The 56,511-nt window shown below is 63.2% G+C and carries 50 protein-coding genes and 1 other RNA gene (2 of these 51 cut by a window edge); 33 read left to right on the top strand and 18 right to left on the bottom strand.

Going from position 1 to position 56,511, the window contains the following annotated elements; all coding sequences use genetic code 11:
• The 4 genes from carA to B7Y64_RS04190 form a co-directional block, all read left to right on the top strand.
• Positions 1-639, top strand: partial view of a glutamine-hydrolyzing carbamoyl-phosphate synthase small subunit gene (carA, locus tag B7Y64_RS04205; protein ID WP_024814650.1) — the 3' portion only. The gene continues 537 nt to the left of window position 1, outside the view; the window shows 639 of its 1,176 coding nt (coding positions 538-1,176); its start codon lies beyond the left edge, outside the window; it ends in the stop codon at positions 637-639.
• Positions 639-3,905 (top strand): carbamoyl-phosphate synthase large subunit, encoded by a 3,267-nt coding sequence (carB, locus tag B7Y64_RS04200; protein WP_291328414.1) that lies wholly within the window; start codon positions 639-641, stop codon positions 3,903-3,905. Before carA ends, carB begins: the two co-directional genes overlap by 1 nt.
• A 180-nt stretch (positions 3,906-4,085) precedes the next feature.
• Entirely contained in the window at positions 4,086-4,562 is a 477-nt protein-coding gene (greA, locus tag B7Y64_RS04195) for a transcription elongation factor GreA (protein WP_024814652.1), read from the top strand.
• A gap of 11 nt (positions 4,563-4,573) precedes the next feature.
• Complete coding sequence (locus B7Y64_RS04190) at positions 4,574-4,996, top strand: DUF4149 domain-containing protein (RefSeq protein WP_024814653.1); 423 nt, start codon at positions 4,574-4,576, stop codon at positions 4,994-4,996.
• Between the two features lie 58 nt (positions 4,997-5,054).
• On the opposite strand, the gene B7Y64_RS04185 is transcribed toward B7Y64_RS04190, so the two are convergent.
• Both B7Y64_RS04185 and B7Y64_RS04180 read right to left on the bottom strand, forming a co-directional pair.
• Positions 5,055-5,801: a hypothetical protein gene (locus B7Y64_RS04185; RefSeq protein ID WP_024814654.1), complete on the bottom strand. Its 747-nt coding sequence runs from the start codon at positions 5,799-5,801 to the stop codon at positions 5,055-5,057.
• A 5-nt stretch (positions 5,802-5,806) separates the two neighbouring features.
• The gene (locus tag B7Y64_RS04180) at positions 5,807-6,283 is read right to left on the bottom strand and encodes a YhbY family RNA-binding protein (protein WP_291325239.1); all 477 of its coding nucleotides are present in this window, start codon (positions 6,281-6,283) and stop codon (positions 5,807-5,809) included.
• A 106-nt stretch (positions 6,284-6,389) separates the two neighbouring features.
• On the opposite strand from B7Y64_RS04180, the gene B7Y64_RS04175 reads away from it, so the two are divergent.
• The 4 genes from B7Y64_RS04175 to glmM all read left to right on the top strand — a co-directional run bounded on the left by B7Y64_RS04175 (position 6,390) and on the right by glmM (position 11,703).
• Positions 6,390-7,052 (top strand): RlmE family RNA methyltransferase, encoded by a 663-nt coding sequence (locus tag B7Y64_RS04175; protein WP_114655650.1) that lies wholly within the window; start codon positions 6,390-6,392, stop codon positions 7,050-7,052.
• Positions 7,053-7,216: 164 nt separating this feature from the next.
• Positions 7,217-9,136, top strand: a complete 1,920-nt coding sequence (gene ftsH, locus B7Y64_RS04170) for an ATP-dependent zinc metalloprotease FtsH (RefSeq protein WP_024814657.1) — start codon at positions 7,217-7,219, stop codon at positions 9,134-9,136.
• A 70-nt stretch (positions 9,137-9,206) separates the two neighbouring features.
• Positions 9,207-10,052 carry a dihydropteroate synthase gene (gene folP / locus B7Y64_RS04165; RefSeq protein WP_291325241.1) on the top strand — a complete coding sequence of 282 codons (846 nt, stop codon included), beginning with the start codon at positions 9,207-9,209 and terminating at the stop codon, positions 10,050-10,052.
• 316 nt (positions 10,053-10,368) lie between these two features.
• Positions 10,369-11,703, top strand: coding sequence for a phosphoglucosamine mutase (gene glmM / locus B7Y64_RS04160; RefSeq protein WP_024814659.1), 1,335 nt, complete (start codon positions 10,369-10,371; stop codon positions 11,701-11,703).
• A 53-nt stretch (positions 11,704-11,756) separates the two neighbouring features.
• On the opposite strand, the gene B7Y64_RS04155 is transcribed toward glmM, so the two are convergent.
• The gene (locus tag B7Y64_RS04155; protein ID WP_291325243.1) at positions 11,757-13,982 is read right to left on the bottom strand and encodes a bifunctional diguanylate cyclase/phosphodiesterase; all 2,226 of its coding nucleotides are present in this window, start codon (positions 13,980-13,982) and stop codon (positions 11,757-11,759) included.
• A 361-nt stretch (positions 13,983-14,343) separates the two neighbouring features.
• Here B7Y64_RS04155 and B7Y64_RS04150 point away from each other — a divergent pair, with 361 nt between their 5' ends.
• The 5 genes from B7Y64_RS04150 (at position 14,344) to sixA (ending at position 19,830) form a co-directional block, all read left to right on the top strand.
• Positions 14,344-15,180: a GNAT family N-acyltransferase gene (locus B7Y64_RS04150; RefSeq protein ID WP_024814661.1), complete on the top strand. Its 837-nt coding sequence runs from the start codon at positions 14,344-14,346 to the stop codon at positions 15,178-15,180.
• Positions 15,180-16,049, top strand: coding sequence for a UDP-2,3-diacylglucosamine diphosphatase (locus tag B7Y64_RS04145; protein WP_024814662.1), 870 nt, complete (start codon positions 15,180-15,182; stop codon positions 16,047-16,049). The genes B7Y64_RS04150 and B7Y64_RS04145 overlap by 1 nt, the downstream gene beginning before the upstream one ends.
• Positions 16,046-17,107, top strand: a complete 1,062-nt coding sequence (locus B7Y64_RS04140) for a glycosyltransferase family 1 protein (RefSeq protein ID WP_291325245.1) — start codon at positions 16,046-16,048, stop codon at positions 17,105-17,107. The genes B7Y64_RS04145 and B7Y64_RS04140 overlap by 4 nt, the downstream gene beginning before the upstream one ends.
• Before the next feature lie 69 nt (positions 17,108-17,176).
• Entirely contained in the window at positions 17,177-19,369 is a 2,193-nt protein-coding gene (gene ppk1 / locus B7Y64_RS04135; RefSeq protein WP_291325247.1) for a polyphosphate kinase 1, read from the top strand.
• On the top strand, positions 19,366-19,830 hold the full coding sequence (gene sixA / locus B7Y64_RS04130; RefSeq protein WP_024814665.1) for a phosphohistidine phosphatase SixA: 465 nt from the start codon (positions 19,366-19,368) through the stop codon (positions 19,828-19,830). The genes ppk1 and sixA overlap by 4 nt, the downstream gene beginning before the upstream one ends.
• Before the next feature lie 45 nt (positions 19,831-19,875).
• Here the strand turns inward: sixA and B7Y64_RS04125 are convergent, their stop codons facing one another.
• From B7Y64_RS04125 to B7Y64_RS04110, 4 genes are all read right to left on the bottom strand, one after another.
• Positions 19,876-20,445, bottom strand: coding sequence for a hypothetical protein (locus B7Y64_RS04125; protein WP_291325249.1), 570 nt, complete (start codon positions 20,443-20,445; stop codon positions 19,876-19,878).
• Positions 20,442-21,923: a Ppx/GppA phosphatase family protein gene (locus B7Y64_RS04120; RefSeq protein ID WP_111864518.1), complete on the bottom strand. Its 1,482-nt coding sequence runs from the start codon at positions 21,921-21,923 to the stop codon at positions 20,442-20,444. Before B7Y64_RS04120 ends, B7Y64_RS04125 begins: the two co-directional genes overlap by 4 nt.
• 70 nt (positions 21,924-21,993) lie before the next feature.
• Positions 21,994-23,181, bottom strand: a complete 1,188-nt coding sequence (locus B7Y64_RS04115) for an ABC transporter substrate-binding protein (RefSeq protein WP_291328410.1) — start codon at positions 23,179-23,181, stop codon at positions 21,994-21,996.
• A 24-nt stretch (positions 23,182-23,205) separates the two neighbouring features.
• On the bottom strand, positions 23,206-23,700 hold the full coding sequence (locus B7Y64_RS04110; RefSeq protein ID WP_291324144.1) for a fasciclin domain-containing protein: 495 nt from the start codon (positions 23,698-23,700) through the stop codon (positions 23,206-23,208).
• A 208-nt stretch (positions 23,701-23,908) separates the two neighbouring features.
• Here B7Y64_RS04110 and pstS point away from each other — a divergent pair, with 208 nt between their 5' ends.
• From pstS to phoR, 7 genes are all read left to right on the top strand, one after another.
• Positions 23,909-24,949, top strand: coding sequence for a phosphate ABC transporter substrate-binding protein PstS (gene pstS / locus B7Y64_RS04105; RefSeq protein ID WP_291324145.1), 1,041 nt, complete (start codon positions 23,909-23,911; stop codon positions 24,947-24,949).
• A gap of 157 nt (positions 24,950-25,106) precedes the next feature.
• Positions 25,107-26,030, top strand: a complete 924-nt coding sequence (gene pstC, locus B7Y64_RS04100; protein WP_335622391.1) for a phosphate ABC transporter permease PstC — start codon at positions 25,107-25,109, stop codon at positions 26,028-26,030.
• Positions 26,027-26,908, top strand: coding sequence for a phosphate ABC transporter permease PstA (gene pstA, locus B7Y64_RS04095; protein ID WP_291324146.1), 882 nt, complete (start codon positions 26,027-26,029; stop codon positions 26,906-26,908). The genes pstC and pstA overlap by 4 nt, the downstream gene beginning before the upstream one ends.
• Positions 26,909-26,923: 15 nt before the next feature.
• Positions 26,924-27,709 (top strand): phosphate ABC transporter ATP-binding protein PstB, encoded by a 786-nt coding sequence (pstB, locus tag B7Y64_RS04090; protein ID WP_291324147.1) that lies wholly within the window; start codon positions 26,924-26,926, stop codon positions 27,707-27,709.
• A gap of 13 nt (positions 27,710-27,722) precedes the next feature.
• Positions 27,723-28,427, top strand: a complete 705-nt coding sequence (gene phoU / locus B7Y64_RS04085; RefSeq protein WP_291324148.1) for a phosphate signaling complex protein PhoU — start codon at positions 27,723-27,725, stop codon at positions 28,425-28,427.
• A 15-nt stretch (positions 28,428-28,442) separates the two neighbouring features.
• Entirely contained in the window at positions 28,443-29,150 is a 708-nt protein-coding gene (gene phoB, locus B7Y64_RS04080) for a phosphate regulon transcriptional regulator PhoB (RefSeq protein WP_024814675.1), read from the top strand.
• A 56-nt stretch (positions 29,151-29,206) separates the two neighbouring features.
• Positions 29,207-30,589 carry a phosphate regulon sensor histidine kinase PhoR gene (gene phoR / locus B7Y64_RS04075; RefSeq protein WP_291324157.1) on the top strand — a complete coding sequence of 461 codons (1,383 nt, stop codon included), beginning with the start codon at positions 29,207-29,209 and terminating at the stop codon, positions 30,587-30,589.
• Here the strand turns inward: phoR and B7Y64_RS04070 are convergent.
• The 5 genes from B7Y64_RS04070 to trxA all read right to left on the bottom strand — a co-directional run bounded on the left by B7Y64_RS04070 (position 30,504) and on the right by trxA (position 36,052).
• Positions 30,504-31,871, bottom strand: a complete 1,368-nt coding sequence (locus B7Y64_RS04070) for an MATE family efflux transporter (RefSeq protein ID WP_291324149.1) — start codon at positions 31,869-31,871, stop codon at positions 30,504-30,506. The genes phoR and B7Y64_RS04070 overlap by 86 nt on opposite strands.
• Entirely contained in the window at positions 31,871-33,574 is a 1,704-nt protein-coding gene (locus B7Y64_RS04065) for a hypothetical protein (RefSeq protein ID WP_291324150.1), read from the bottom strand. The genes B7Y64_RS04070 and B7Y64_RS04065 overlap by 1 nt, the downstream gene beginning before the upstream one ends.
• Positions 33,575-33,677: 103 nt before the next feature.
• Positions 33,678-33,935, bottom strand: coding sequence for a type B 50S ribosomal protein L31 (locus B7Y64_RS04060; RefSeq protein ID WP_005799836.1), 258 nt, complete (start codon positions 33,933-33,935; stop codon positions 33,678-33,680).
• 262 nt (positions 33,936-34,197) lie between these two features.
• Positions 34,198-35,460: a transcription termination factor Rho gene (gene rho / locus B7Y64_RS04055; RefSeq protein ID WP_024814680.1), complete on the bottom strand. Its 1,263-nt coding sequence runs from the start codon at positions 35,458-35,460 to the stop codon at positions 34,198-34,200.
• A 259-nt stretch (positions 35,461-35,719) separates the two neighbouring features.
• The gene (gene trxA, locus B7Y64_RS04050) at positions 35,720-36,052 is read right to left on the bottom strand and encodes a thioredoxin TrxA (RefSeq protein WP_024814681.1); all 333 of its coding nucleotides are present in this window, start codon (positions 36,050-36,052) and stop codon (positions 35,720-35,722) included.
• 109 nt (positions 36,053-36,161) lie between these two features.
• On the opposite strand from trxA, the gene B7Y64_RS04045 reads away from it, so the two are divergent.
• From B7Y64_RS04045 to B7Y64_RS04035, 3 genes are read left to right on the top strand one after another with little or no spacing between them, the layout of a single operon-like run.
• Complete coding sequence (locus tag B7Y64_RS04045; protein WP_291328408.1) at positions 36,162-38,711, top strand: PD-(D/E)XK nuclease family protein; 2,550 nt, start codon at positions 36,162-36,164, stop codon at positions 38,709-38,711.
• On the top strand, positions 38,704-42,219 hold the full coding sequence (locus B7Y64_RS04040) for an exodeoxyribonuclease V subunit beta (RefSeq protein WP_291328406.1): 3,516 nt from the start codon (positions 38,704-38,706) through the stop codon (positions 42,217-42,219). Before B7Y64_RS04045 ends, B7Y64_RS04040 begins: the two co-directional genes overlap by 8 nt.
• A gap of 36 nt (positions 42,220-42,255) precedes the next feature.
• Entirely contained in the window at positions 42,256-43,608 is a 1,353-nt protein-coding gene (locus tag B7Y64_RS04035; protein ID WP_291324152.1) for a TIGR03862 family flavoprotein, read from the top strand.
• Positions 43,609-43,758: 150 nt separating this feature from the next.
• On the opposite strand, the gene B7Y64_RS04030 is transcribed toward B7Y64_RS04035, so the two are convergent.
• The 4 genes from B7Y64_RS04030 to ffs form a co-directional block, all read right to left on the bottom strand.
• A complete protein-coding gene (locus tag B7Y64_RS04030; protein ID WP_236637157.1) occupies positions 43,759-44,256 on the bottom strand; it encodes a DUF882 domain-containing protein in 498 nt (165 codons plus the stop codon).
• Between the two features lie 118 nt (positions 44,257-44,374).
• Positions 44,375-45,988 (bottom strand): L,D-transpeptidase family protein, encoded by a 1,614-nt coding sequence (locus tag B7Y64_RS04025; RefSeq protein WP_291324153.1) that lies wholly within the window; start codon positions 45,986-45,988, stop codon positions 44,375-44,377.
• 5 nt (positions 45,989-45,993) lie between these two features.
• Positions 45,994-46,209, bottom strand: coding sequence for a hypothetical protein (locus B7Y64_RS04020; protein ID WP_155886507.1), 216 nt, complete (start codon positions 46,207-46,209; stop codon positions 45,994-45,996).
• A 69-nt stretch (positions 46,210-46,278) separates the two neighbouring features.
• Positions 46,279-46,375: signal recognition particle sRNA small type (gene ffs / locus B7Y64_RS04015), an RNA gene on the bottom strand.
• Positions 46,376-46,646: 271 nt separating this feature from the next.
• On the opposite strand from ffs, the gene dnaX reads away from it, so the two are divergent.
• From dnaX to B7Y64_RS03985, 6 genes are all read left to right on the top strand, one after another.
• Complete coding sequence (gene dnaX / locus B7Y64_RS04010; RefSeq protein WP_291324154.1) at positions 46,647-48,644, top strand: DNA polymerase III subunit gamma/tau; 1,998 nt, start codon at positions 46,647-46,649, stop codon at positions 48,642-48,644.
• Between the two features lie 58 nt (positions 48,645-48,702).
• Positions 48,703-49,035 carry a YbaB/EbfC family nucleoid-associated protein gene (locus B7Y64_RS04005; RefSeq protein ID WP_024814689.1) on the top strand — a complete coding sequence of 111 codons (333 nt, stop codon included), beginning with the start codon at positions 48,703-48,705 and terminating at the stop codon, positions 49,033-49,035.
• Between the two features lie 273 nt (positions 49,036-49,308).
• Complete coding sequence (gene recR, locus B7Y64_RS04000; RefSeq protein WP_291324155.1) at positions 49,309-49,899, top strand: recombination mediator RecR; 591 nt, start codon at positions 49,309-49,311, stop codon at positions 49,897-49,899.
• Between the two features lie 80 nt (positions 49,900-49,979).
• Positions 49,980-50,402, top strand: a complete 423-nt coding sequence (locus B7Y64_RS03995) for an MAPEG family protein (protein WP_024814691.1) — start codon at positions 49,980-49,982, stop codon at positions 50,400-50,402.
• Positions 50,403-50,526: 124 nt separating this feature from the next.
• Complete coding sequence (locus B7Y64_RS03990; protein WP_291328403.1) at positions 50,527-51,576, top strand: ABC transporter substrate-binding protein; 1,050 nt, start codon at positions 50,527-50,529, stop codon at positions 51,574-51,576.
• 179 nt (positions 51,577-51,755) lie between these two features.
• Positions 51,756-51,908 (top strand): DUF3096 domain-containing protein, encoded by a 153-nt coding sequence (locus B7Y64_RS03985; protein WP_086912787.1) that lies wholly within the window; start codon positions 51,756-51,758, stop codon positions 51,906-51,908.
• Positions 51,909-51,953: 45 nt separating this feature from the next.
• Here B7Y64_RS03985 and B7Y64_RS03980 read toward each other — a convergent pair whose 3' ends face one another.
• Entirely contained in the window at positions 51,954-53,465 is a 1,512-nt protein-coding gene (locus B7Y64_RS03980; protein ID WP_291328398.1) for a transglycosylase SLT domain-containing protein, read from the bottom strand.
• Positions 53,465-54,238 carry a hydroxyacylglutathione hydrolase gene (gene gloB, locus B7Y64_RS03975; RefSeq protein WP_291325560.1) on the bottom strand — a complete coding sequence of 258 codons (774 nt, stop codon included), beginning with the start codon at positions 54,236-54,238 and terminating at the stop codon, positions 53,465-53,467. Before gloB ends, B7Y64_RS03980 begins: the two co-directional genes overlap by 1 nt.
• Between gloB and B7Y64_RS03970 the strand changes: the two genes are divergently transcribed.
• From B7Y64_RS03970 to B7Y64_RS03955, 4 genes are all read left to right on the top strand, one after another.
• Complete coding sequence (locus B7Y64_RS03970) at positions 54,237-55,124, top strand: class I SAM-dependent methyltransferase (RefSeq protein WP_291328396.1); 888 nt, start codon at positions 54,237-54,239, stop codon at positions 55,122-55,124. The two genes, gloB and B7Y64_RS03970, sit on opposite strands and share 2 nt — an antisense overlap.
• Positions 55,121-55,570 carry a ribonuclease HI gene (gene rnhA / locus B7Y64_RS03965; protein ID WP_024814696.1) on the top strand — a complete coding sequence of 150 codons (450 nt, stop codon included), beginning with the start codon at positions 55,121-55,123 and terminating at the stop codon, positions 55,568-55,570. The genes B7Y64_RS03970 and rnhA overlap by 4 nt, the downstream gene beginning before the upstream one ends.
• 223 nt (positions 55,571-55,793) lie before the next feature.
• Positions 55,794-56,453 carry a nitroreductase family protein gene (locus B7Y64_RS03960; protein WP_291326545.1) on the top strand — a complete coding sequence of 220 codons (660 nt, stop codon included), beginning with the start codon at positions 55,794-55,796 and terminating at the stop codon, positions 56,451-56,453.
• Positions 56,450-56,511: the 5' end (the start) of a phenylacetate--CoA ligase family protein gene (locus B7Y64_RS03955; RefSeq protein WP_291326543.1), read on the top strand. It continues 1,327 nt past the right edge of the window; the window shows 62 of its 1,389 coding nt (coding positions 1-62); it begins with the start codon at positions 56,450-56,452; the stop codon falls past the right edge of the window. The genes B7Y64_RS03960 and B7Y64_RS03955 overlap by 4 nt, the downstream gene beginning before the upstream one ends.

Here is a 56,511-nt window from a genome sequence, read left to right as displayed (position 1 = left end):
GCATATCCCTGGGAACAGACCGAGTGGAAGCTGGGCACGGGCTACGGCAAGCAGGAGTCGCCCCGCTTTCATGTGGTGGCCTACGACTTTGGTGTGAAGCTGAACATCCTGCGCATGCTGGCAGAGCGCGGTTGCAAACTGACGGTGGTGCCTGCCCAAACGCCAGCCGCCGAAGTGCTGGCAATGAACCCCGACGGCGTGTTTCTGTCCAACGGCCCTGGCGACCCGGCGCCTTGCGACTACGCCATCACCGCGGTGCAACAGATCATCGAGAGTGGCGTTCCTACCTTTGGTATCTGCCTGGGTCACCAGATCATGGCCCTGGCCTCGGGCGCCCGGACGTTCAAGATGCAGCACAGCCACCACGGCGCCAACCACCCGGTGAAAGACCTGGACACGGGCCGCGTCAGCATCACCAGCCAGAACCACGGCTTTGCGGTGGAGATGGAGTCGCTGCCCGCCAACCTGCGTGCCACGCACATCAGCCTGTTCGACGGCACGCTGCAAGGCTTGGTGCGCACCGACAAGCCGGCGTTCTGCTTTCAGGGTCACCCCGAGGCTTCGCCCGGCCCGCATGATATTGCCTACCTGTTTGACCGCTTCACGGCATTGATGGCCACGGCCCAGGAGAAAAAATAATGCCAAAGCGCACCGACATCCAAAGCGTCCTCATCATCGGCGCCGGCCCCATCATCATCGGCCAGGCCTGCGAGTTCGACTACTCCGGCGTGCAGGCCTGCAAGGCGCTGCGCGAAGAGGGTTACAAGGTCATCCTGATCAACAGCAACCCCGCCACGATCATGACCGACCCGGCCACTGCCGACGTCACCTACATCGAGCCCATTACCTGGCAGACGGTCGAGAAGATCATCGCCAAGGAGCGCCCCGACGCGATTCTGCCCACCATGGGTGGCCAGACCGCGCTCAACTGCGCGCTCGACCTGTGGCACAACGGTGTGCTCGACAAATACAAGGTCGAGCTCATCGGTGCGACGCCTGAAGCCATCGACAAGGCCGAAGACCGCTTGAAGTTCAAGGACGCCATGACCAAGATCGGTCTGGGCTCCGCGCGCTCCGGCATCGCCCACAGCATGGACGAGGCCTGGGCCGTGCAAAAGAGCGTGGGCTTCCCCACCGTCATTCGCCCCAGCTTCACGCTGGGCGGCACGGGCGGCGGCATCGCCTACAACCCTGAAGAGTTCGAGACCATCTGCAAGCGCGGTCTGGAAGCCTCGCCCACCAACGAGCTGCTGATCGAAGAGTCGCTGCTCGGCTGGAAAGAGTATGAGATGGAAGTGGTCCGAGACAAGGCGGACAACTGCATCATCATCTGCTCCATCGAGAACCTGGACCCGATGGGTGTGCACACGGGCGACTCGATCACCGTGGCCCCTGCGCAGACGCTGACCGACAAGGAATACCAGATCATGCGCAACGCCTCTTTGGCGGTGCTGCGCGAGATCGGTGTGGACACGGGCGGCTCCAACGTGCAGTTCTCGATCAACCCCAAAGACGGCCGCATGGTCGTGATCGAGATGAACCCGCGCGTGTCGCGTTCGTCCGCGCTGGCCTCCAAGGCCACGGGTTTCCCGATTGCCAAGGTGGCGGCCAAGCTGGCCGTGGGCTACACGCTCGATGAGCTCAAGAACGAAATCACGGGTGGCGCCACGCCCGCGTCGTTCGAGCCTTCGATCGACTATGTGGTCACCAAGATCCCGCGTTTCGCGTTCGAAAAATTCCCCACGGCCGACAGCCGCCTGACCACGCAGATGAAATCGGTGGGCGAAGTCATGGCCATGGGCCGCACCTTCCAGGAATCGTTCCAGAAAGCCCTGCGCGGCCTGGAAGTGGGCGTGGACGGCATGAACGAAAAGACCCAGGACCGCGAAGTGCTCGAAAAGGAGCTGGGCGAGCCCGGCCCCGAGCGCATCTGGTATGTGGGCGATGCGTTTGCCATGGGTCTGTCGGTGGACGAGGTGTTCGACCTCACCAAGATCGACAAGTGGTTCCTCGTGCAAATCGAGCAGATCGTAAAGATCGAACTGGAGCTGGACCAGCTGGCAGTGGAAAAGGGCGATGCAGCCCTGGCTGCACTCGATGCCGCCACGCTGCATACGCTCAAGCAAAAGGGCTTTTCCGACCGCCGCCTGGCCAAGCTGCTCAAGACCACGGAAAAGGCCGTGCGCGAAGCGCGCCGCGCGCTCAAGGTGCGCCCTGTCTACAAGCGCGTGGACACCTGCGCCGCCGAGTTCGCCACCAACACGGCCTACCTGTATTCGACCTACGAGAACGCCGCTCACGGTGGCGTCGCAGAATGCGAAGCCGAGCCGACCAACGCCAAGAAGATCATGGTGCTGGGCGGTGGCCCCAACCGTATTGGCCAGGGCATCGAGTTCGACTATTGCTGCGTGCACGCGGCCCTTGCCATGCGCGAGGATGGTTATGAAACCATCATGGTCAACTGCAACCCTGAAACGGTTTCGACCGACTACGACACCTCGGACCGCCTGTATTTCGAGCCCGTCACACTGGAAGACGTGCTGGAAATCGTCGACAAGGAAAGGCCGGTGGGCGTGATCGTGCAGTACGGCGGTCAGACGCCGCTGAAGCTGGCACTCGATCTGGAAGCCGCAGGCGTGCCCATCATCGGCACCAGCCCCGACATGATCGATGCCGCCGAAGACCGCGAGCGCTTCCAGGCGCTGCTGCACAAGTTGCAGCTGCGCCAGCCGCCCAATGCCACGGCGCGTACCGAGCCCGAAGCCCTGGAAAAGGCCGCTGCACTGGGTTACCCGCTGGTGGTGCGCCCCAGTTACGTGCTGGGCGGCCGCGCGATGGAAATCGTGCACGAGCAACGCGACCTCGAGCGCTACATGCGCGAGGCCGTGAAGGTGAGCCATGACTCGCCCGTGTTGCTCGACCGCTTCCTCTCCAACGCCATCGAGTGCGACGTGGACTGCGTGCGTGACTCGACCGGCGTGACCTTCATTGGCGGCGTGATGGAGCACATCGAGCAGGCCGGCGTGCACAGCGGCGACTCGGCTTGCTCGCTGCCGCCGTATTACCTGTCCAAGGCCACGGTGGATGAAATCAAGCGCCAGACGGCCGCGATGGCCGAGGGCCTGAATGTGGTGGGACTGATGAATGTGCAGTTCGCCATTCAGGAAGCCGACGGCAAGGACATCATCTACGTGCTCGAAGTGAATCCGCGCGCCTCGCGCACGGTGCCCTTCGTGAGCAAGGCCACGGGCATCCAGCTGGCCAAGGTGGCGGCACGCTGCATGGCAGGCCAGACACTGGCCTCGCAAGGCATCACCAAGGAGGTGACGCCGCCATATTTCAGCGTGAAGGAAGCCGTGTTCCCGTTCGTCAAATTCCCCGGTGTGGACACCATCCTCGGCCCCGAGATGAAGTCCACCGGCGAAGTCATGGGCGTGGGCAAGACCTTTGGCGAAGCCTTCGTGAAGAGCCAGATGGGCGCGGGCACCAAGCTGCCCACCTCGGGCAAGGTTTTCCTCACCGTGAAGAACAGCGACAAAGCACGCGCCGTGGACATCGCACGCCAGCTCGTGGCCCTGGGCTTCGAGCTGGTGGCCACCAAGGGCACGGCGGCGGCCATTGAGGCGGCTGGTGTGCCGGTGCAGGTGGTCAACAAGGTGACCGAAGGTCGCCCGCACATCGTGGACATGATCAAGAACGACGAGATTGTCATGGTTATCAACACGGTGGAAGAGCGGCGCAACGCCATTGCCGATTCGCGTGCCATTCGCACGTCGTCGCTGCTGGCGCGCGTGACCACGTTCACGACCATCTTTGGTGCCGAAGCCGCCGTCGAGGGCATGAAGTTCCTCGACAAGCTCGATGTGTATTCGGTGCAGGAGCTGCACGCCCAGCTGGTGGCCTGAGCCCCGGCAAACGCGGCATAATCTGCCGCTGACCAGACACCGCCGCGCGGCAACGTGCGGCGGTTTCCTTTTGTAGGGTCGCCAGTGGCATTGGCACGGAAATTCCGTGGCCATGTCGGGTGACTGACCGGTGGGGCTGCTGTGCCGCTTCACCGTTTTGATTGATGGAGACTCAACAGAATGGCCACCATTCCCATTACCAAGCGCGGCGCTGAAAAGCTCAAGACAGAGCTGCATCGCCTCAAGACCGTGGAGCGGCCCGCCGTGATCACGGCCATTGCCGAAGCGCGCGCGCAGGGCGACCTCAGCGAAAACGCCGACTACGATGCCGCCAAGGACCGCCAGGGGTTCATCGAGGGGCGCATTCAGGAAATCGAGGGCAAGCTCTCGGTCGCGCAGGTCATCGATCCGAGCGGCGTGGACGGCGGTGGCAAGGTGGTCTTTGGCGCCACGGTCGAGCTGGAAGACGAAGAGTCTGGCGACACGGTGAAATACCAGATCGTGGGCGAGGACGAGGCCGACCTGAAGCAAGGCCTGATCAATATCTCCAGCCCGATTGCCCGGGCCTTGATTGGCAAGGAAGAGGGCGACACGGCGGAAGTGCTGGCGCCGGGCGGTGTGCGGCGCTACGAAGTGGTGGCTGTCAGCTACCTGTGACGCCAGGCGCCATGCTCAGCCGCCTTCCTGCACTTTTGGCCGCCCTGTGGTGGGGCAGCCTGACAACGATCGGGTTCTTGGTCGTGCCGCTGCTGTTTGCGCACTTGCCTTCTCCCGCAATGGCGGGCGGCATGGCGGCACGGCTGTTTGCCGCACAGACCTGGGTGACGGTGGTGTGTTGCGTGCTGTTGCTGCTGATGTCAAGGCCAAAAGGCGAGGTAACCCAATATCCATGGGCGCAAGCAGCTATGGTTTTTATAGTTGGCGGGTTGCTGCTGGCCTTGCTGGTCCAGTTTGGTGTGGCGCCTCGCATTGTCGCCCGGCAGGATCTGCGCCTGTGGCACTCGGTGGGTAGCGTGATGTATGCCCTGCAGTGGTGCTGTGCCCTGGTGGTGCTCTGGCGAACCTTGCGGGCCACGCCAGCACCCACCTGACAAGGCCCGGTTCAGGGCCTTTTCAGGCAGCAGCAGTCTCTGCCGCCGTGTTCCCCGGTCACTCGTGCCAGTGCTCGGCCACCCAAGTGGCGGGGCGGATGTAGCGAAAACGGCGATTGCGCCGCCCTGCCAGCGCATCCGGGGGGTTGCACTCCCCATGAAAGATCACGATGCGCGCGCCTGGTGGAACGAAGGGGGCCTTCCAGTAATTGGTGGGCCAGCGGGGAATGCCGTGGTATTTGAAGCTCGGACACCATGCGGCGGGCCAGTACTGCAGCTTGCCTTGTTTGTGCAGAAAATCTGACAAGTAAGCCTGTTCGTTGCGAAACTGCTGGCGAATGGTGTCGAAATGGCCCCGAAAATATTCCAGCACGTCCGGGTGGGCGCCCAGTTCGAACCGGTACACAGACGAGTTGCCGGTGATGCGCCAAGGCCGCTTGTAGTCGTGGATGATCAAAAACTCACCGGGCTGGGTGAAAAACTCATCCAGGCTACCGGTAATCACCACATCCACATCCAGGAACAGCGCAGTGCCCCGCAGTCCGTGCAGATCGGCGCTGAACGTGGCCAGCTTGGTCCAGCCCCGTTCCGGAATGCCGGCGGGCAAATCCAGGGGCGGGATGGGCAAACACTGCACTTCGCTGCGTATGCCTGTGCTGTCGTCCGTGAGGCAGACGAAACGGAAGTCCCCGCTCAGGTGGCGTCGCACCATCGCGTAAAGGCGATTGACATATTCGGGGCCGTATTTCGTGCCCCATTTCATGCAGATGACGTGGCGCTCATGCGCCGATACTGCGGCTGTCATGCGGCTCAGTCAGCCTGGCGTTTCTTGACCGATTTGAGTTTGGGCTTCTTGGCCCGCTTGATCTGCCCGCCGGGCGTGAGGCGCTGGTTGCCCAGCACGCGCAGTTGCTTGATTTCGGGCCGCTGGCCACCGCGCTTGCTGTATTTGAGCACCTTGACGTCGCGTGGGCCCGGCATGCGGTCTTCGTCGGGCGTGCGTTCCTTGGCGGGCTGCGGGCGCCAGAGCACAAGAAGCTTGCCGATGTGCTGGATGGGTGCGGCGTTCAGGTCTGCGGCGAGTTGTTGGTATATCAGCTCACGTGCGGCCCGGTCGTCGTTGAAGATGCGCACCTTGATCAGCCCATGGGCGTTCAGGGCGGCATCAATTTCTTTTTGCACTGCGGGGGTCAGGCCATCTCCTCCCACGAGGACCACGGGGTCGAGGTGGTGGGCATTGGCGCGATGTTGCCGGCGCTCTGCGGGAGTCAGTTGAATTTGGGACATGGCCGTATTATGTCTGCGGCTGGTTGCGGCGCATCTTCGTGTCGCTTCGCGAAATGAGCCCCGGACGCAATCGGCGGTACCGATTGTCGAGAGACAATGGAGCCGTATGAAAGTAAAAACCCAAAGCAAGAAGGTCAACAAGGCCTGGTTGAACGACCATGTCAATGACACCTACGTCAAGCTGGCCCACAAAGAGGGTTATCGGGCCCGCGCGGCCTACAAGCTCAAGGAGATCGACGAGCAGCTGGGGTTGATCAAGCCGGGCCATACGGTGGTGGATCTGGGCTCCACCCCAGGCGCCTGGAGCCAGTATGTACGCAGGCGCCTGTCTCCTACCGGTGCAGCGGCCGGGCAACTCAATGGCTGCATCATTGCGCTGGACGTCTTGCCGATGGAGCCGGTCGAGGGCGTGACCTTCCTGCAAGGAGACTTCCGGGAGTCCGAGGTATTGCAGCAGCTGGAAGGCGCTTTGCAGGGGCGGCCGGTGGATGTGGTGGTGTCCGACATGGCGCCCAACCTGTCCGGAATTGATTCGGCTGACACGGCGCGCATTGCGCATCTCGTGGAGCTTGCCGTGGACTTCGCCTGCCAGCACCTGAAGCCCGAGGGTGCGCTGGTGGTCAAGCTGTTCCACGGTAGCGGTTATGGCGAGTTGGTAGCGCTTTTCAAGAGCCGTTTCAAAACCGTCAAACCGCTCAAGCCCAAGGCATCGCGCGACAAATCCTCCGAAACTTTTCTGGTGGGCATGGGTCTCAAACCACTGGCTTGAGGTAAACCGCTCCATCATTTTTTGTGCCATGGGGCTTAAAGCCCGCGCTGAGTCCATGGCCGGGAGGGGGAATAAGCCTCCTCCCAAGGCTTGAAACACATAAAATGGTCCACACGTATGCCATGACGGCTTCGTGACCGTTTTTTCCGCGACTGGAGTCCTGCTTGAACAATCAGTGGTTTTCAAAAATTGCCGTGTGGCTGGTCATTGCCATGGTGCTGTTCACTGTATTCAAACAGTTTGATACCCGCACTGGCGCCAGTGCTGGCCATGTCGGCTATTCGGAGTTCCTGGAGGAAGTTCGAAACAGTCGCATCAAGAGTGCCACCATTCAGGAAGGCCAGGGCGGCACCGAGATCATTGCAGTCACCAACGATGACCGCAAAGTGCGCACGACTGCCACCTACCTCGACCGCGGCCTGGTCGGCGACCTGATTGCCAACAATGTCAAGTTCGACGTTAAGCCCCGCGAAGAAGGTTCCCTGCTCATGACTCTGCTGGTCAGTTGGGGTCCCATGCTGCTGTTGATCGGCGTGTGGGTGTACTTCATGCGCCAGATGCAGGGCGGCGGCAAGGGCGGCGCATTCAGTTTCGGCAAGAGCAAGGCGCGTTTGCTGGACGAGAACACCAATACCGTGACCTTTGCCGACGTGGCTGGTTGCGATGAAGCCAAGGAAGAAGTGAAGGAAGTCGTCGACTTCCTGAAAGATCCGCAGAAATTCCAGAAGCTCGGTGGTCGTATTCCCCGTGGCTTGCTGCTGGTAGGCCCGCCCGGAACCGGAAAGACCCTGTTGGCGAAGTCAATTGCTGGCGAAGCCAAGGTGCCGTTCTTCAGTATTTCGGGGTCCGATTTTGTGGAAATGTTCGTTGGCGTGGGCGCATCCCGTGTGCGCGACATGTTCGACAACGCCAAGAAGAACGCACCCTGCATCATCTTCATTGATGAGATTGATGCCGTGGGCCGCCAGCGTGGCGCTGGCCTTGGTGGTGGCAATGACGAGCGCGAGCAGACCCTGAACCAGATGCTGGTCGAGATGGATGGTTTTGAGACCAACCTGGGTGTGATTGTTGTGGCTGCCACCAACCGCCCCGACATCCTGGACGCCGCCTTGTTGCGCCCCGGCCGCTTTGACCGCCAGGTGTATGTGACGCTGCCCGACATTCGTGGCCGCGAGCAGATTCTGAACGTGCACATGCGCAAGATCCCGATCGGCCAGGACGTGGCCCCTGGGATCATTGCCCGCGGCACGCCCGGCATGAGCGGTGCCGATCTGGCCAACCTGTGCAACGAAGCTGCCCTGATGGCTGCGCGCCGCAACGCACGCACCGTGGAGATGCAAGACTTTGAAAAGGCCAAGGACAAGATCCTCATGGGTCCCGAGCGCAAGAGCATGGTCATGCCCGAGGAAGAGCGCCGCAACACGGCCTATCACGAGTCTGGACACGCCCTTATTGGCAAGCTGCTGCCCAAGTGCGACCCCGTGCACAAAGTCACCATCATTCCCCGTGGCCGTGCCCTGGGTGTGACGATGAGCCTGCCTGCGCAGGACCGCTACAGCTACGACCGCGAGTACATGCTCAACCAGATCAGCATGCTGTTTGGTGGCCGTATCGCCGAAGAAGTGTTCATGAACCAGATGACCACCGGCGCCAGCAATGACTTTGAGCGCGCCACGCACATTGCCCGTGACATGGTTACCCGCTATGGCATGACTGACGCCCTGGGCCCGATGGTGTACGCCGAGAACGAAGGCGAAGTGTTTCTGGGCCGTTCGGTGACCAAGACCACCACCATGAGCGAGCAGACCATGGAAAAGGTGGACATGGAAGTGCGCCGCATCATCGACGAGCAATACAACCTGGCCCGCCGTCTGATTGAAGAAAACAGCGACAAGATGCACGCTATGGCCAAGGCCTTGCTCGAATGGGAAACCATCGATACCGACCAGCTTGACGACATCATGGCCGGCAAGGCGCCTCGTCCGCCCAAAGACTGGACGCCGCGTACGCCTCCGTCCTCGGGTGACGGCCCCAGCGGCGGATCGCCTGCCGTTGCCACAGAGCCAGCCCCCACCGTCGCCTGACGCCGGGGAGCGTGTTCACTACAAAAACGGGGCTTGCGGCCCCGTTTTTGTTTGTTTTTATTGGAAGCCCATGCTCTGGCAAACCACCCGTTTCACCATAGACCTGACACGCCCGCAGACCATGGGCATTGTCAATGTGACGCCAGACTCCTTCTCCGACGGGGGACGCCATGGCTCGACGGCCTCTGCTTTGCGCCACTGTGAGCAGCTTTTGAAGGATGGTGCCGATATCCTGGATATCGGCGGCGAATCCACCCGCCCTGGCAGCCCGGCTGTGGAGCTGGAGGAGGAACTGGCGCGTGTGCTGCCCCTGGTGCGCGGTGCCGTTGGCTTTGGTGTGCCGATTTCAGTGGATACCTATAAACCCGAGGTCATGCAGGCTGTGCTCGACCTCGGTGCCGATATCGTCAATGACATTTGGGCTTTGCGCCAGCCAGGTTCCGCGCAGGTGGTGGCGCGGCACCCGCGGTGCGGTGTGTGCCTGATGCACATGCACGGCGATCCGCAGACCATGCAGGCAGCGCCCATGGCGGGTGATGTACTGCAACAAGTGCTATCATTTTTGGAGCTATCAGCGCAAGCCATGCAAGCGCTAGGGGTCGAAAAGACTCGAATTGTTGTGGACCCGGGCATTGGTTTTGGCAAAACCGTCGCGCAAAATTTCACGCTGCTGGCGCGCCAGCGCGAACTGCTGGCGCTGGGCTATCCCGTGCTGGCCGGCTGGTCGCGCAAGTCATCATTGGGTGCAGTCACAGGGCTGGATGTGGACCAGCGGCTGCAGCCCAGCGTGGCTGCGGCGCTGCTTGCAGTGGAGCGCGGTGCGCGCATTGTGCGCGTGCATGACGTGCGCGAAACAGTGCAGGCCCTCGCCGTATGGCGTGCCATGGAGTCGAGCGAGGCGGTAGGGGCGCCATAGTGTTTGCTCCCGTGGACGCTGAAAGGCCATTTTTCAAGGATTTTTTTGCCTTGTCTGTCATGGCCCTTTTGACCGGAGTAGTGCATTAGCTCATGCTGGCAGGGCAGCACGGCTTCGCTGATGTTGGGCGGGACAAAGGCGAGTCCAGCGGTGCTGTAATACTTCCTTGAAACGCCCAGTCCCGATTGGGGCCCTTGCTTTCCGGCCAGCCTTGGGCGTCAAGCCGGGATTGGACTGATGTGGGCTCGCAAGGCGGCGGCTGCGCCGTGCGCTAGACTCAAATGTGAAATAAAACAGCAGCGTAAAGTCGACTCCCATGACTCAAAAATATTTTGGTACCGACGGCATTCGCGGCACCGTTGGCCAGGCGCCCATCACCCCTGACTTTGTCTTGCGTCTGGCGCATGCTGTCGGGCGAGTGCTCAAACAGACTGAAGAGCGCCCCACGGTGCTGATCGGCAAGGACACTCGTATTTCAGGCTACATGCTCGAGAGCGCACTGGAGTCTGGTTTTAACTCGGCGGGGGTCGATGTGGTGCTGCTGGGGCCCCTGCCCACTCCGGGTGTGGCATATCTGACGCGGGCGCAGCGCGCCAGCCTGGGAGTGGTCATCAGTGCCAGTCACAACGCGTACCCGGACAACGGCATCAAATTTTTCAGTGCACAGGGGACCAAGCTGCCGGACGCGTGGGAGCTGGCGGTAGAAGCTGCGCTGGAGGAGCCGCCCAAGTGGGCTGACTCTGCCACGCTGGGCAAGGCCCGCCGACTCGACGATGCAGCAGGGCGGTACATTGAGTTTTGCAAGAGCACGTTTCCGTCGGATCTGACCCTCAAGGGCCTCAAAATTGTGGTGGATGCGGCCCATGGCGCTGCCTACCAGGTGGCCCCCAAGGTGTTTCATGAGCTGGGTGCTGAGGTGCTGGCGATTGGGTGTGCTCCTGACGGCGTCAATATCAACCACGAGGTCGGTGCCACCCATCCGGACGCGCTGGTGCGTGCTGTGCGCGCCAATCATGCTGACTATGGCATCGCACTGGACGGCGATGCCGACCGTCTGCAGATGGTGGACGCGACCGGGCGTCTCTACAACGGTGATGAGTTGCTTTACCTCATGGCGGCCGATCGCATGGGACGTGACGAGCATGTGCCCGGCGTGGTTGGTACCTTGATGACCAACATGGCCGTTGAAGTCGCGTTGCAGGCGCGCGGTGTGAAGCTTGTGCGGGCACGCGTGGGCGACCGCTACGTTTTGGAGGAACTGGCCCGCCACCACTGGGTGCTGGGTGGCGAGGGCTCGGGGCATCTGCTGGCGCTGGACCGCCACACCACGGGTGACGGCATCGTCAGCGCCTTGCAGGTGCTGCAGGCGTGCGTGCGCAGTGGACAAAACATGGGGCAACTGCTGGCCGATGTGGTGCTCTATCCGCAGGTGCTGCTGAATGTCCGCCTGGCGCCGGGGCAGGACTGGAAGGCCAACAAGTTGTTGGCACAAACGACCCATGCCGTTGAGCAGGAACTGGGTAGCACCGGGCGGCTCCTGATTCGTGCAAGTGGCACCGAGCCTTTGCTGCGTGTGATGGTGGAGGCGCGCGATGCGCAAATGGCCAGTGCCTGCGCCCAGCGGCTGGCCGATGCGGCGCGCGCGGGTTAAGTGGCTCGGGCCGACTCAGAATATCCGGACGGGCGGGGGGTGGATTTGCCTGCTTAGCCCAGACGCTGGCGCATGAAGGTTTCCACCTCGGGCGCCGGCAATGGATGGCTGAAGTAGTAACCCTGGGCTTCATCGCAACCTTGCTCGCGCAGGAAGGTGAGTTGACCTTCGGTTTCCACCCCCTCCGCGATGGTGCGCATTCCCAGCGCCTGTGCCATGCGGATGACGGCACTCACGATGGCGCGGTCGTTGGCGTCGTGTTCCAGGTCTCGTACGAATGATTGGTCGATTTTGAGCTTGAAGATCTGGAACCGCTTGAGCTGGCTGAGCGACGAGTAGCCCGTGCCAAAGTCATCCATCGCCATCCGCACACCACGCGCATGAAGCTGGTCCATCGTGGCGGCTGCCGCCTGCGGATCATCGACCGCCACGCCCTCGGTCAATTCAAGTTCTAGCGCCTGGGCAGGAACGTCACAGGCTGCAAGTATTTGGCCCACCATTTCAGGCAGTTGCGGCTGGCGAAACTGAACGGCCGAAAGATTCACGGCCACGGTCAGACCGGTGATGCCGCTCATACGCCAGGCCTTGAGTTGCGTTAGTGCAGTGCGCAGCACCCACTCACCGATCGGAAGGATCTGCCCGCTGTCTTCTGCAATGGGGATGAATTCGGAGGGCGCAATGGTGCCCCACTCGGGGTGCTGCCAGCGCAGGAGGGCTTCCACGCCGTGCACTCTTCCCGTCGGCAGGTCCACCTGGGGTTGATAGTGCACGCTGAGCTGGTTGCGTTCAAGCGCCCGGCGCAAGGCATTTTGGAGTTGCAGCACCCGCACTGACTGCGCCTGCATTTCGGGCGTAAAAAACCGGAAGGTGTTGCGCCCGTCCAGCTTGGCCTGGTACATGGCTACGTCTGCCGACTGGGTGAGGGTGTCGAAATCTTCTCCATCGCCGGGGAATAACGCGATGCCCATGGACGGGGCCACGGTGAGTTCGTGGTGGTCGATCTCGTAGTGGTGGCGAGACGCTTCCTGTAGCTTTCCGGCGACGTGGGCTGCGCCATGGGCGCTAGCGCCAGGCAGCAGCAGGATGAACTCATCGCCGCCCAAACGCGACACTGTGTCCTTGTCGCGCACCACAGCCCGCAGCCGCGCGGCAATTTCAACCAGCAGGGCATCCCCCACGCGATGCCCCAGCGAATCATTCACATGCTTGAAATGGTCAAGATCCAGAAAAATCACCGCCAACGGCGTGCCGGCCTCCTTGGCCAGGCGGATGGCGCATTCTGCGCGCTCCGCCAGCAGTGTCCGGTTGGGCAGACCGGTGAGAGGGTCGTAGTGGGCGAGCCAGTAAATGCGTTCCTGGTCCGCTTTGCGGTCGCGGATTTCGCTGTGCAGGCTGTCCACGGTGTCGCGCAGTTCACGCGTGCGGTCCTGCACCTGTTGCTCAAGTCGCTCGTGTGCCATGGCAAGCGCTGCCTGGGCTTGCTTGCGTTCGGTGACATCCATGGCGATCCAGACCGAGCCTTGGGACGGGTCGTCAGGGTCAATGGATTTGCTGCGCATCTCGCACACCACGGGCGTGCCGTCCTTGCGGCACATTTCCACCTCCCCCTCGAAGGCTTGGCCAGCAGCCAGCATTGGATAGCACCTTCGGCCAACGTCTTCCCACACCGCATCACTGGCATACCAGCGCCTGGATGGGCCTTGGGCCAGTTCACCGGGGGCGTATCCCAGCATTTGCTCGAAATGGCGGTTGCAACGCGTAAGGTGCCGGTCACGAAGAAAAACAATACCGACCATGGCATGGTCGAACAGCAGCTGTTTTTCTCGTAGCGCATCGCTCAGTTGTGCCTGGGCCCGCTTTTGCTCATCAATGTCATCCAGTATCCAGATGGATCCCTCGGTCGTGTCCAGGGGGTTGATGAGGCGGCCTGTCAGGTTGCCCCAGAACAGTTCTCCGTTGCAGCGGCGCATCTGGCGCTCCACGCGGTAGGTCTGACCCCGTGCCATGGTGGGATAAGCGCTGCGCCCCAGTTCGCGAAATTCCTCACGGCTCGGGTAGAGGACTTCGCTGCTGAGCCCAATGATCTGCTGCGGTGACGCATAGCCAAAAATCTCGGCGTAACGTTGGTTGCAGCGCACCAGTACCCGCTGTCGCATGAAAACGATGCCCACCCCTGCGCTGTCCAGCAGGATCTGCTGTTCGCGCAGGGTGCGCTCAAGTTGCGTGTCAGGCACCGCGCCGAAAGACTGCAATTCTGGGGTGCTGTGCGGGGAGGGCATGAAACCGTGATGGTCAAGGAGCCATGAGGCTCACAAATCTGTTCCAAAGTGTAGCAGCAGCCATTCAAACGGTGTATTGATGGCAATCCAGCGTGCGCCATGGTTCCGGTGGCTGGTTTAAGGGGGAGCAGGGGGGCGGATACCGAAGCGGGGCATTGCCACCTCTCGCCGTCGGTGTTGTATTGCCTGCGGAGAAAACCCTGCAATGCCAGTGTTTGCGGAGTCCATGCGTCACGGTTCCGACATGGCGCAGACATGGCCTTGTCACAGCAGGCTTTCAGACTGCACTGCGAGGAAGCGATGCCTGTCCATGGGTAGCGATTTCCGGAAAAACCCCCTTCCTTTCCCTAGGAGCCGTCCCATGAATGAGTCGCCCAGCCTGCATCTGCCGCTTTTATCGGCTTCCCTGTCAGCAGGGGAGCCTGGTCGCACAGACGGCAAAAGCAGCGTATCTCCGTTGGTGCAGGTGCAGGGGAATGTGCAGGTGGGTTGGGCACGGCACCTGGACGAAGTGCGTCAGGCACAGCGGCTGAGATTTGATGTTTTTGCTGCAGAAATGGGTGCGCGTCTGTCAACGACCTTGCCCGGCCACGATATCGATCTGTTTGACGACTACTGTGAGCATCTCTTGGTGCGCGATGTGACAAGCCAGCAGGTGATTGGCACCTATCGCGTGCTCACCCCGGCGCAAGCGAAGCGGGTGGGGGGCACCTACAGCGACAATGAGTTTGACCTGACCCGGTTGCGCAGTTTGCGGCCCCGCATGGTTGAGTTGGGCCGCAGCTGCGTGCATCCGGATCACCGCCATGGGGGTGTCATTCTGGCGTTGTGGGGGGCTTTGGCTGACTTCATGGTGCGCAATCAACTCGACACCATGATTGGTTGCGCCAGCATTCCCATGCTGCACAACGGTGTTGTGAGCGGCGACGCTGCGGCAAGCATCTGGCAGCAGTTGCGCCAGACCCATATGGCGCCGATTGATTTTCATGTGCGGCCTCGGTTGCCATTGCCGGTGGAACAGCTCGACGGATCTCTGCTGATCGAACCACCCGCCTTGATCAAGGGCTACCTGCGTCTGGGCGCCCGGGTTTTGGGGGCGCCTGCCTGGGACCCGGATTTCAATACCGCCGACCTTCCGATGCTGATGCGCATTGCCGATTTGCCGTCCCGCTACCGCAAGCATTTTCTGGGGGCCTGATGCGCGCGGCGTTTGACGCCTTGGGGGCTTGGGGCGCTGCCGCCGGAATGGCGGAGGTCACCAGCAACGCAGATGAATCGCATGTGCCAGAACCGTATTGTTTCAGGGCCGTGTTTATTTCCGATTTGCACCTGGGAACGCCAGGCTGCCAGGCAACGGCCCTGCTGGATTTTCTGAAGCACCACCCCAGCAAAACGCTGTATCTCGTGGGAGATATCGTGGACGGGTGGCAACTGCGTCGCCGATGGTTCTGGCCACAGGCGCACAACGATGTGGTGCAAAAATTGTTGCGCAGTGCCCGCAAAGGGTGCCGCGTAGTGTTTGTGCCGGGCAATCACGACGAGTTTGCCCGCGCGTTCGTGGGGCATTCATTTGGCGGGATCGAGGTGGTTGAAGATGCCGTGCACCTGACAGCCGATGGCCGGCAGCTCTGGGTGACCCACGGTGACTACTTTGATGGCGTCATCCAGTGCGCCAAGTGGCTGGCCTATCTGGGGGACAACCTGTACGAGTTCACTCTCAAGCTCAATCGGTATCTCAATTCGTTGCGGGCGCGCATGGGTCTGCCGTATTGGTCGCTGTCTGCATACCTCAAGGGCAAAGTCAAAAAGGCGCTCAACTATGTGACGGATTTTGAGGTGGCGGTTGCAGCCGAGGCGCGCCGGCGTGGACACCATGGCGTGGTGTGCGGACACATCCACCGCGCGGAGATGCGCGAGATCGACGGTATTCTGTATTGCAACGATGGCGACTGGGTCGAGAGCCACACTGCGCTGGTCGAACACATGGATGGTCGACTGGAGTTGTTGCAATGGCCCGTCCTTTGCAGGGCGCTGTCCACCGCCCCGATTGTGGAAGTGGCCACATGAAGATTGCGCTGGTGACCGATGCGTGGCATCCGCAGGTGAACGGAGTGGTGACCACACTCGTGGAGTTGGTGCGGCACCTGGAGGTATTGGGGCATGAGGTGCATGTGATCCACCCTGGCCAGTTTCGGACCCGCCCGTGTCCAGGCTATGTGGGCATCGATCTTGCAGTGCGACCGGCAGGGCCTTTGGGTCGAGCCATGGACACCATATGTCCCGACGCTATACACCTTGCCACGGAGGGCCCCCTCGGATGGGCCGCCCGTGGTTACTGTCTGCGGCGCAAGCTCGCCTTCACCACGGCATTTCACACGCGGTTTCCTGAAATCCTGAATGCCGCCTTGCGTGTTCCGCTGGCGTGGGGATATGCGTTATTTCGGCACTTCCATCGCCCATCTTCGGGAATCATGGTACCCACCCAAGGGGTCCTGCAGATGCTGGAGCACCGTGGCTTTCGCAATTTGCGCCAGTGGACACATGGCGTCGATACGCAGGCATTCCCGTTTCAGGGGGAAGCTGTGCCCAGTCCTCTGGTGGGTGCGCTGGCGCATCCTGTGAGCCTTTTTGTGGGGCGAATATCGTACGAAAAGAACCTTGAGTCCTTTTTGCAGATGAAGATGCCTGGCACCAAGATTGTGTGTGGCGTGGGTCCACTTGAGCGACGGTTGAAGGAGCGTTACCCCGAGGTGCGCTGGGTCGGGCTTTTGGATCGGCAATCCCTTGCTGCACTGTATGCCGCTGCGGATGTGTTTGTGTTTCCCAGCCGCTCGGAAACCTTTGGGCTGGTCATGCTGGAAGCGATGTCCTGTGGGACCCCTGTTGCTGCTTACCCGGTGGATGGGCCGCTGGAGGTTCTTGGGGCTTTCGAGCCGCAAGGTGCGCGGGGTGGTATTTTGAACACCGATCTGCTGTCTGCTTGTCAGGCAGCGTTGGCGGTGCCCCGGCACGAAGCGCGTCGCCGTGCAATGGATTTCACGTGGACAAAGGCGACCGGGCTCTTCGTTCAGTATCTGGTGCCAGCCCGTTCAGGCGGGTTGAGTCGCCTTGTGTCTGTCATATAAGGTGTCACAGCGCTGTCATGTATGTGTTAAATACTGAAAGGGTTTTGTACAACCAGATATTGCGCGCCCATGTCTCCACTGTCCCATGAAGCTGCCGTGGCCTCGCTGGTCGCCAACCTGCCTGTCGTTAAGACAGGTGCCGGCGCCGCACAGACGCCCGACAGCAAGTCTGGAACGCAATCAGGACAGCAGCCGCCGGTAGAACTCCTGGACAGGGATCACAGCATTCTGGCTTTCAATGAGCGTGTTTTTGATTGGGCCGTTCGCACCGATGTGCCGCTGCTGGAGCGGTTGCGCTATCTGTGCATTGTGTCTTCCAATCTGGACGAGTTTTTTGAAGTGAGGGCTGCGCCGCACATCACCGCGGCCAAAAACGGTGAGACCAAAGGTCTGTATACAGAAGCATCCTTTGAAGCCCTGTCAGCCCAGGCGCACGATCTTGTTGCGCGCCAGTACGCTCTGTACAACGAATCGCTGGTTCCCGCTTTTGCAGCACAGGGCATTCGCATTGTTCCGCACGGTGAACGGTCTGAGGGCCAGAAGCGATGGGTTCATGACTATTTCATGCGCGAAGTGCGGCCGTTGCTCATTCCCGTGGGGCTCGATCCTGCCCATCCGTTTCCACAGGTCGCCAACAAGTCCTTGAATTTCATTGTGCGCCTCAAGGGCCGTGATGCGTTTGGTCGCGAAAACGAAATCGCCATTGTGAAGGTGCCCCGTGCCTTGCCGCGGCTGATTCGCATGCCGCCCAAGGTTGCTCCCAAGGAGGCCTTGTTCGTCAGTCTTTCCAGCATCGTGCGGGCGCATCTGCACGACCTGTTTCCGGGGCGTGAGGTCACCGAGTTTTCGCAGTTCCGCGTTACGCGCCACTCCGATCTGGCGCTCGACGAAGAAGATGTCCGCAACCTGAGAACTGCCTTGCGCCAGGGCTTGCAGCACCGCCACTACGGCCAGGCAGTGCGTCTGGAAGTGTCTGCAGGTTGTTCTGTGTTTCTCTCAGACTTTTTGCTGGGGCAGTTTGACTTGCCGGGTGCCGCGCTTTACCGTGTTGGTGGGCCGGTCAATCTCGTGCGGCTAACGCAGCTGGTGGATCTGGTCAACGACCCCGCGTTGTTGTTTCCGCCCTGGCGCTCCGTCTGGCCGCGGCAGATGCAGCCCGGTGTTTCGATCCTTGAGCAATTGCGCCACCGGGACATTTTGATGCACCAGCCGTTCGAGAGCTTTGACGGTTTGCTGGCCTTTTTGCGCGAGGCAGTCAATGACCCCCAGGTCCTGGTGATCAAGCAGACCATTTACCGCACGGGTTCAGACTCGGAGCTTATGGATCTGTTGACCGAGGCGGTGCGGCGCGGCAAAGAGGTCATGGCGGTGGTGGAGCTCAAAGCCCGCTTTGATGAAGAAGCCAATATCAATTGGGCCGAAGCGCTTGAGTCCATTGGTGCCCAGGTGGTTTACGGTGTGGTGGGGCTCAAAACCCACGCCAAAATGCTGCTGGTTACGCGACGGGAAGGACGTCAGTTGCGGCGCTACGGGCATTTGTCCACGGGCAACTACAACATGCGCACTGCACGGCTGTACACCGATCTGAGCTATCTCACTGCGGATGAGGAAACCACCGCAGACATGGACGGAGTGTTCAACCATCTGGCCAGTCAGAATCGCCCGCCCAAGTTGCGCCGGCTGCTGCTGGCGCCGTTTCACTTGCAACGCCGCATGGTGGAAAAGATCGAGCAGGTGGGTCTTGCGGCCAGTCGTGGAGAAGATGCACGCATCGTTGCCAAGATGAACGCCCTGACCGACGAAGCCTTGATCCGGGCGCTGATTCTTGCCGGTCAGCGGGGGGCACGGATTGACCTGATCGTGCGGGGCGCTTGCATGTTGCCGGCCCAGTTGCCCGGTGTCACCGACAACATCTGTGTGCGTTCGGTGATTGGCCGGTTTCTGGAGCACACGCGGGTGTTTTATTTCCGATCAGGGGAGCAGGAGGATTTGTATCTTTCCAGCGCCGACTGGATGAACCGCAACATGATGCGTCGAGTGGAACTGGCGTGGCCGGTTACAGATCCGGTGCTGCGACAGCAGATCGTGGATGAGTGCCTGGTGGCCTATCTTCACGACGACAAGGACGCATGGACGCTCAATGCAGATGGAACCTATGAGCGTGCTCGCCATCCCGTAACCGGTCGGGGTGCCCAGAATGCGCTGATGGGGCGATACAGCGCGCCTTCGCCTGCAGGGCGAACTGATCAGGGGCTGGCATGATGGACCTCATCCTCTGGCGTCATGCAGAAGCCGAAGAAGCGGCAGATGGAATGGACGATACAGCCCGTGCCCTCACCCCTAAGGGCGAGAAACAGGCGGCCCGCATGGCCGCGTGGCTGGACAGGCAACTGCCCGAAGGTTTGAGGGTGCTCTCAAGCCCATCGCGGCGAACGGAGCAGACGGCCAGGGCACTGGGACGCAAGTTCAAGATGCGCGCCGAACTTCTGCCCGGCGGCAGCGTAGAGGAATTGCTGGAGTTGGCCCAATGGCCACGCGCGCGTGGGGCAGTGCTGATCGTTGGTCATCAACCCGTGCTTGGGCAGACAATTGCGCAACTGCTGGGTTTGCAGGCACCGGAATGCGCCGTACGCAAAGGCGCCGTGTGGTGGCTTCGCCAACGCGAACGGCTGGACCGTTGCCAGACCGTGCTCATGACGGTGCAGTCCCCCGAATTCCTATGACTCTCGGTCTTGGATGGCGCTGGAACACTCTCCAGCAGGCTCAACTTACTTGCGGGTAGTTTTGGTCGATTGTTTCGTGGCAGGGGCTTCAGCCTTGGGGCGGCCCGTTTTGATGGAGGGCACCGCCTGCAGTGCCGAGCGCAATGCTGCATCTGACAGCCCCGCCAGCATCTTCAACCCGGCGCGCAGCAACTCGCTTTTCTTGACTGGTTGGGCGAGCGCGTTTGCCCGTTGCTTCAGGGCCTCAATTACTGCGTACTCATCCTTGGGGATGGTGAAACTGTCGCGCACCAGTTTGGGCTTTTTGGCGCGGACTTCCTTGGCTGGCAGCGCTGGCGCAGGAGCAGCAGCCTTCGCCTTGGCGGGGGCGGTAGCTGCCGGACGCTTGGAAGGCTTCTTTGCCGGCGCTTTAACCACTGTCTTGGTTTCTTGCACCACCGCTTTTTTTACCTTGGAGGCAGCTGGCGCTGGATGTGTGCCCGCCGTAGTGGTTTTGGCTGCCGGTTGGGCGGTCGTTGAAGCAGCGTTCTGGCTGGGGGTCGGGTTGGATGTGGTCATGGTGAATGGATGAATAAACGATATAAACAGTTTATATCGTTTTTTGCGCCCAGTCATCCCAGATTGAGCTCCAGCTCCCAGGGCGTTTTTTGCCAGGCCACAATTTCTTCGCGCAGCAGGTGGGCAGATTGCGGGTAGGCGGCAGCCCACCCTGCACGGGTACTGATCGTGTGGCGTGAGCCCAATGCCCGCAACGACAGGCCATCCACATCCGGGTCTCGACGGGCGTGGCACAGCGCAACCGCTACGCGAAGACTCAACAGTTGCAGGCAAAACCCTGGGTCATTGATCAGTTCGATTTCAAGCTTGCGGACCTTTCCCCGCTGTCCCAGCACCAGTGCGCCTAGCCTGTGCAGCTCTGAAACCGCAAACCCCGCCGCATCGGCGTGGTCAAGAATGTATGCGCCATGGCGGTGGTAGTCGCTGTGCGAGATGATGCCGCCAATCTCATGCAGGCGAGCGGCCCATTCCAGCTTGCGTGCGGCACGCTCACTGGTCTGGGGTGTCGCCTGCGTGAAGAGGGTTGATGCAACACGGGCCACCCGTTCGGCCTGGGCTATGTCCACCGAGAAGCGCTGCATGAGGCCGTTCACCGTGGTGGTTCTCAAGTCGGTCTCGGGCTGCTCGCGGTCCAGCAGATCGTAGAGTGCCCCTTGGCGAAGCGCGCCTTGCGCTACATGCATCTGACGGATCTCCAGGAGGTCGAACACTGCCCGCAGCACACTGATGCCACCGCCAATCACGGGCCGCCGGTCTTCCTTGAGCCCCTCCAGTCGCACGCGGTCCGCCTGGTGTGAGCGCAACAGGCGGTCCTGGAGCCAGTCGAGGCCCTCCGCCGTGATGAGCCCCTCAGGGCCGCCCGCAGCCGCGAGGATGTCGCCCACCGCTCCAGCGGTACCGGAAGACCCGTAGGCCACATCCCAGGTGTCCGGTCGGAAGGTGCCAAGAGCCTCATCGAGCACCGCCTTGGCGGCAATTTCAGCGGCAAGAAAGGCCTGCCTTGTGAACTGCCCGTCGGCAAAGTAACGCGTGGACCATGCCACGCTGCCCACCCTGAAAGAGGCCACAGTGTGGGGCCTGAATTGCTGGCCAAGAATGAACTCGGTGGATCGGCCACCAATGTCCACCACCAGACGGCGCTCGTCTGACTGAGGAAGCAGGCGCGCAACCCCCTGGTAGATCAGCCGGGCTTCCTCGGGGCCCGAAACCACATCGATGGGGTAACCCAGAATTTCACCGCCACGGGCCAGAAATTCTTCTCGATTGCGGGCTTCACGAAGGGTCTGCGTTGCCACGGCGCGCACCTGGGCGCGCTCAAAACCCGCCAGCCGCTCTCCAAAGCGCGCCAGGCAGTCCCAACCGCGCTGCATGGCTTCCCGTGTCAGATTGAACTCGTCGTCAAGACCATTGCCCAGTCGCACGGTTTCCTTGAGATATTCCATTCGCTGGATGTGGCCATGCTCGAAGCGGCCGATTTCAAGGCGAAAGCTGTTGGATCCCAGATCTACAGCTGCGAGCAGTGTTCCGTTGTGCATGTTTCTGCGCGTGATGCGCTTGATCTCAAGCGGGCAGCATAGCACCCGCATACCGGTGTCCAGAGCGGTGTCAGCCGATGATGCGGCCGTCCTGCGTCAACATGCTTTGCGTCACGTAGGCGTTGGACCGTTTTTTCCCTTGGTAGGCCACCACATATCCGCCGACGTTCACATCATTACGCCGCTGCAACGCCGCGAGCATGCTGGCGCGGGTGATGGGGCCTGAAATGCCGCCAAGAATTTCAGCGGTGTAGCGCGCCGCAATGAACCCTGCCAAGCCTTGCGGCGAGGGGGCTTCATCAAAGAAGCGGCTCAGTGCGTCACGGTATGCGCGCACCACGGGCAGGCTGGACGTGATCAGCGGAACGGCCTGGGTGGCGATGATGGACGTGCCCTTGGGCGTACCACCCATCTGGGCGAGCACCTGCAGATTCACGTCGGCCAGCGCCACGACAAAACATTGTCGACCTGGCGGGGCCACCAGCTTGCTGGCAAATGCATGCAGCTCCGGTGTTCCCCCTACAAACAAAATAATGGTCTGGGTTGGATTGGTGAGCTGCGTCGCGGCGGGTCCCTGTGTGCCCGGAAGCGGCAGTATCTGGGCTTGCAGGCCCAGGCTTTTTGCTACCTGAAGGACATAGGCTTGCGATTGCTGCTGAATCTGCGCGGTAGCGAAGACCACGCCAATCTGCTTCACCCCTAACGAGGCATGTGTTTTGATGGCATGCGCTATCTGGATCTGGTGGTCCGGGAATACTTCGAAAACTGTCTCGGCCTCGCTGTCGGTTACGGCGTTGTGCAACCAGGGGGCCACCAGTGCAAGGGGAGACGCATAACCCGCCGATGATTGCAGGGCCACAAGCCCGGCGGCAGCGGTATTGCCCACGCAGCCAGCCACTGCTACGCACCCGGCTTGAGCGTGGGCAGTTTCCCAGGCGGCCTTCAGGCTTGCGGGCGTGCCATCGGTTTCGATGGTGACATGTTGCACCGTGCGGCCACGCACCCCGCCGCGCTTGTTCAGGTCCTGCCAGGCAGTTCTGGACCCGACCAGAAAGTCGCGGCTGATGTCTTGCTGTCCAAAAGTCAAGTCAACCACCTGGGCCACCACCAGCGGGCGGTCCCCGTCGGAATTGCGAGGGGTACTGGCTGGCAGTGGCTGGGCCATGACTTCGCCTGCCATCGCGGCACTTGCAGCAGCGGTCCAGCGAATCCAGTGGCGGCGATTCAGCGAAACCGCTGGGCAATGGGGAAGATGCATGGCTATTTAATGCGCTGAGAAGGGTTATTTTTTCTTGGGCGGCATCATCACGGTGTCCACCATGTGGATAACACCATTGCTGGCGGCGATGTCCGCTTGCTCTACCATGGCTTCCTCCACGGTCACGAAGGTGCCGGCGCGTGCCAACGCAATGTCGGCGCCCTGCAGGGTCTTGACCTTGCCTGGCTTCACGTCTTTGGATGCCACGCGCGATGGCACGATGTGATAGCTGATCACAGACTTGAGCAGCGCCTTGTCTGCCTTGAGTGCGTCCATGGTCTTCGCAGGCACCGCCTTGAAGGCTGCGTCAGAGGGAGCAAACACGGTGTAAGGGCCTGCAGCCTTGAGCGTTTCCGTCATGCCGGCTTCTGCAACCAGGGCGTTGAATGTCTTCAACGACGCTGTCTTGGCGACTGTATCAGCCAAGGTCTGGGGTGCGGAGGCGTTGGTGGCGCAGGCGCCCAGGGTGGTCACTGCCACCAGGGCGAGTGCAGATTGAAGTGCATAACGGCGAAACATGAAATTCTCCTGGAAGTAAATGGCCGACGCATGTCGGTACGCGCAGACTACGTAGCAGTCGTGACATAGATGTGACAATTTGATTCGATCCTGCTGCGTAAATTCTGGGGAATGGGCGTGTGACAAGCATGGATAAAAGTCACGGAATTGTCATACTTGAAACCTACAGTCGCGACATCGCAACTCCCTCAACCCTAAAGGTATCTTCATGAAAATGTCCGTGATTCGAGTTCTGGTGGCTGGTGTGGCTTCGGCTGGAGCGTTTTCTGGCGCCATGGCGCAGCAAGAAGTTACGGGCGCTGGCGCCTCGTTCCCTGCACCGCTGTATTCCAAGTGGGCTTCCGAGTACAACAAGGCCACTGGCGTCAAGGTCAACTACCAGTCGGTGGGTTCGGGTGCTGGTCTGCGCCAGATCGATGCCAAAACCGTGGCGTTTGGCGCCTCTGACATGCCTCTGAAGGACGAGGACCTCGAAAAGAAGGGTCTGGTGCAGTTCCCTACCGTGATTGGTGGCGTGGTGCCGGTGGTCAACATCAAGGGTATCGCCCCTGGCCAGATTAAGCTGACGGGCCAAGTGCTGGGTGACATCTACCTGGGCAAGATCACCAATTGGACCGATCCCGCCATCAAGGCGCTGAATCCTTCCGTGCCGCTGCCGGATGCCACCATTGCACCAGTGCGCCGCGCTGACGGTTCGGGCACCACGTTTGTTTTTACCAATTACCTCAGCAAAGTCAATGCCGAATGGAAAGCCAAGGTTGGTGAAGGCACGGCAGTGAACTGGCCTGTGGGTGCAGGTGGCAAGGGCAACGAAGGCGTGGCCGCCTTTGTGGGTCGCCTGCCCAACTCCATCGGTTACGTCGAGTATGCCTACGTCAAGCAAAACAAGATGACTTACACGCAGGTGCAAAACGCAGCGGGCAAGTTCGCTACTCCGGACGACGTTGGCTTCAAGGCTGCAGCTGCTGGCGCTGTCTGGCCCAAGAGCTTCTATCTGATTCTGACGAACCAGCCTGGTGATGCCACTTGGCCTATCACCAACCCTACTTTCATCCTGATGCACAAGGTTCAAGAGAAGCCAGCGGATGCCGCTGCAGCGCTGAAGTTCTTTGACTGGGCCTTCAAGTCCGGTGACAAGACGGCTTCGGACCTGGACTATGTGCCCATGCCTGATGTCGTGAAGAGCAATATCCTGAAGTCCTGGGGTGACATCAAGGACACCTCCGGCAAGGCTGTTTCGTTCAAGTAATCCTCGGGGCCGGCCACAAGCCGGCCTTTTGATTTAACTTCTCAAGGCTACCAACGTGTCCACTATGATGCCGGTTCGCCAGAGTACGACCGCCGAGTCGGCCTCTGGCATCAAACGGACCACACCCCCTCCTAATAAATCATTCATATCAGGCATGTTGGCAGACCGAATCTTTGGATGGCTGGCGCGTGGCGCAGCCATCATCACGCTGTTGTTGCTGTTTGGCATCATGGCGTCCTTGGTGGTGGGGGCCTGGCCTTCCATTTCCAAATATGGCCTCAGCTTTCTCACCAACAGCGTCTGGGACCCCGTTCAAGATGAGTACGGTGGCCTGGTCATGATTTATGGCACGCTCGCCACGTCGTTCATCGCGTTGCTGATCGCCGTGCCCGTGAGCTTTGGCATTGCCTTGTTCCTTACTGAATTGTCGCCTGCTTGGCTGAAACGGCCCTTGGGTACCGCCATTGAACTGCTGGCCGCCGTGCCATCCATTGTGTATGGCATGTGGGGCTTGATGGTGTTTGGCCCCATCCTGGCGCGTTTTGTACAGCAGCCTTTGCAGGCGCTGTTCGATGGTGTTCCCTACTTGGGTGCATTTGTCTCGGGTCCGCCGGTCGGCATTGGTATTTTGTCTGCCGGCATCATTTTGGCCATCATGATCATTCCGTTCATCGCGTCGGTGATGCGGGATGTTTTTGATGTCACACCTGCGCTGCTCAAAGAGTCGGCTTACGGCCTGGGCTCCACCACCTGGGAAGTGATGTGGAAGGTTGTGTTGCCTTACACCAAGACGGGTGTGATCGGCGGCATCATGCTGGGGCTGGGTCGCGCACTGGGCGAAACCATGGCGGTGACGTTCGTCATCGGCAACATGAACCAACTCGACTCGCTGTCGCTTTTTGAAGCGGCCAACAGCATCACATCGGCCCTGGCGAATGAATTTGCAGAAGCGGGTGAAGGCCTTCACCAAGCGTCCCTCATCTATCTGGGGCTGGTGCTTTTCTTTATCACCTTTGTGGTGCTGACCTTGTCCAAGATTCTGCTGTCACGCCTTCAGAAGAATGAAGGATCCCGCACATGACCACCTCGCAACATCTTATCTCTGCGGCTGATGCCGTGCAGGCCCGACAGGCCCGCTTCAACGGTCGCAAGCGCGTCAATCAGATTGCCTTGACCTTGTCGCTGGCGGCCATGTTGTTTGGCTTGTTCTGGCTGGTATGGATCTTGTGGGAGACCGTGCGTCTGGGCGTGGGAGGGCTGAGCCTGGCCCTGTTCACCGAAATGACGCCGCCACCCAATGAGGCTGGGGGTATCTCTAACGCGATCTTTGGTTCGTTGGTGATGGTGGTGTTGGCCACGTTTGTTGGCACCCCCATCGGCATCATGGCCGGGGTCTACCTGGCTGAGTACGACGTTCGCAGCTGGCTGGCATCGACCACACGCTTTGTCAACGACGTTCTCTTGTCGGCACCCAGCATCGTGATTGGCCTTTTTGTCTATGCCGTCGTGGTGGCCAACTTCAGGAGCTTTTCGGCCTACGCCGGCATTCTTGCCCTGGCGTTGATTGTGATACCGGTGGTCATCCGAACCACCGAAAACATGCTGATTCTGGTGCCCGCAAGTTTGCGCGAGGCGGCCTATGCCCTGGGCACGCCCAAGTGGCGGGTGATCACCATGGTCACGCTGCGTGCAGCACGGGCAGGGGTCATTACCGGGATTTTGCTGGCGGTGGCGCGCATTGCGGGTGAGACGGCGCCCTTGCTGTTCACGGCCTTGAACAACCAGTTCTGGAACTCGGACTTGTCCAAGCCCATTGCCAGCTTGCCAGTGACGATCTTCAAGTTTGCCATGAGCCCCTATGAAAACTGGCAGCAACTGGCGTGGGCGGGCGTGTTCCTGATCACCGTGGCTGTTCTCGGACTCAACATCCTCGCACGGGTTCTGACCCGGCAGAAATAAGCAAGGAAAACTTTCATGTCCTCTACCCTCAAGAGCCCGGCAGCGGCGTCGTCCAAGCTCACCGTTCGTGACCTGAACTTTTACTATGGCAAGTTTCACGCCCTCAAGAATATTAACCTGGATATTCCCGAGAACAAGGTGACTGCCTTCATCGGCCCCTCGGGCTGTGGCAAATCCACTTTGCTGCGCACTTTCAACCGCATGTTCGAGTTGTATCCCGACCAGCGTGCCGAAGGGCAGATCGTGTTGGATGGCGAGAACCTGCTGACCACCAAGCAAGACGTGGCACTGGTTCGGGCCAAGGTGGGCATGGTGTTTCAGAAGCCAACGCCTTTTCCCATGTCCATTTATGACAACATTGCCTTCGGCGTGAAGCTGTTCGAAAGCCTCAGCGCTTCGGACATGGATGACCGTGTGGAATGGGCCTTGCGCAAGGCAGCGCTGTGGAATGAGGTCAAGGACAAACTGGGTCAGGGCGGCGCAAGCCTCTCGGGCGGGCAGCAGCAGCGCCTGTGCATTGCGCGCGGCATTGCCATCAAGCCCGAGGTGCTGCTGCTCGACGAACCGTGCTCGGCCCTCGACCCGATCTCTACCGCCAAGATCGAAGAGCTGATTGCGGAACTGAAGGAAGATTACACCGTGGTCATCGTCACGCACAACATGCAGCAGGCAGCACGTTGTAGCGACTACACGGCCTACATGTACCTGGGTGATCTGGTGGAGTTCGGGGAAACAGAACAGATGTTCTTCAAGCCCCAGCGCAAGGAAACCGAAGACTACATTACCGGCCGTTTCGGCTGAGGAGACATTTTTGATGGCTGACAAACACCTTTCATCGCAGTTCGACAGCGAACTCAACGGCGTCTCCGCCCGCGTTATGGAGCTGGGCGGGCTGGTGGAGTCGCAAATTCGCCAGGCCATTTTCGCCCTGTCTCAGTTCAGCCTTGACGCGGTGGAGCAGGTGGGTTTGATGGAGCAGCGTGTCAATGCCATGGAAGTCGAGATCGACCACGAACTCGCGTCCATCATTGGCAGGCGCCAGCCCACAGCCCGCGATCTGCGGCTGCTGCTGTCGATTTCCAAGGCCACCGCCAATCTGGAGCGCATGGGTGACGAGGCCAACAAGATGGCCCGCATGGTGAAGTCGATTATTGAAAGTGGTGCCGCCCGTTCGCTGCCATCGAGTGACCTGCGCGTTGCAGCCGACATGGCCTCGGGCCTGCTGCGCAAGGCGCTGGATGCTTTTGCACGGCTGGACACCAAGGCGGCGCTGGCCATCCTCAAGGAGGACGACCTTATCGACAAGGAGTTCGATGGCTTTGTGCGCAAGCTCATCACCTACATGATGGAAGACCCCCGCACGATCTCTGCCAGCCTGGATCTGCTGTTCCTGGCCAAGGCTATCGAGCGCATTGGCGACCATTCCAAGAACGTTGCCGAGCTCGTCATTTACCTCGTCAAAGGCAAAGACGTGCGGCATACGACGATGGATGAAATTGAATCTGCCGTGCTTTTGTGACCGATTGGCGTTGACATGAAAAAGCTACCCCGCGTATTGATTGTCGAGGACGAGCCGGCAATTGCCGAGCTGATTGCCGTCAACCTGCGCCACAACGGTTTTCAGCCGATCTGGTCCGAAGACGGCGAATCGGCCCAGCGCGAGCTCGATGCCGTTCTGCCCGACGTAATCCTGCTGGACTGGATGCTGCCAAGCCAAAGCGGCCTTGTGTTGGCGCGCAAGTGGCGTGCGGACAGCCGCACCAAACCCATTCCCATCCTGATGCTGACAGCGCGGGGGGACGAGCCCGACAAGGTGGCGGGGCTTGACGCCGGGGCGGACGACTACATCACCAAACCGTTTTCCACCCAAGAGCTGCTGGCACGCATCCGGGCGGTGCTGCGGCGCCGTGCACCCGAGCAGGTGAGTGACAGCGTCACCATCGGAGATCTGGCGCTGGATGCGGGCACCTACCGTGTCACCTTTCAGGGGCAGCCACTCAAGGTGGGGCCTACCGAGTTCAAGTTGCTCCATTTCTTCATGAAGCATTCCGAGCGCGTGCACAGCCGCTCGCAGCTGCTCGACAAGGTTTGGGGTGACCATGTTTTCATCGAGGAGCGGACGGTGGACGTGCATGTGAAGCGGCTGCGCGAGGCCCTGGGAGCCGCTGGCGTGATGGTGGAAACCGTGCGCGGCGCGGGTTATCGCCTCACGGCGCAGCCGCCTGCACTGTTACGGGCCTGACTGTTTCAAGCGGGGGCGCAACGGCCTCTGTGACTACCGGGAAAGAGTGAGTGCGCATATTCTGGCGTTTTGGGTATTTTCTGGCCTTGCAGCTTGCCGGGGGGGCGCTCGGCTGGTGGCTGGAGGGCCCCTGGGGCGCTCCAGCAGGGGCTGCGGTGGCCGCCTGGTTCTGGTTTGGCGGCGATTTGTGGCGGGGCGCGCGTGTGCTGCAGTGGCTGCGTTCGGGTGACCTGTCAGCGGTGCCGTCCATATTTGGCATGTGGGGTGAGGCCACGGACCGGGCGCGGCGCCTGCTGCGCCAGCACCAGGCGCAGGTCAGGGACAGCGATCAGCGCCTGCAGGAAATTCTGGCGGCGCTTCAGGCCACGCCCAACGGCGTTGTCTTGCTGGACGCCGAGGGGCGCATTGAGTGGTGTAACCAGATTGCGGCGGCGCAGCTCGGGTTCGATGCCCAGCGCGATGTCATGCAGTCCATTGGCAACCTGGTGCGCGACCCCGATTTCAGTGCTTACTATGCCGCCCAGGATTTCACCCACGAGGTGGTGCTGCCGGGGCGGGACAGCACGCCATCGCGGCCTGTGCGCATTTCGGTACACCTGCATCCGTATGGCGATGGCCGCAAGCTGCTGCTGACCCGGGATGTCACGGCCCTGGAGCAGGCCGACGCCATGCGCCGTGATTTCGTGGCCAATGTCTCGCACGAAATCCGCACGCCGCTCACGGTGCTCACCGGTTTTGTGGAAACCCTGCAAACCCTGCAACTGGACGCAGAAGAGCGTGCCAGGTATCTGGCGATGATGGCCCAGCAGGCGGCGCGCATGCAAAGCGTGGTGCACGATCTGCTGACGCTCTCGCGCCTGGAGGGCAGCCCCTTGCCGGGCATGTCCGAATGGACGCCGGTGCAGGCCCTGATGCAGCGTTGTGAAGAAGAGAGTCGGGCCCTTTCGGCCGTGTTGACGCAAAACCACCAGCGTCACCATGTGCTCCAGTTTCCTGCTGCGCAGGATTTGCGTGCCGCGGGCGATATTGCCGGCGTGCCGTCCGAGTTGCAAAGCGCGCTGTCCAATCTCATCAGCAATGCCGTGCGCTACACACCTGCAGGGGGCACCATCACCGTGCAGTGGCGCTACACGGCCGACGGCAACGCCATTTTTTCCGTGAGCGACACCGGGCCAGGCATTGCGCCAGAGCATATTCCGCGCATCACCGAGCGGTTCTACCGCGTGGACCCCAGCCGGTCTCGGGAAACAGGTGGCACAGGCCTGGGGCTTGCCATCGTCAAACATGCAGTGCAGCGCCATGGCGCCACGCTCGATATCACCAGTGCGCTCGGCAAGGGATCGGTCTTCTCGGTCACGTTTCCCGCGAACCGGCTTCGTCGCCCTGCGCTGCCGGACGGATTGCAACCCACAGCATCAGCACAAACAGCCCTGCCGTGATGGCCAGCGCCAGCGCGCTGGCCGCCCAGAACGGCGCCGGAGACCCCATGGGCGCCCATGGGCCAAACCCGTGGTACGCCAGCACATAGCCACCGCCCAGTCCGGCACCCCACAGCAACAGGCAATACACCACCAGGGGTGCGATGGTGACGCGATAACTGCGCAGCACAAAGACACACAGGGTCTGCACGGCGTCGGCAGCGTGGTAGGCCGCAACCCACAGCAGCAGCCCGCCGGTGACGCCCACCACGGCGGCGCTACTGGAATACAGGCGTGCCAAGGCCTCGTTTGCTATTAATAATATAGCTGTTAGCGCAACACCCATAAGGGCTGAAAGCCTAAAACCTATAAAAACGACGCCGCGGGCCTGGGCTGTGTTGCCAGCCCCCAGCCAATAGCTCACCCGCGCACTGGTGGCAATGGCCAGCGACAGTGGCACCATGTACAGTACGGCCGCCACGTTGGCCGCGATCTGGTGTGCTGCGGTGGCCACGGTGCCCTGGCGCGCAATGAACAGGGCCATCAATGTGAACGAAGTCACTTCTACCAGGATGGCAAGCCCCGCAGGAACGCCCAGTCGGGCAAAGCCGAGGATGGTGGGCCAATGGGGGCGTTCCATGCGTTGCCAGATGCGCAGTGGTGCGTAGAGGTCCTGGGTGCGCAGCAGCCAGAACGCCAGCACCAGCATGCTGACATTGACCACGAATGTGGCCCATGCACAGCCCACAACGCCTTGCGCCGGCAGGCCTGCGCCCCCAAAGGTGAACCATATCGACAGCGGCAATTTGATGAACAGCGAGCCCACTTGAAGCCAGGTCACCAGTTGCGGGCGACCAATGGCCTGGTTCAGTGTGCTGTAAATGCGAAAGAGCAGGGCGGGCGGCAGCGCCAGGGCCAGCACCGCCAGGTATCGCCCCACATCGGTGCGCAATGCCTGTGGCACCTCGGTCCAGCGCAACAGCGGACCGGGCGACAGCAGGATGAACATGCCCACTGCCGATGCCACAGCACACAGGTAAAGTGCCTGGCGCAGCGATTTTCCGATGGCACCGGGGTTGCGCGCGCCCCGCTGTTCGGCCCAGACGGGCATAAGGGCCTGCAAGATCCCCATCAGGGCTACATAGACGCTGATGAAGATCGCCGAGCCCACCGACAGAGCCGCCAGGGAGGCTTCGCCATGGCGTCCGGCCACGATGGTGTCGGTCACGCCAAAGGCCATTACGGCCAGTTGCCCTGTCAGCACGGTCAGGGCGTGGCGGGATATGGTGGACGACTCCGACATCAGTCGGGCGATGCTGCTCTCCGGAACAGCAAGATGAACTCTTTCCTGTCGGTGGGGCGACCGATGGTGGCTTCCCGTGTCCAGAGGTCAGGGTTCACCAGATTTTCGGGCGCTGGCCATGCTTCGTTGTCTGCCACCAGCCAGGGGCAGTCGGTGGTCCTGCTGGCCGGCTGCAGGCGCAGGCTGGCGTGGTATTGCAGCGCGGCCACCTGGGCCCTGCTCAGGCCAACCATCTGCACGCAGCCCGGTTCGGGGCCCAGTGCGGATGCGAGTTGGCTCGCCTGGGGGGCATAGCTGCGGGCGTAGTCCAGCAGCGGAAGCCACAGGGTGGTCAGCAACAGCCAGCCCAGCGCCGCCCCGCTGGCAGGCAATACCAGGCTTTTCCAGATGGCGGCGCGGTTGCGCGCCGCGCGCCACCACACCAGCCTGCACCAGGCCAGCGATGCCGCCAGTGCCACCGCCAGCGCGAGCCATGAGAACTCGGGCGTGAACCCCGGAGCCAGCTTGGCCACGTTGGCTGCGGGCTTCGACGGCACGCCTGTCTGCATGGCAAACCAGATCACCCAGATGGCCAGGGCCGAGATGCTGAAGAACAGCAAAGTGAACCAGTCGATCAGCGCCGCCATGCTGCGGCGGAATGTGGGCAGCGCAAATGCCGCCAGTGTGGCGATGGCCGGCAAGCCCACCAGCAGGGCCCGGTCTGCCGGTTGTGTGGTGAGCGTGGCGCCCACCGAAACAATTGAGAACCACAGGGGGAGCCACAGGTGGCGGTGCACCTGGCGGTTGAACAGCTGTTTGCGCCAGCGCCACAGCGTCCAGGCGGCCATGGGCCATGCAGGCCACCCGAACCACAGCAGCAGCCGCGCCAGGCTTTTGAACTCTTTGCCCTGGGTGGCCGTGTCGAGCAGGCGCCAGCGCCACAAATCCAGTTGCCACGCCAGCATGGCCGCCAGCACCGTGACGATGGCCAGCATCACCGCCCAGCGCAGACGCCGCTCGGAGGGGGTGGCCGGAGCAAAAGCCACCAGCGCGATGCTGCCCACGCCCAGCAAGGTGGCGAGTGCGGGCGCGCCGGCCAGTGTGAGCCCCGCCATGCCCACCACCATGGCCACGGCCGGTGCCACGGTGTGATAGGGCAGGGTGGCCACGGCAAAGAAGATCAATGTTGCGCATGCAAGCTGTGCCAGATAGCCCGTGGCTTCGTGCGAAAGCTGTGCCAGACCCAGGCAGGCAATCAGGGCCAGCAAGGCGCCATCGGCGATGGCGCGGGAGTAGTCCGAGGGCTTGGCCTCGCCGCCAAAGGCAAACGCCACCGGCTGGGCACCCGGACTGCGCGCCAGGTAGTAAACGCCGTACCAGGTTGCTGCCAGCGTCAGCACCAGCAGCGCCATGAACGGCAGTCGCGCCGCCATTTCGGGGGGCATCAGCCAATCGGGTGTGATCTGGATGGCCCAGGCGCCCAGCCAATACGGCAGCAGACCGTCGGTTTCGGGGGGCATGCCGCCCAGTAGTGGCCGCAGCCATGCGGTGTGCCCGTGCGCCAGCTCTTGCATGTAGCCAAAAGCCGCAACATCGGCGTTCTTCCAGGGGCCCCGGCCCACAAAGCCCGGCACGACATAAGCCAGGCACAGCAACAGCAAGGCCCAGCGGGGAAGCGGGCGAGCGGCGTTCTGGGCAACGATGGCGGGGGTGGGAGAGTTCACGCGTCAGAGGAAGGGCAATGGCTGACTGCCGAGAATAAAGGCAAATCCAAACAAAAAGGCAGCGCGGTTGCCCGTGCTGCCTTCTTGGCGGAAATGCGGCGAATTACTTGGCTGCAGTCTTGCCGAAACGGTTGCGGAAACGCTCCACGCGGCCGCCCATGTTGTCCACGGACTTTTGCGTACCGGTATAGAAAGGATGCGATTCGCTGGAGGTGTCCAGCTTGAACATGGGAAGCTCACGGCCGTCGTCGGTCTTGCCCATTTCCTTGGTGTTCACGCAAGAGCGGGTCACAAACTTGAAACCATTGGACAGGTCCACGAACAGAACTTCGCGGTAGTTGGGGTGAATGCCTTCTTTCATGATCAATCCTTGTCAAGTGCGGGAGCCGTGCGGGACCCGAAGCAACCTTTGCTTCGTGAAACATCCAGCGTACTTTCCGCAGAAAAAGCCCACGATTATGGCATAGACGCGGTTGACGTCGTTTTTGGTGGATAGCTGCGCCACTTTTCCCATGGCGCTTAACTTCGAGCCGCGCTCATGCCAGTGCCACCGTGGAACTGGCTCTGCCAGGCCACCGGTGGCGTCCCCCTGGGGGGATGACGCCGAAGGCGGCTCTGGGGGCTTACCCGCCTCTTCGCATCATGTCGAAAAACTCGACATTGCTCTTGGTGGCCTTCATGTTCTTGATCATCAGTTCCATCGACTCGATCTCGTCCATGTTGTACATGAACTGGCGCAGGATGCGGGTCTTCTGCAGAATCTCTGGCGCCAGCAGCAGCTCTTCGCGGCGCGTGCCGCTCTTGTTGAGTTCGATGGCGGGGAACACGCGTTTTTCGTACAGGCGGCGGTTCAGGTGGATTTCGCAGTTGCCAGTGCCCTTGAATTCTTCAAAGATCACTTCGTCCATGCGGCTGCCGGTATCGACCAGCGCCGTGGCGATGATGGTGAGCGAACCGCCTTCTTCGACCTTGCGCGCCGCGCCAAAGAAGCGCTTGGGGCGCTGCAGTGCGGCGGCGTCCACACCACCCGACAGCACTTTGCCGGATGACGGCACCACGTTGTTGTAGGCGCGGGCAAGGCGGGTGATGGAGTCCAGCAGGATCACCACGTCTTTTTTCAACTCGACGAGGCGCTTTGCACGCTCGATCACCATCTCGGCCACGTGCACGTGGCGTGCAGCGGGCTCGTCGAAGGTGGAGGCGATGATCTCGCCCTTCACCGTGCGCTGCATTTCGGTCACTTCTTCAGGGCGCTCATCCACCAGCAGCACCATCAGGTGCACGTCGGGGTTGTTGGCCGTGATGGCGTGGGCGATGTGCTGCATCATCACCGTCTTGCCGCTTTTGGGCGGAGCGACGATCAGTGCGCGCTGGCCACGGCCGATGGGGGCAATGATGTCAATGATGCGGCCGGTGATGTTCTCTTCGCTCTTGACGTCGCGCTCCAGGCGCATCTGCTCCTTGGGGAACAGGGGCGTCAGGTTTTCGAACATCACCTTGTGCTTGTTCTGCTCCGGTGAGCCGCCGTTGACGGAGTCGAGTTTGTTCAGTGCGAAGTAACGTTCACCGTCTTTGGGTGTACGGACTTCACCTTCGATCATGTCGCCGGTGTGCAGGTTGAAACGACGCACCTGGCTGGGACTGATGTAGATATCGTCCGTGCTTGCCGTGAAGCTCGTGTCGGGGCTGCGCAGAAAGCCGAAACCGTCGGGCAGAATTTCCAGCACGCCGTCGGCAATGATTTGTTCCCCGGTCTTGGCCCGCTTCTTGATGATCGCAAACATCAGCTCCTGCTTGCGCATGCGGCCCGTGTTTTCGATTTCGAGTTCTTCGGCTTGCTTCAGGACTTCAGACACATGCAGTGCCTTGAGTTCGTTTAAGTGCATGGAGTGACTCCTTGGCGGAGCTGGTGTGAATCTTGGGGGAGAGGCGGAAGCTGGGAGAGCCGCTGTTTGCAGCCCCGGCTTGCCTGGGGATCTCGAACCGGTTGCCAATGCGTGCAAGCCGGTGATCTGGTGAAATTATGACAGGAAAAAAATCCGTGCCGACCGCGATGCACAACGATGGCGGTGTCAGGCAAAAAACAAACAGGGCCTTGACCTGGCCAGCGACCCCGAAACCAGGGCGCTGGCAGGCAGTCCGGAATCAGGCCAGTTGCTGATCAATGAATGCGGTGAGCTGGGCCTTGCTCATGGCGCCCACCTTGGTGGCAGCGAGCTGTCCGTCCTTGAACAGCATCAGCGTGGGGATGCCACGGATGCCGAACTTGGCGGGGATCTCGCGGTTCTCGTCCACATTCATCTTGGCGATTTGCAGCTTGCCCTGGTAGGTGCCTGCCACTTCGTCCAGGATGGGGGCAATCATCTTGCAGGGGCCACACCATTCGGCCCAGTAGTCCACCAGCACCGGGGTGCTGGCCTTGAGCACATCGGCTTCGAAGCTGGCGTCAGAGAGATGTTTGATGAGTTCGCTGGCCATTGCGGATTCCTTGATTTTGAGCGGGTTGCGACCGGTGTACGTTTAAAGTCTGGGCATTGTGACAGAAACCAATCCCACGTTCACCGGTGTGGCCGCGCCTTGCGACGCTATGACAGTCATAGCGAAAAGCGATCAATGCGCGGCGTTGTGGCTGCGCGTGCTGGCGCAGGTGGAGGCGCACCTGCACGGGCTGGCGGCCCATCCTGCGCGCACGGTGGTGCTGGTTCCCTATGCGCAGCTCATGCCATGGGCGCAGCGTTACTGGGCCTTGCACCACGCCGACGGATTTACGCCCCGCTTTGAAACCACGCGCAACTGGGCCCGCCAGTTGGCCGCCTTTGTGCCGCAGGGCGATGATCTGGCCGGGGATGTGGCACGCGACACCCTCACTGCCCGCACCTTGCTCGATCGTGCCGGTCTGGCCGCGCAGCGCGATGTGCTGGCAGTGCCGTTGCAAGAGGCGGCCACCCAGCTGGCGGCTGCAGTGGCGGCCGTTGCGCCTGCGCAGCGCGAGGCCTGGGGCATCCAGGCACGCAGCCTCTTGCCAGAGCCCGACGAAGGCAGCACCCTGCGTTTCGAGGCCGTGGTGGCCCGCATTGCGCTGGAATGGGTGCTGGCCTCGCGCCACGCCACCGATGTGTTGTTCGAGCCTGGCGTGCTCCAGTCGGTGGATGCCCTGGTGGTGCTGCAAGGTTTTCAGGTGGAGCCTCTGGCGCAGGCGCTGCAGGCCCATTGGGGCGACAAGGCGGCGGCCCTGGTCTTGCCGTCAGCGGCGACCGAGCCCCATGCCACCGGCCACATTGCGCTGCACGCCGCGCAGGATGCCGAGGACGAAGCCCAGCGCGCAGCCGCCTGTGTGCTCGCCCATGTGGTGGCCGGCCGCACCCCGGTGGCGCTGGCGGCCAACGACCGCGCCCTCACACGCCGCGTGGGTGCACACCTGGCCAGCTGCGGGGTGGCCGTGCGCGATGAAAACGGCTGGACCCTTTCCACCACCCGGGCTGCGGCGCAGCTGATGGCCGCGCTCAAGGCCTCGGCCTGGAACGCATCGACCGACGAAGTGCTCGACTGGCTCAAACATGCGCCGCTCATCGCCCCTGTGGTGCTCAACGGCCTGGAGCGCGCACTGCGCAAGGCCTCGGTGGTGGCCTGGTCCGGCGCTGCGGGTCGTGACTGGTCGGACAAGCCGGCCCAGGCTGCCTGTGTGGCCCAGGTGCAGGACTGGCGCGAGGGCCTGCGTGCGCCGCGCGCTCTGGCGCAGTGGCTGCAGGCCTTGCGTGCCCTGTTGATGGCCAGTGGCCAATGGCCGTTGCTGGAGGCGGATGCCGCAGGCGCCCGTGTGCTGACGGCGCTGCGCCTGCAGGCGGGCCAGGAGGCCGAGCTGGAGGACTGGAGCAGCGCGGGACGCCGCATGTCGCTTGCCGAGTTCACCCGCTGGGCCAACGAGGTGTTGGAGGCTGCGCGTTTTGTCCCCGCCCTGGAAGGTGATGCGCCGGTGATTGTTCTGCCCATGCCCCAGTTGCTGGCCCGGCCATTTGCCGCGCTGGTGCTGCCTGGCTGCGATGAAAAACGCCTGCAGCCCTCGCCCGAGCCCCTGGGCGACTGGACCCAGGCGCAGCGCCAGGCCTGGGGCCTGCCCACGCGCGAATCGCTGGAAGTGGCACAGCGCGCCGCGTGGCAGTACGCGCTGCAGACACCGGCGGTGGATGTGCTTTGGCGCACGGGCGACGAAGGCGGTGAACCCTTGCTGGCCAGCGCGCTGGTGCTGGCGCTGCACCTCGATGGCACGGCCAGCAAGGGCGCGGACGGCCGCAGCCAGCGCGCGGTCGTGGCCCACCCCACAGTGCGGCCCTTGCCTGATGGCAGCGCGCTGCCGGTGCTGCGCCTGTCGTCCACCGCGTACTCCGACCTGCGGCATTGCCCCTACCGCTTTTTTGCACTGCGCCAGCTGGGCCTGCAAGAGGCCGACGAACTGGCGGCTGAAGTGGACAAGCGCGACTTTGGCAACTGGCTGCACGCGGTGCTGCAGCACTTTCATGAGGAACTGCTGGCCCACCCGACGGACGACGCAGCCACCCGCGTTGCCCGCATGGACAGCGCGGCGCAAGCCGTCACGCGGCAGCAAGGCCTGGGAGAGGGCGATTTCTTGCCGTTCGCCGCAGGCTGGCCGCAGGTGCGCGATGGATATTTGCGCTGGCTTGCGCAGCATGAGCGGGCCGGGGGGCATTTCCGGCAGGCCGAGGTGCAGACCACCCAGCCGCTGGGCGCCCTGCAATTGGTGGGCACCATCGACCGCATCGATGCCGTCTCGTCCACCGGTGAGCCCACGCCGCTGGTCATCGACTACAAGACCGAGAACGACACCGTCACGCGCAAACGCATTGGCGCGGGCGCTGAAGACACCCAGCTCGCGTTCTATGCCGCCTTGCTGAGCCACGACACGCTGCGCGCCGCCTACGTGAATGTGGGTGAACGCGGCGAGACGCAGATGCACGAACAGGACGAGGTGGTGCACCTGCGCGACCTGCTGGTCGAAGGCATCCAGCACGACTTCGCTCGCATTGCAGCAGGTGCACCGATGCCCGCCCTGGGCGAGGGCGCCGTGTGCGACTACTGCGCCGCGCGCGGCCTTTGCCGAAAAGACTTCTGGAATGACTGAACAAGCCGCGTACGAACACAACGGCCAGCCCGTCTCACGCGAGGCGTTTTACGCCATCGCCTGCGACCCCGCGCGCAGCGTGGCGGTGGAGGCTTGCGCGGGCGCGGGCAAGACCTGGATGCTGGTCTCGCGCATGCTGCGGGCCTTGCTCGACGGTGCCGCGCCGCACGAGATTCTGGCCATCACCTTCACCAAGAAGGCGGCGGGCGAAATGCGCCAGCGCCTGCAGGAATGGCTGGAGGCCTTTGCTGAAGCGCCGCTGGATGAGCTGACGCGTGAGCTGGTTGCAAGGGGAATCAGCCCCCAGCGCGCTCTGGATAAGCGCGAGGCGCTACAAAATTTATACCGCCAGATGCTGGCCAGCGGCCGCCCGGTGCAGATCCGCACCTTCCACAGCTGGTTTGCCGCGCTGCTCGGCACGGCCCCGCTGGCGCTGCTGCAGGCGCAGGGCCTGCCCGCCAACTTTGAGCTGCTTGAAGACGATGCCGAGGCCGTGCGCGAGGTGTGGGGGCCGTTCCTGCACGCCGTTGCCACCAGCGCCAGCCTGCGCGCCGACTACGAGGCCGTGGTGGCCCGCCATGGCCGGTCGCAAATGCACAAGGCGCTGGCAGCGGCGCTGTCCAAGCGGGTGGAGTTTGACCTGGCCGATGGGGCGGGTGTGGTCGATGCCTCGGTGCCGCCGTTCCAGGTGCACTGCCCGGAACTGGCCGCTTTCAACGAGCCCGCCGACGCGCTGCAGAGCGACGCCTGCCACCAGCGCTGGCTGGCCCGCGCCAAGGCGCTGGGGGCCGAGTCCAACAAGACGCCGCAAAAGGCGGCCGACGCCATCATCGATGCGCTGGCCTGTAGCGACCTGAACCTGCGCCTCGATCTGTTGCGCAAGGCCATGTTCGTCGCCAAGGAAGACCGCCTTTCCAAGAACCTCGAAAAATTCCCCGCCGCGCAGGAGGCCGAGCCCGAGCTGCAGCGCCTGCTCACCGCGCGCCGCCAGCACGACGCCTGGCAGCACCAGCAGCGCATGGCCCGGCTCGCGCGCTGCCTGATTGCAGAGTTTGCCGCCGTCAAGCACCAGCATGGCTGGGTGGACATGAACGATGTGGAGCGCACCGCGCTGGTCATGCTGGCTGACCCGATCCTCTCGGGCTGGGTGCAAGAGCGGCTGGATGCGCGCATCCGCCACCTGCTGGTGGATGAGTTTCAGGACACCAACCCGCTGCAATGGCAGGCGCTGCATGCGTGGCTGTCTGGCTATGCGGGCTCGGGCGGCGGCGCCAGTGGCCAGAAGCCGCCCAGTGTGTTCATCGTGGGCGATCCCAAGCAGAGCATCTACCGCTTTCGCCGTGCCGAGCCACAGGTGTTCATTGCCGCACAGGCTTTTGTGCGTGACGGGCTGGGTGGCGACCTGCTCAGCTGTGACCACACGCGCCGCAACGCGACGGGCGTGATCGCCGCCGTGAACCACGTGATGGGCGCGGCCCAGGCGCAGGGCGAGACCAGCGGGTTCCGCGATCACACCACCGAATCCAAAGACCCCGGCGTGTTGCTGCGCCTGCCCGCCATCCTGCCCCCGGATAGCGCCGGTGGTGGCAGCACCGACCCGTTGGCCTGGCGCGACAGCCTGACCGAGCCGCGTCACGAGGCCGAAGAAACCCAGCGCATGCGCGAATGCACGCAGGCCGCTGCGTGGGTGGCCGCGCAGATCGCTGCAGGCACGCCGCCGAACGAAGTGCTGGTGCTGGCCCGCAAGCGCGACCGGCTCGCCGCCATGCAGGATGCCTTGCGCGCGCTTCACCTTCCCTGCGTGCAACCCGAAAAGGCCGATTTGTTCGACGCGCCCGAGGTGCAGGACATCGTGGCGCTGCTCGATGCGCTGGTGTCCACCGGGCACGACCTGTCGCTGGCCCGCGCACTCAAGTCGCCGCTGTTCGGCCTAGGCGACGACGCCCTCGTGGCCCTGGCCGCGCTGCGCCGCCAGCCCGAGCATGCAGGCAGCAGCTGGTTTGATTTGCTGCAAAAAAGTGAGCTACTAGCGCTTGATACACAAGCGCTAGCGGCCAATTTGACTCAATACAAGGCGTGGGTAGACACCCTGCCGCCGCACGATGCGCTGCACGCCATCTACCAGCATGGCGACCTGCTGGCCCGCTTTGCCGCCGCCGCCCCGGCGGCGCAGCGCATGGCGGTGCTGGCCAATCTGCGCGCGCTGCTGTCAGCCGCGCTGCAGCACGATGGCGGCCGCTACCTCACGCCCTACGCCTTCGTGCGCGCCATGAAAAAAGGTGGCGTGCGCGCGCCCGGCCGGGTGGATGCGCAGGCGGTGCGCCTGCTCACCGTGCACGGCGCCAAGGGGCTGGAGGCGCGCTGCGTGCTGCTGCTGGACACCGACACCCGCCCGCAAAAGGCCGAGACCATGGGCGTGCTGGTCGATTGGCCCGGCGAAAAGACCGAACCCGCAGGCTTTGTCTTTCTGGCCAGCGAATCCAGCCCGCCGCCCAGCGCCGAAGCCGCCTTGGCCGCTGAGCAGCAAGCCCGCCAGCGCGAAGAACTCAACATGCTCTACGTGGCCATGACGCGCGCCAAACACTGCCTGGCGCTGTCGTCCGTGTTGCCCAAAGTGTCAGCGCCGGGCAGCTGGTGGAACCGGCTGGCACCGTTGCTGGCGGATGTGGAGGCGTTGGACGCGGTTGACGCAGATGGGGTTGCCGCGACGACGCACGGCGTGCACGACCAGTTCACCCTGGCCGAGTTGCCGGTGCTTCCTGCCGAACTGCGCGCCATTCCCCGGCCGGTGCAAGAGGGCGCCGATCCGGCCGACCCGGAGGCATCGCTGTCCACCCCCGCTTCGCGCCTGGGCGAGGCCATGCACCAGTTGCTGGAGCAGGCCGGCGTGGCAGGTGCCCCGCTGGCCGACCTGCGCACCCAGGGCTGGCCCGCGGCCCGCGTGGCCCGGCTGGCGCAGGACTTTGACATCACCGTGGGCGCAGCGCGCATTGCCGCCCTGACCGCGCAACGCATTCTGGCGGGCGAGGGCGCTTGGGCCTGGGATGCCACCATGGTGGACACCACCATCAACGAAGCTCCGCTGCGCTACCAGGGCCAAAGCCTGCGCATCGACCGCCTGGTGCACTGCCACCAGCCGCCCGAGCGCGCGGGCTGGTGGGTGCTGGACTACAAAAGTGCCGCCGAGCCCGAGCGCCAGCCCGCTTTGATGGCCCAGTTGCAGCGCTACCGTGCGGCGGTGTCGGGGCAAGTTCCTGGCGAGCGCGTGTGGGCAGCCTTTCTGACGGGCGACGGGCGCATGGTGCGCGTGCATGGCGATGCCGACCCCGCCGACGAGGGTGCCCTGGTGGCGGGCACCGGGCAGGGGGCGGGGAGCGTGCGGCATACTCTCGCCCCCGCTGCGCAGTCCACTGCGGCGGCATCCACACACGCGCCACCGGCCGCGCCCGGCATGGACGGCGCAGGTGGTGGCCCATCTCAGAGCGCTGTTCAGGGCTCGCTGTTCTGAACGCTGCGCGTTTTCGAATGATTCAAAGGTTTTCTCATGAATGCTCCTTCCGACCTGACTCCTGATGTGGCCTCCCATCTGCGCTGCGACGTCGCCATCGTGGGCGGCGGCCCGGCAGGGCTGATGGCGGCCGAGGTGCTGGCGCAGGCCGGTGTGGCCGTGCACCTGTTCGATGCCATGCCCTCGGTGGGCCGCAAGTTTTTGCTGGCGGGCAAGGGCGGGCTCAATCTCACGCATTCCGAGCCGCATGAGCCTTTTGCCAGCCGCTATGCCGGGCGCCAGCCGCAGATCGAGCCGCTGATCCGGGCGTTTGGTGGCCCCGAGGTGCGGGCCTGGGCGCAGGGGCTGGGGGTGGAAACCTTCGTGGGCACATCGGGCCGCGTGTTCCCGGCCGACATGAAGGCCGCGCCCCTGCTGCGCGCCTGGCTGCAGCGCCTGCGCGCGCAGGGTGTGCAGTTCCACATGCGCCACCGCTGGCTGGGTTGGGCCGATGGCGGTGCGTTGCGTTTTGCCGCGTCTGCAGGCGAGGTGCAGGTGACGGCCAGGGCGGTGGTGCTGGCGCTGGGCGGTGGCAGCTGGGCACGCCTGGGGTCCGACGGCGCCTGGGTGCCGCTGCTGGCACAGCGCGGCGTGGCCGTGGCGCCGCTGCGTCCGTCCAACTGTGGCTTTGATGTGTTGCGGGCTGATGCGCCCGTGGGTGAAACCCGCCGTGCGTTTTTTCAGGAGCTGATCGGCCGCACGCCCACACCCGCAGTGGGCTGGTCGCCGCATTTTGCCGAGCGTTTTGTCGGCCAGCCTTTCAAGACCGTGGCGCTCAGCTTCACCGACAGCCAGGGCCGCAGCTTCAACCGGCGGGGCGAGTTTGTCGTTACGGCCACGGGGGTGGAGGGCAGCCTGGTCTATGCCGCATCGCAGTTGCTGCGCGACGAGATCGAGGTCCATGGCCACGCCACGTTCCATCTGGATCTGTTGCCCGACCACAGCCCCGAGCGTGTGCTGGTCGAGGTGCGCCACCCGCGTGGCTCACGCTCGCTGTCCAGCCACCTCAAGAGCCGTCTGGGGCTGGATGGCATCAAGGCGGGCGTTTTGTACGAACACCTGGGCAAGGACGGCATGAACGACCCGGTGGCGCTGGCCCACGCGATCAAGGCATTGCCCATCACCGTGGTGGCCACCCGTCCGCTGGACGAGGCCATCAGCACGGCGGGCGGTGTGGCGTTCGAGGCGCTGGATGAGCACCTGATGGCCACTGCCGCGCCCGGCGTGTTCTGCGCCGGCGAAATGCTCGACTGGGAGGCGCCCACCGGTGGTTACCTGCTCACAGCCAGTCTGGCCAGCGGCGTGCAGGCAGGGCGCGGAGTTTTGGTGTTTTTGGGCTCTGGCGCTTGATGGTAAAGCGCTAATAGCTATTAAAAATATAGCATTCGATGCGGGGGCAGACGATGCGCCCGCACCGGTGCCGGACGGGCCCATCGCAGGCGCAGTCACCTCGCACCTGACATGACCGCGTTGAGCCGTTGATGGGGCTGGCGACCAGGCCTACCAGCGGCGCACCGGGCCCGTGTCCACATGCACGAACTGCTCGCGCGGGTAAAACCCCACGCCGCCCATGCCCAGCGACAGCGCCGCATCGCGCAAGTCGGCCAGCGGCACGCCGGGCAGGCGCACGTCGATGGCCTTGCCGTCCATGTGCAGGCTGCGCTTGGCCACACCACCGCCCCGCGTGGTGCGCAGGGTGTGGTTGGTCGCAGGGCTGCGGTAGCCGGAGATCACCTGGAACGGCTGCTGCACCCGCAATTCCTGGCGGATCTGGTGCAGCAGGTGGAACAACCGGGGGTCCATCAGGCCCGCCTCGCCACTGTAATGGTCGCGCAGGAAGTGGTTGAGACTGGTCAACGCCTCGGGCAGAAACTGCTCGCCCAGCGCATACACGAGGGCCAGGCGTTCGCTGGTGTGGGTGTGGTCAAACGCCAGGCTGCGCGCACCGGGCAGGCTGGCCAGGGCGGGCTGCGCCAGCGGCAGCAGGGCCCCGGTCATCAGCCATCGGCCGCCCGTGCCCAGGAAATGGCGACGGCCGGGTTTCAGGGGGGCAAGAGGCTGTGTCATGGCATGTCCCAAAAAATCGGTGAAACCTGTTTGTACATTGTGCAGTGGCTCACAGGCCGGGCCTGGCGCGCAGGCGACGCTGTTCGGACTGCTGGCGCAGGGCCCGGTCGAGCAACTTGTCCTGGCCGTACAGGTCGGCAAAGAAGTGTGTCTTTCCCTGCTTGACGATGGCGGTGCTGTAGGCAATCACCACAGGCAGCGGATCGGCCAGGCGCAGCGTGGCCGACTGGCCACGGGCCATGGCCTCGCGGATGCGTGGTTCGGGCCAGGCAGGATCGTTGTGCAACACAAACCGGGCGAGCGCCACAGGGTCTTCGATGCGGATGCAGCCATGGCTGAAATCCCGCCGGTCGCGCTGGAACAGCAGCGGCGCGGGCGTGTGGTGCAGGTAAATATGGTTGTTGTTGGGAAACACGAACTTGATGTCGCCCAGCGCGTTTTTTGGCCCGGGACGCTGGCGGATGCGCATCTGCCCGCGCAGCACGGCGTCCAGGTGCTCGGCTGCCAGCGTGGTGTGCACCTGCCCATTGGCGCCCACAAACTCCATGCCTTGCTGCTGAAGATAGCCGGGGTCGCGCCGCAGCCGGGGAATGGTTTCGCTGCGCGCGATGGACGGCGGAATGTTCCAGTAGGGGCTGAATTCGATGAAGCGCATGTCCTCGTCAAACAGGGGCGTGCGGGTGTCCAGGGCCTTACCCACGATCACCTTCATGGCCAGTTGCAGCGATACCCGGCCGTCTTGCACCTCGTAGGCGCGCAGCATGAACTCGGGGATGTTGACCACGATCATGCGGGGGCCGCGCAGCAGGGGCGTCCAGCGCAGGCGCTCCATGGCCAGCGCAATCTGGTGTGCGCGGGCTGCGGGCGAAACGGCCAGTGCATCCAGCGTGCCCTTGCCGATCACGCCGTCGGTGGCCAGGGCGTGGCGCTCCTGAAAGGCCTTTACGCCGTTTTGCAATGCTTCGTCGTAGAGGGCGGGGGGCTGTGCGTCCGGTGGCAGGTCCCCCAGCACCACCAGGCGCTGCGTCAACTGCGCAAGGCCCGCCCAGGCCTGGCCGGGTTCGAGCTTGCGGCCTGGCAGCGGCGGCAGGGGCGTGTCCCAGGCGGCAGGATTGCCCAGGGCCCGGTAGCGGGCCAGCTCGCCGCGCAGGCTGGCATACAGCGGCACCTTGGGTGTGGCCGCACGCACGGCATCGGCCAGTGCGGGGGGCGGCGCGATAGCTTCCTGCACGGCAGTGGCGGGCGCGGAGACCGGGAGCGCTGTGGGGGTGTAGTTCTGGTGAATCTGGCGCGGATCGATCCGACCCGAGCGCAGGTCACTGAGGTAGCTCTGCACGGCGGTGGTGAGCGCGTCTTCGAGCTGCAGCGCAGCATCAGCACCCAACGCGGGGCCCTGGGCCGCCCCCGCCACGGCCTGTGCCAGCCATGCGGCCTGGTAATCCTCGGGTTGAAGACCTTCGGCGGCGGCCGCCGCCAGCATGTTCACGGCCTGCTGCGCGGCGGGCGCGGGGCGCCCATCCACCAGCCAGGGTGTGGCGCCCAGCATGGGGGGGAACACTGCCAGCCACAGCGCCAGCAACGCTGTGCGCAGATTCGCAGGGGTTCCAGGGCAGCGGGGCAAGGCGGACGAAATAACCAGCAAGGGGCTGCAAACACGACGCATCGTTGTCAATGGTCACTCATTCCGGGCCACTCGCCGACCAGGCCGCAGGCCGGACACTGTGCGTAGAGACTGGCATTGACGTGAAACTTGGCTTGATGCTTGTCGGTCTCCGGCGCCTTGTCATGGGCTTCTCCGTCGATTTCCACCAGCCCTGTGGCGTGGCAGCGGGGGCACTTGGCAACGGCCAGGGCCGCCAGGGGATTGAAGTTGTCTGCGAACACGGGCACCTCGTCGGTTGTGTGGTGGCGTCAGGGTTTGGGCAACCCTGCCTGTCGCATTATCTGAAATAAGTTGACGAGCCTTACCCCCGGCACTGGCTCCACAGTTAGGGCTGCTTGGTTCCCCACCTGACCCGGTTGGCCGCTTCACCATGCGGGGAGGCCCGTCAGGATGAGATTCTACCCCCTGAATGGCTGCGCCGTTCGGTGCCCGCCGCCAGAGGCGGGGATCTTCAGGCTGTCCAGGCAGGCTCGGGGCCGCAGTCTTCAGCCCTTTCTCTCGCGCTTCGCAGGGGAAGGGGGACGAAGTCGCCGCGGCGAGGCGGCCCATGCGCGGCATCCCTTGCATATTGCGCGCCAGTGTCGGGTGGCGGAAGGCGTAAGAGGTTGCGGGGAGCCGCACCAAAACCCAACAGGTCATGGGCCGTAGAATCGCCGGCATGTCCTACATCGTGCTCGCCCGCAAGTACCGCCCCCGCAATTTCACCGAAATGGTGGGGCAGGAGCATGTGGTGCAGGCCCTCACCAACGCGCTCACGCAGCAGCGCCTGCACCACGCCTATCTGTTCACCGGCACGCGCGGTGTGGGCAAGACGACGGTGTCGCGCATCCTTGCCAAGTCGCTCAACTGCCAGGGACCGGACGGGCAGGGCGGCATCACGGCCACGCCGTGTGGCGTGTGCTCGGCGTGCACGGACATCGACAGTGGCCGCTTTCCCGATTACACCGAGCTCGATGCCGCATCGAACCGGGGCGTGGACGAAGTGCAGAGCCTGCTGGAGCAGGCGGTGTACAAGCCGGTGCAGGGCCGCTTCAAGGTCTTCATGATCGACGAAGTGCACATGCTCACGAACACGGCGTTCAACGCCATGCTCAAGACGCTCGAAGAGCCGCCGGAATACCTCAAGTTCGTGCTCGCCACGACCGACCCACAAAAAGTGCCAGTCACGGTGCTGAGCCGCTGCCTCCAGTTCAACCTGCGCCCCATGGCGCCCGAAACCGTGCTGTCGCACCTCACGCAGGTGCTGGCCTCCGAGAACGTATCCGCCGAGCCCCAAGCCCTGCGCCTGCTCTCGCGCGCGGCGCGGGGCTCCATGCGCGATGCGCTGTCGCTCACCGACCAGGCCATTGCCTTTGGCAGCGGCCAGTTGCAGGAAGCCGCCGTGCGCCAGATGCTGGGGGCGGTGGACCGCTCGTATGTGTTCCGGCTCATCGATGCGCTGGCCCAGGGCGATGGCAAAACCGTGGTGGAAACCTCGGACACGCTGCGCCTCAATGGCCTGTCGGCCGCCTCCACGCTGGAAGAGATGAGCGCCGTGCTCCAGCGCATGGCCGTTTACCAGGCCGTGCCGCAGATGGCGGGCGCGGTGGACGCCGATGACCCCGAAGCGGCAGAAACCGCGCGCCTCGCAGCCCTGATGCCAGCCGATGAAACCCAGCTGCTCTACAGCCTGTGCCTGCATGGGCGCGGCGAGCTGGGCCTGGCGCCCGATGAATACGCAGCGCTGACCATGGTGCTGCTGCGTCTGCTGGCATTCAAGCCCCAGGGCGAACCGGCTGAAAAAAAAACTCTGACGCGGCCTGAGACGGCTCTTTCCGGCCCGACACCGGCGGTCTTGGCGGTGCCCGCAACCGTTGCCGCCGCCTTGCCAACGCATTTGGTCCGAACGGTGACGGCTCCTGCCCCGCAGGCTCTTGCGGCAGCCGCAGCACCTGTGCCTGCGGCGCAAACGCTTCCAGCAGCAACGGCCTCAGAGCGGGCGCCGTCATTGGTGCAAGACACATCCTCCAAGTCTGCCGACTCCTCTGAGCCGCCTCCCTGGCCGGGCTCGGACGAGCCGGGCGCTTCGGCGTCCACTGCGTCAGTCACTACAGCGCTGCCGGTGCGGACAACTGGAAGATTTGAACAAAATCAACGCTCAACGCAATCAGTACAAGCGCAAAGTGCTCCTGAATTTGTAGCTATCCCGGTGCGTGAATCGCCCGAGCCCGGCGAGCGGCTGCAACCGCTGCCGCTCTCTGCGCCCATCCCCGTCTCTGCACGCTACACCCCCACCGAAGAAGGCGAGGTGTGGCACAGCGCGGTGCAGCAGCTCGTGGCGGCCGAGGCCATTTCTGCCCTGGTGCGCGAACTGGCCTTGCAGTCCCAGCTGGTGGCGCGCGATGCCGGGCACTGGCTGCTGCGTGTCGAGCGCGAATCGCTCAACCAGCCGCAGGCCCGCGAACGCCTGCGCGCCGCACTGGAGGCTGCGGGCCATGCCAGCCAGATCAGTGTGGAACTGGGCGTGGTGATTGACAGCCCCGCCCGCCGCAACGCCGCCGCCGCCGCCGAGCGCCAGCGTGTGGCCGAAGACATCGTGATGAACGACCCCTATGTGCAGTCGCTGGTGCGCGACTACGGCGCGAAAATCGTGCCGGGCAGCATCAAGCCTGCATGACCGACCACCATTCAACCCATTCAACCCATTCAACAGAAACTGAAAAGGAAACCACACCATGTTCAACAAGGGACAACTCGCCGGCCTCATGAAGCAAGCCCAGGCCATGCAGGACAACCTCAAGAAGGCCCAGGACGAACTGGCCTTCATCGAGGTGGAAGGCGAATCGGGCGCTGGCCTGGTGAAGGTGCTGATGACCTGCAAGCACGATGTCAAGCGCATCACCATCGACCCCAGCCTGCTGGCCGAAGACAAGGACATGCTGGAAGACCTGGTGGCGGCTGCGTTCAATGCAGCGGTGCGCAAGGCCGAGGAGACTTCGCAGGAGAAGATGGGCAAGCTGACCCAAGGCATGCCAGGCCTCCCCGGCGGCATGAAATTCCCTTTCTGAGGCTGGCTACCGAGCGGGCGATCTGCGTCGTTGGGCGGTGCTCGGAATCCTCACGTACTGCAAGTACGTTCCGGTGGCTGCGCTCCGGCCGCCTAGCAGCTCATCCCGCTCGCTACGCCCTTGAGGGTGGGGTGTGAAGGCAGGGAGATTTTTTTCTCACTCTCGTTCGGGCTGAATCAAGCCGGGGCTGCAACACTCCATCGGTCGGGCTTAGCTTGACGAAGCCTGGCTCCGCACACACCTCCCAATGTCACCCGGATTGCACTCCAACCCATGTCCTCCACCAACGCCCTTGAAGTCTTGATCCAGGCGCTGCGCCGTTTGCCGGGGGTGGGGGTCAAGTCTGCGCAGCGCATGGCGTTTCATTTGATGCAGCATGACCGCGATGGGGCAGAGGCCTTGTCGGTGGCGCTGCACCATGCGGTGCAGAACGTGCATCACTGTGCGCGCTGCCACACGTTCACCGAAGACGACATCTGCAGCACCTGCCTGGACCCTGAGCGGGATGCGACGCGGCTGTGCGTGGTCGAGACACCGGCGGACCAGTCGGCGCTGGAGCGCACGGGCGCCTTCAAGGGGCTGTATTTTGTGTTGATGGGGCGGCTCAGCCCGCTTGACGGTATCGGTCCCAAGGAAATTGGCTTGCACAAGCTCATGGAGCGCGCCTCCAACGGCGTGGTGCAGGAGGTGATCCTTGCCACCAACTTCAACGCTGAGGGCGAGGCCACGGCCCATGTGATCAGTGAGACGCTCAAGAGCCGGGGCCTGCATGTCACGCGGCTGGCACGGGGCGTGCCCGTGGGCAGCGAACTCGAGTATGTCGACCTGGGCACCATCGCCCATGCACTGGTAGACCGCCGATAGCCCTTTGGTCGCTAGAATACTCCCGAATTAATAGCGGACAGCGCTTGTCGGTGCTGCGCTAGATCCGTCTAAGGGCAAAAATGAATTCCTTGCATGTGGCGCGTTTCACGGTGGCCTACTGGTGCGTTTTCGTCGCCGTGCTGCTGCCCCTGGTGTGCGCCTGGCTGGCCAAGAGCGGCGGCTTTGGCAAGCCGCGCCGCGAGGGTGGCTATGACAACCACGACCCGCGTGCCTGGATGGCCCGCCAGACCGATTGGCATGCCCGCGCCAACGCAGCCCAGGCCAACAGTTTCGAGGCGCTGCCGTTTTTTATGGGCGCCGTCATCATTGCGCACCAGTTGAGGGCAGGGCAGACCTTGCTCGATATCCTGGCGTTCTTGTTCGTCATGCTGCGCATTTTCTACATCATGATGTATGTCTCCGACATGCCCAAGGCCCGCAGCATGGTCTGGGGTGCGGGCTTCATGGTGAACATCGCCATTTTCTTCATCGGCTACCGGTAAAGCGTGCGGGCTGCGGCCCGCACCGGGGTACGTAGAAATCCCAGGGGGTAGACCCTGATGCGCCCATGCGGGGGTTGCGGCACGATTGTTGCATTGCAGCAATACGCCCTTTCTTTCGATTCCCATGGTTTTTCCTCCTGTCAGCCGCCGAGCCTTTGGCGCCGTGTCTGTCTTGTCGGCAGTGGCGGCGTGCACGGGCGCATCGTGGGCGCAGGCGCCAGGTTCCACGGGTGGGCGCATCACCATTGCGGTGGGTGGGCAGGCGGTGCTTTACCACCTGCCCCTGACCATTGCAGACCGGCTGGGTTTTTTTCAGGCCGAGGGGCTGGATGTGCACGTGCGGGACTTCGCTGGTGGCGCGCTGGCGTTGCAGGCGGTGCACGACGGCGCGGCCCATGTCTGCTCGGGGGCCTATGAGCACACCCTTCTCCAGCAAAGCCAGGGCCATGATTTCCGCGCCTTCGTGGTGCAGGGGCGGGCGCCGCAGCAAGCGCTGGGCGTGTCGGTGCGGGCAGTGCCGGGCTATCGCCGGCCGGCCGATCTGCGCGGGCGGCGCATCGGTGTTTCGGCGCCGGGCTCGTCCACCCAGGTGATGGCGAGTGTGTTGCTGGCACGCGCGGGCGTGGATGCGCGCGAGGTTTCTTTTGTGGGCGTGGGAACCGGCGCTACCGCCGTGGCCGCCCTGCGATCGGGCCGTGTTCATGCGTTGTGCCATGCCGATCCCATCATGTCGCTGCTGGAGCACCGCGGCGAGGTGCGCCTGGTCAGTGACCTGCGCACGCTCACTGCCGCGCAGGAGGTGTTTGGCGGGGCCATGCCCGCCAGCTGCCTGTACGCACCCCAGGCATTTCTGCACAAGGAGCCCATGGTGGCGCAAGCGCTGACCAACGCCATCGTGCATGCGCTCAAGTGGCTGCAGACCGCTTCGCCGGCCGATCTGATCAAGGCGGTGCCAGCGAGCTATGTTCTGGGTGACAGGGCCGTCTATCTGGCCGCGTTCAATCGGGTGCGCGAGACTTTTTCGCCCAATGGGCTCATGCCCGAGGATGGCCCGGCAACAGCCCTGCGGGCATTGGCCCAGGCATATCCGCACATGGCCAGCCCACGGGTCAGCCTACCGCGCACTTTTACCGATGACCTGGCCCGCAAGGCGCGGCAAAAATTTGGGGTGTAAACCGTGCGTGCCATCTGGCACGCCATGGCGGTGCGGGGTGGGGATGGCGGGCGGTCACAGACTGCGTTGTGCCGACCGCTCTTGTCCTGCGCACGTTGCGCGGTGGGTGAGAATGCAGGGCGCCGTGGTTGAACGCGGCGCCTGCCATTTCCTTTCACTGTGTTTCAAAGGACTTTCTCATGTCGCTGAGTCTCAGCATCGGCCCGCTCGTTTCCCTGATTGCTGGCATCCTCATCCTGGTCATGCCGCGTCTGCTCAGCACCATCGTGGCGCTTTACCTGATCGTGATCGGTGTGCTGGGGTTGCTGGGAATGCACACCCTGCGTTTTTAAGCGCGGCAGTCGAGAGGGCCGCAGCGCCTTGCTGCGTTCACGCGCTCAGCGGCGCTTTTTGGCGGGCTTGCCGCCCTTGCGTTTGGGGGCGGGTGCTTTCTTGCCGGCCATGCGATTGGTCGAGCGGCTTGCCGACGGGCCCTTGCCCATGCGCACTGGCAGGTAAACCACCACCTGCTGGCCCGCCTTGAAAGCCGCGCTGGCCTTCACATCGTTCCAGTCCGCCACATTGTCGGCGCTCACCCGGTAGCGCTTTGCAATGCTGCGCACGGTGTCGCGCTTGCCGGCGCGCACGGTGGCGCGGCGGGTGACCATTTCGGGCGTGAGGGCAATCTGTCCGTTGTCTGCCAGGTGGGCCGAAACGTCCTGGCGGGTGGTGGTGGTGCGCGGCACCATCAGCGCCGATCCCGCCTTGATCAGCATGCGTGGCGGAATGTTGTTGAGGCTGCGCAGGTCGTTTTCGCTCATGCCCGTGCGCTGGGAGGCGTCGGCCACGCTCATGGTGGTGGGCACCGTCCACACCGTCCAGCTGGCGTATTGCCCCTGGTTTTTGGCTTCCAGGTTGCGCTGGAACACCCGTGCGTTGTCCCATGGCAGCAGGATCTGGGGGGTTCCTGCGGCAAAAATGGTGGGCCGGTGAAACGAGGGGTTCAGCGCACGAAAGTCTGCTTCGCGCACACCGGCCAGCTGGGCCACCAGCGCTACATCGATGTCGTGGGTGATGTCCACCGTCTGGAAATAGGGGTGGTTTTCAATCAGCGGCAACTCGGTGCGAAACGCGTCAGGGTTGGCCACGATGTTCTTCACGGCCTGCAGCTTGGGCACATACATGCGGGTTTCGGCCGGCATGTTCAGGTCGGTGTAGCGGGTGCCCAGTCCTGCTTTCTTGTTGCGGGCAATGGCCCGACCCACGCTGCCTTCGCCCCAGTTGTAGGCAGCCAGGGCCAGGTGCCAGTCGCCAAACATGCGATGGAGTTTTTGCAGGTAGTCGAGCGCGGCGCGGGTCGAGGCGAGCACGTCGCGGCGGTCGTCGCGAAAAACGTTTTGCTTGAGGTCGAAATAATTGCCGGTGGCGGGCATGAATTGCCACATGCCGGCGGCCTTGGCGCTGGACACGGCCTGCGGGTTGAAAGCGCTCTCGATGTAGGGCAGCAGTGCCAGTTCGGTGGGCATGCCCCGGAGTTCGAGTTCTTCAACGATGTGGAAAAGGTATTTGCTGGAGCGCTCGGTCATGCGCTGCATGTAGTCGGGGCGGCTGGCATACCACTGCTCGCGGTCCTGCACCAGCTCGTGCTGCAGGTCGGGCATGGCAAAGCCCCGGCGAATGCGGTCCCACATGTCGGCGGGGGTGGACAGCGAGGCCACTTCGCTGCCTGCGGCCTGGGCGGCCGTGATCGGGCGCAAAGGCCCGTTGGGGATGACGGGGGTGTGGTTGGTAGCGCCTGATGAAGATTCGTTGTTGAACGGGCCGTTGCCAGAGGTACCTGGGGTGCCATTGGTTGCGCAGCCGGTCAGCCAGAGCAGACCTGCCAGGCAGGCGAAGTGCAGAATTTTCATCAGAAGTCGTTTTTCCATTGGCGCAGGGCGGCAAACACCGCCACGGCGTCTTGTTGTGGGACCCGGGCATCAAAGCCCTGGGCGGCTGCAGCGACCGCAGTTTCGCGGACCCGCAGAAAGGGGTTGATGTCACGCTCCAGCGCCATGCGCGAGGGCAGCGTGGGCAGTTGCCGGGCACGCAGGCTTTCGCAGTGGCTGCTGTAATGGAGCAGCGCCTGGTTGCCAGGTTCCACCGCACGCGCAAATCGCAGGTTGGAGAGCGTGTATTCGTGGGTGCAGCATACGCGGGTGTCACCCGGCAGGGCGGCGAGCTGGTCGAGGGACGCCAGCATTTGCGCGGGCGTGCCCTCAAAAAGGCGTCCACAACCACCCGAGAAAAGGGTGTCGCCGCAAAAAAGCAAGGGGGCGCCCTGCATGTCGGGGCAGTAATAGGCAATGTGGCCGGCCGTGTGGCCCGGAACATCCAGCACCGAAAACCGCAGGCCCAGCACCTCCACGGTGTCGCCCTGCGCCAGGCGCACCAGCGGCTCGGGGATGCGTTCGCGCGCCGGGCCGAACACCTGGGCGCCGGTGGCCGCGCGCAAGGCATCCACGCCGCCGACGTGATCGGCATGGTGGTGCGTGACTAGAATGGCCTGCAGTTGCAGTCCCTGTGCCTGCAGTGTTTGCAGCACGGGCGTGGCGTCTCCGGGATCCACCACAATGGCCTGCCGCGCGTTGTGCAGCATCCAGATGTAGTTGTCGGTAAAGGCGGGCAGCGGCAGCAAGTTCATGAGCAATCAAATTATAGGTTTGCACCACTGGTTCGACTCCCCGCCCGGCCGCTACCTGCTGGCGTGGGAGCAAGAGCGCTTTGACGAGGCGGTGGTGGACATCTTTGGCTTCCACGGCCTGCAGCTGGGCATTCCGATGCTGGACGGCCTGCGCGCCAACCGCATGCCGCACCACTGGCTGGCCCTGGGCGAAGAAGGCCTGGCCATGTTGCCGGGTGCTGGCGTTGCTTCCCGGCCGACCACCGATGCCGTGGCCGGGCCCGATTCCCTGCGCCTTCTGGCCCTGCTTGCCGACCCGGTGGCGCTGCCCTTTGAGGACAACAGCCTGGACCTCGTCCTGCTGCCCCACACGCTGGAGCAGAGCCTGGACCCGCATGCCGCGCTGCGCGAGGTGGAGCGGGTGCTGGTGCCCGAGGGGCGGGTGGTGATCAGCGGGCTCAATCCGGTCAGCCTGTGGGCATTGCGCCAGCACCGGGCGCGCCTTTACCAGCGCATGGGACGAGGCCGGCTGTATCTGCCGGATGCGGGCGAGTTCATCGGTTACCACCGGCTGCGTGACTGGCTGCGGTTGCTCAGCTTCGAAGTGGAGTCGGCGCGCTTTGGCTGCTACCGGCCTGCCGTGCGCAGCAACCACTGGCTGGAAAGATTTGCCTGGATGGACCGCCTGGGTGAGCATTGGTGGCCGATACTCGGGGCCGCGTACTTTGTGGTGGCCGTCAAGCGCGTGCATGGCATGCGCCTGCTTGAACCTGCCTGGCGCACGGCACCGCAGCGCGCTGCCGCGTCGGTGCCCGTGACCAACCGGGCCACCACCCAAAAACCCTCTCATCGCACCAGCCTGGTACCCGCCGCAGTGGCGGGCACCACAGACAGGAAAAAAGTTTGAATCAGATCGAGATATACACCGATGGCGCCTGCAAGGGCAATCCGGGTCCCGGCGGCTGGGGCGTTGTGCTGCGCTCGGGCACCATCGAAAAAGAACTCTTTGGCGGGGAGCTTGGCACCACCAACAACCGCATGGAACTGATGGCCGTCATCGAGGCACTGTCTGCGCTCAAGCGGCCTTGCGCGGTGACGCTGTACCTCGACAGCGAATATGTGCGCAAAGGCATCACCGAGTGGATTCACGGCTGGAAAGCGCGGGGCTGGCGCACCGCCGCCAAGCAACCCGTGAAAAACGTCGAGCTGTGGCAGCGCCTGGATGCGCTGGTCACCAACGCCGGGCACCGCATTGACTGGCGCTGGGTGCGCGGGCACTCGGGTGACCCGGGCAACGAGCACGCCGATGCCCTGGCCAATCGCGGCGTAGAGCAGGCCCTGGGGCGCCGCTGAAGTTCTCGACCAGATCCGGCAGGTATGCCCTGCCAGTGCTGCGTTTAATGCTATGAAAATAATAGCTTCTCGCGCTCATGGATAAAGGGCTGGAGGCGATTTTTACCTGAAACCCCTGGCGTGTGATCCACCCACCGGTGGCGCAGGCTTGCGCGATTCGGGTAGGCACGCTGTCGGTGCTGTGTTCTGATGGTGGCTGGTGGTCCTCTGCAAAGGAGTGAACATGAACCCGCTGACCAAGATGGCGCTGGGGCTGATCGGGCAGTTGCGCCCCGAGCCCCCCACGGGCGATGGCAGCCCCGTGCTGGCACTGCCGCCGCTACGGCAGGGTGGCGGCCTGCCGCTGATGCAGGCGCTGGCCCGGCGCCAGTCGCAGCGCGAATTCGACCCCGTGGCCCTGCCGCTGCCGGTGCTGTCGGACCTGCTGTGGGCTGCAGCGGGCGTCAACCGGCCCGACAGTGGTGGGCGCACCGCGCCCAGCGCCATGAACGCACAAGAGGTGGACCTGTATGTGGCCCTGCCCGAAGGCCTGTACCTCTATGACCCCCATGCCCACGCGTTGCAGCGCACGGAGGCCGCCGATGCGCGGCGTGTCACGGGGTACCAGGATTTTGTGGACAGCGCGCCGCTCGACCTCGTTTATGTGGCCGACCATGCGCGCATGAAGCTGGTGCCGGCCGAGCAGCGCAGCACCTATGCCGCGGCTGCTGCGGGTGCCATGGCGCAAAACGTCTATCTGCAGGCGGCCTCTGCGGGGCTTGCCACCGTCATCCGGGCCTGGCTCGACCGCCCTGCGCTGGCGCAGGCCATGGGGCTTGGAACCAACCAGCAGGTGTTGCTGGCGCAGACCGTGGGCTGGCCCGCCGGAGCGGCACCGCAATGACCACCGTGTTCGACCCGCTGCGCATGTCGGCGGTGTCGCTGGATGTGATGGCGGTCAA

The organism is Acidovorax sp. 35-64-16 (assembly GCF_002281195.1).
Lineage (GTDB): Bacteria > Pseudomonadota > Gammaproteobacteria > Burkholderiales > Burkholderiaceae_C > Acidovorax > Acidovorax defluvii.
The sequence above is the reverse complement of the archived record's forward strand: the minus strand, read 5'-3'. Positions and strand labels throughout refer to the sequence as shown.

What these genes read in the sequence shown, in the direction of transcription:
- carB (WP_291328414.1), top strand. Translation starts at nt 639, where the DNA reads ATGCCAAAGCGCACCGACATCCAAAGCGTCCTCATCATCGGCGCCGGC.
- greA (WP_024814652.1), top strand. Translation starts at nt 4,086, where the DNA reads ATGGCCACCATTCCCATTACCAAGCGCGGCGCTGAAAAGCTCAAGACA.
- B7Y64_RS04190 (WP_024814653.1), top strand. Translation starts at nt 4,574, where the DNA reads ATGCTCAGCCGCCTTCCTGCACTTTTGGCCGCCCTGTGGTGGGGCAGC.
- B7Y64_RS04185 (WP_024814654.1), bottom strand. Translation starts at nt 5,801, where the DNA reads ATGACAGCCGCAGTATCGGCGCATGAGCGCCACGTCATCTGCATGAAA.
- B7Y64_RS04180 (WP_291325239.1), bottom strand. Translation starts at nt 6,283, where the DNA reads ATGTCCCAAATTCAACTGACTCCCGCAGAGCGCCGGCAACATCGCGCC.
- B7Y64_RS04175 (WP_114655650.1), top strand. Translation starts at nt 6,390, where the DNA reads ATGAAAGTAAAAACCCAAAGCAAGAAGGTCAACAAGGCCTGGTTGAAC.
- folP (WP_291325241.1), top strand. Translation starts at nt 9,207, where the DNA reads ATGCTCTGGCAAACCACCCGTTTCACCATAGACCTGACACGCCCGCAG.
- glmM (WP_024814659.1), top strand. Translation starts at nt 10,369, where the DNA reads ATGACTCAAAAATATTTTGGTACCGACGGCATTCGCGGCACCGTTGGC.
- B7Y64_RS04155 (WP_291325243.1), bottom strand. Translation starts at nt 13,982, where the DNA reads ATGCCCTCCCCGCACAGCACCCCAGAATTGCAGTCTTTCGGCGCGGTG.
- B7Y64_RS04150 (WP_024814661.1), top strand. Translation starts at nt 14,344, where the DNA reads ATGAATGAGTCGCCCAGCCTGCATCTGCCGCTTTTATCGGCTTCCCTG.
- B7Y64_RS04145 (WP_024814662.1), top strand. Translation starts at nt 15,180, where the DNA reads ATGCGCGCGGCGTTTGACGCCTTGGGGGCTTGGGGCGCTGCCGCCGGA.
- B7Y64_RS04140 (WP_291325245.1), top strand. Translation starts at nt 16,046, where the DNA reads ATGAAGATTGCGCTGGTGACCGATGCGTGGCATCCGCAGGTGAACGGA.
- ppk1 (WP_291325247.1), top strand. Translation starts at nt 17,177, where the DNA reads ATGTCTCCACTGTCCCATGAAGCTGCCGTGGCCTCGCTGGTCGCCAAC.
- sixA (WP_024814665.1), top strand. Translation starts at nt 19,366, where the DNA reads ATGATGGACCTCATCCTCTGGCGTCATGCAGAAGCCGAAGAAGCGGCA.
- B7Y64_RS04125 (WP_291325249.1), bottom strand. Translation starts at nt 20,445, where the DNA reads ATGACTGGGCGCAAAAAACGATATAAACTGTTTATATCGTTTATTCAT.
- B7Y64_RS04120 (WP_111864518.1), bottom strand. Translation starts at nt 21,923, where the DNA reads ATGCACAACGGAACACTGCTCGCAGCTGTAGATCTGGGATCCAACAGC.
- B7Y64_RS04115 (WP_291328410.1), bottom strand. Translation starts at nt 23,181, where the DNA reads ATGCATCTTCCCCATTGCCCAGCGGTTTCGCTGAATCGCCGCCACTGG.
- B7Y64_RS04110 (WP_291324144.1), bottom strand. Translation starts at nt 23,700, where the DNA reads ATGTTTCGCCGTTATGCACTTCAATCTGCACTCGCCCTGGTGGCAGTG.
- pstS (WP_291324145.1), top strand. Translation starts at nt 23,909, where the DNA reads ATGAAAATGTCCGTGATTCGAGTTCTGGTGGCTGGTGTGGCTTCGGCT.
- pstA (WP_291324146.1), top strand. Translation starts at nt 26,027, where the DNA reads ATGACCACCTCGCAACATCTTATCTCTGCGGCTGATGCCGTGCAGGCC.
- pstB (WP_291324147.1), top strand. Translation starts at nt 26,924, where the DNA reads ATGTCCTCTACCCTCAAGAGCCCGGCAGCGGCGTCGTCCAAGCTCACC.
- phoU (WP_291324148.1), top strand. Translation starts at nt 27,723, where the DNA reads ATGGCTGACAAACACCTTTCATCGCAGTTCGACAGCGAACTCAACGGC.
- phoB (WP_024814675.1), top strand. Translation starts at nt 28,443, where the DNA reads ATGAAAAAGCTACCCCGCGTATTGATTGTCGAGGACGAGCCGGCAATT.
- B7Y64_RS04070 (WP_291324149.1), bottom strand. Translation starts at nt 31,871, where the DNA reads ATGTCGGAGTCGTCCACCATATCCCGCCACGCCCTGACCGTGCTGACA.
- B7Y64_RS04060 (WP_005799836.1), bottom strand. Translation starts at nt 33,935, where the DNA reads ATGAAAGAAGGCATTCACCCCAACTACCGCGAAGTTCTGTTCGTGGAC.
- rho (WP_024814680.1), bottom strand. Translation starts at nt 35,460, where the DNA reads ATGCACTTAAACGAACTCAAGGCACTGCATGTGTCTGAAGTCCTGAAG.
- trxA (WP_024814681.1), bottom strand. Translation starts at nt 36,052, where the DNA reads ATGGCCAGCGAACTCATCAAACATCTCTCTGACGCCAGCTTCGAAGCC.
- B7Y64_RS04045 (WP_291328408.1), top strand. Translation starts at nt 36,162, where the DNA reads ATGACAGTCATAGCGAAAAGCGATCAATGCGCGGCGTTGTGGCTGCGC.
- B7Y64_RS04040 (WP_291328406.1), top strand. Translation starts at nt 38,704, where the DNA reads ATGACTGAACAAGCCGCGTACGAACACAACGGCCAGCCCGTCTCACGC.
- B7Y64_RS04035 (WP_291324152.1), top strand. Translation starts at nt 42,256, where the DNA reads ATGAATGCTCCTTCCGACCTGACTCCTGATGTGGCCTCCCATCTGCGC.
- B7Y64_RS04030 (WP_236637157.1), bottom strand. Translation starts at nt 44,256, where the DNA reads ATGACCGGGGCCCTGCTGCCGCTGGCGCAGCCCGCCCTGGCCAGCCTG.
- B7Y64_RS04025 (WP_291324153.1), bottom strand. Translation starts at nt 45,988, where the DNA reads ATGCGTCGTGTTTGCAGCCCCTTGCTGGTTATTTCGTCCGCCTTGCCC.
- dnaX (WP_291324154.1), top strand. Translation starts at nt 46,647, where the DNA reads ATGTCCTACATCGTGCTCGCCCGCAAGTACCGCCCCCGCAATTTCACC.
- B7Y64_RS04005 (WP_024814689.1), top strand. Translation starts at nt 48,703, where the DNA reads ATGTTCAACAAGGGACAACTCGCCGGCCTCATGAAGCAAGCCCAGGCC.
- recR (WP_291324155.1), top strand. Translation starts at nt 49,309, where the DNA reads ATGTCCTCCACCAACGCCCTTGAAGTCTTGATCCAGGCGCTGCGCCGT.
- B7Y64_RS03995 (WP_024814691.1), top strand. Translation starts at nt 49,980, where the DNA reads ATGAATTCCTTGCATGTGGCGCGTTTCACGGTGGCCTACTGGTGCGTT.
- B7Y64_RS03990 (WP_291328403.1), top strand. Translation starts at nt 50,527, where the DNA reads ATGGTTTTTCCTCCTGTCAGCCGCCGAGCCTTTGGCGCCGTGTCTGTC.
- B7Y64_RS03985 (WP_086912787.1), top strand. Translation starts at nt 51,756, where the DNA reads ATGTCGCTGAGTCTCAGCATCGGCCCGCTCGTTTCCCTGATTGCTGGC.
- B7Y64_RS03980 (WP_291328398.1), bottom strand. Translation starts at nt 53,465, where the DNA reads ATGAAAATTCTGCACTTCGCCTGCCTGGCAGGTCTGCTCTGGCTGACC.
- B7Y64_RS03970 (WP_291328396.1), top strand. Translation starts at nt 54,237, where the DNA reads ATGAGCAATCAAATTATAGGTTTGCACCACTGGTTCGACTCCCCGCCC.
- gloB (WP_291325560.1), bottom strand. Translation starts at nt 54,238, where the DNA reads ATGAACTTGCTGCCGCTGCCCGCCTTTACCGACAACTACATCTGGATG.
- B7Y64_RS03960 (WP_291326545.1), top strand. Translation starts at nt 55,794, where the DNA reads ATGAACCCGCTGACCAAGATGGCGCTGGGGCTGATCGGGCAGTTGCGC.